The organism is Gilliamella sp. X-46 (assembly GCF_057063525.1).
On the sequence record NZ_JBXSQH010000001.1, the window covers coordinates 288,358 to 346,028 of the forward strand.

Consider the following 57,671-nt stretch of genomic DNA (forward strand, 5'->3'; position numbering starts at 1 on the left):
ATGGTTAGCCGACCAATTGGGAATGTTTTAGATGAAGCAAAACGTTTAGCAGATAGTGGCGTTAAAGAGTTATTGGTCATTGCCCAAGATACTTCGGCTTACGGTATCGACATCAAAAACCGTACTAATTTCTGGAATGGAATGCCATTAAAAACTGATATCCAAACCCTGTGTGAACAGTTATCAAATTTAGGTATTTGGGTCAGATTGCATTATATGTATCCTTATCCAAGTGTTGATAATCTAATTCCATTAATGGCTGATGGCAAAATTTTGCCTTATTTAGATGTGCCATTACAACACGCAAGCCCAACTATTTTAAAATCAATGAAACGCCCCGGATCGATTGAAAGAACCTTAGAACGTATTCATAAGTGGCGCGAAATCTGCCCAGATATTACATTACGTTCAACGTTTATAGTTGGATATCCAGGCGAAACCGATCAGGATTTTGAACTACTACTTGAATTTTTGTCACAAGCACAATTAGATCGAGTTGGCTGTTTCCCATACAGCCCAGTAGAAGGTGCTGTTGCGAATGAACTGGCAAACCAAATTCCAGAAACAATCAAACAAGAACGTTTTGATCGTTTTATGCAATTACAGCAAAAAATCTCAACACAAAAATTACAAGCCAAAATAGGCAAAACATTATCTATAATTATTGACGAAGTTGATGAGCAAGGCGCAATAGGTCGCAGCATGGCTGATGCCCCTGAAATCGACGGCGTTGTTTATTTAAACGAAGAAAACCAAGTCAATGTTGGTGATATTGTTCAAGTTAACATTGAACATTCTGATGAATACGACTTATGGGGAACGGTTAAACGTTAATAAAAACAATGAAACAACATTATAAACACGAAATAAAAAATCTTACTAAATTAGCGGTTCCTGTACTTATTGCACAAATATCACAAACAGCAATCACATTTGTCGATACCATTATGGCAGGAAATTATAGCAAAACTGCCCTATCTGGTGTGGCTATTGCAGTGTCAATTTGGTTGCCCACAATTTTATTTGGACAAGGTTTGTTAACGGTATTAACACCAATTATTTCAAACTTAAATGGTGCAGCTAAACGTGATCAAGTTGCTAATCAAACACGTCAAGGTGTAGTAATAGCACTCATATTATCAATATTAATGATGTTGTTTCTATATCATTCTGACAAAGTCATTAACTTAAGAAGCTCAGCTGATCACCCAATCGATCCCGAAATGGTTGACGTTGCCGTCTCATTTTTACGCGCCATAATGTGGGGTGTGCCAGCATTCTTGCTTTTTTTGGTCTACCGCAATCAATGTGAAGGACTATCAAACACAAAGCCAGCCATGGTGATCATATTCATTGCTCTCCTTGCCAACATTCCAATTAACTACGTTTTAATCTATGGAAAATTAGGCTTACCTGCTTTTGGCGGAGTCGGCTGTGGCATTACAGCGACAATTATCTTTTGGCTTATGTTTATATTAATACGCTTATACACACTCACTAGCGCAAGCCAACGCGACATTCGCCAGACACCAATCACTAAACTAGTTGATTTTGTTATAATCAAAAAAATTGTTGTGCTTGGCACTCCTCTTGCGCTCGCTTACTTTTTTGAAATGAGCTTATTTGCTGTGATTGCATTATTAATTGCCCCATTAGGTCAAATAACCGTTGCTGCGCATCAAATTATATTTACCATCAGTAGTTTAACCTTTGCCATTCCATTATCTCTTGGTGTTGCAACCAGTATTCGTGTTGGTTATTTACTGGGTAATAAAAAACCTGCATTAGCCAAACAAACCGCCTATATTAGTTTAGCCATATCCTTAGCCATCGCGATTATTGTTGCGCTAATCTTAGTTATTTTTAAAACACCGATTGTCGCTCTATTCACTAAAGAAACAGCCGTCATGGCTATCTGTATGCAGCTCATTATATTATTAGCTATTTATCAAGCATCAGATTATTTGCAAGTAGTAGCAAGTAACGTGCTACGAGGTTATAAAGATACCCAAAGCATCTTTTTTATCACCCTACTTTCTTATTGGGTAGTAGGACTGCCCGTTGGCTATGTTTTAGGATTAACCAACCTAATCATTGAACCAATTGGCGCAGCTGGTTTTTGGATAGGTATCATATCAGGACTTGCTGTTGCAGCATTACTATTAATAGCTAGGATGATCTACATCCAAAAACAACCCGTTGATGTTATTTTAGAACGAGCATCAAAATAAAATTACCTATATAAGAATTTAATAATATAGAAAGGATTAACTACATTTTTATAATAACCAATTATTGATTTTTCAATAATTAAAAAAATGAGTTAATTCTTTTGATTAATACACATTATCTAAATAACAAAAAAACGCCATCAACACTTTCGCTGATGGCGTTTTGTTAGTGTAATAAATTAACTATTTCAACAAGCTATTGGCTTGCGCAAGTACATTTTCAACAGTGAAGCCAAACTCTTTAAACAGTTGATCCGCTGGACCTGATTCACCAAAGCTTGTCATACCAATCACTTTGCCGTTAAGACCAACATATTTATACCAATAATCGCTAATACCTGCTTCAATGGCAAGGCGGGCTGTTACTGACGATGGCAATACTGACTCTTTATACGCCTGATCTTGTTTATCAAACGCATCAGTTGATGGCATTGATACCACCCGCACTTTTTTACCTGCTTGTGTCAATTGTTGATAAGCTTCAACGGCAAGCTCAACTTCTGAACCCGTCGCAATAATAATTAAATCAGGTGTACCTATGCAATCATTTAAGATATAACCACCGCGATATACATCAGCTAATTGATGAGCAGTGCGATCTTGTTGTTTAAGATTTTGTCGTGAAAAAATCAGCGCTGTTGGACCGTCTTTACGTTCTATTGCATATTGCCACGCAATAGCTGACTCGACTTGATCGCATGGTCGCCAAGTACTCACATTAGGCGTCATACGTAAGCTTGCCATTTGCTCAACAGGTTGATGCGTTGGCCCATCTTCACCCAAGCCAATTGAATCATGAGTATAGACAAATAAAGCACGAATCTTCATTAATGCCGCCATTCGAATGGCATTACGTGCATATTCCATAAACATTAAGAATGTCGCACCATAAGGAATAAATCCACCATGTAATGCAATACCATTCATAATAGCGGACATACCAAACTCACGCACACCATAATGGATATAATTACCATCCGCATTAGCTAAGATCTCTTTAGAGCCTGACCACATGGTTAAATTACTTGGTGCTAAATCAGCCGAACCACCTAAAAACTCAGGTAAAGCTGGGGCAAAAGCTTCAATAGCATTTTGTGATGCTTTACGGGTAGCAATTGTTGCTGGATTTGCTTGGAGTTTATTCACCACTTCGTTAGCAATTTGTGACCAATTTACCGGCAAATCACCATTAACACGACGCTTAAATTCTTTGGCTAATTCAGGATAAGCCTTAGCATAAGCATCAAAACGAACATTCCATTCATCTTCGATCTGCTTACCTTTAGCTTTAGCATCCCAAGCATCATAGTAGTTTTTAGGAATTTCAAAAGCAGGATAATTCCAGCCAAGTGCTTTGCGTGTTGCTTCAATTTCGGCATCGCCTAATGGTGCACCATGGCTTTCATGGCTGCCGGCTTTATTTGGTGAACCAAAACCAATCACCGTTTTACACATTAATAATGATGGTTTATCGGTTACCGCTTGCGCTTGCTCGATAGCTTCTTTTAACGCTTTAGCGTCATGACCATCAATACTACGGATAACATGCCAGCCGTAAGCTTCAAAACGTTTTGCGGTATCATCAGTAAACCAACCTTCGACTTCACCATCGATTGAAATGCCATTATCATCGTAAAACGCAATAAGTTTACCTAATTTAAGAGTACCTGCTAACGAACACACTTCGTGCGAAATACCTTCCATCATACAACCATCACCCATAAACACATAAGTATGGTGATCAACAATAGTATGATCAGGTTTATTAAATTGTGCAGCTAAGGTTCTTTCGGCAATAGCCATACCTACGGCATTAGCAATACCTTGACCTAGAGGTCCGGTTGTTGTTTCAACACCCGGTACATAACCATATTCAGGGTGTCCTGCAGTTTTTGAATGCAACTGACGAAAATTTTTTAGATCATCAATGGTCACGTCATAACCGGTTAAATGCAATAAACTATAGATCAACATAGAAGCATGACCATTTGATAAAATAAAACGGTCGCGATCAGCCCATTTTGGGTTGTTTGGACTATGTTTTAAAAAGCCACGCCAAAGCACTTCAGCCATATCTGCCATACCCATCGGCGCACCAGGATGCCCTGATTTTGCTTTCTGTACGCCATCCATGCTCAATGCCCTTATCGCATTCGCCAGTTCGCGGTGAGATAGTGTGGTTGCATTCATATTATAATCTCCAAAAAAAATTTTTTGAGTAAAAATTTGTTAGTTAATAGCTGCAAGGTGGATATCACTTGCAAAATAATTAGTTAAATTAACAAAAATTAGTATAAAAATGGGGAGCTAACTCCCCTATCATGTGCAAATGATTATAGCAGTGCGCCAATCATATCTTCTAATTTTCCTTGATCAACGGCAAATGCGCGAATGCCTTCGGCTAATTTTTCAACTGCCATGGCATCACTATTATGTTGCCACCTAAATTCAGCTTCGGTCATTGGTGCAGGGCGCTCAACCAAAGATTGATTTGGATTAAGTTTTTGCACAACAGACGCATTTGATTGTTGCATTTCGGCAAGTAAATTAGGTGAAATTGTTAACCTATCACAACCGGCTAATGCCAAGATCTGATCGACTTTACGGAAGCTTGCACCCATCACAACTGTTTTATAACCATGTTGTTTATAATAATTAAAAATATTACGCACAGAAACAACGCCCGGATCTTCATCAGCCACATAAGGATCGATTGGTTTTTTAGCTTGATACCAATCATAAATACGCCCTACAAATGGCGAAATTAAAAAGGCATTGACTTCAGCACAGGCACGCGCTTGCGCGAACGAAAATAATAACGTCAAATTACAGTTAATACCTTCTTTTTCAAGTACTTCTGCTGCTTTAATACCTTCCCATGTTGATGCAATCTTAATTAAAATACGAGACTTATCAATGCCCTTTTCTTGATAAAGTGCAATGATTTTACGCGCTTTTTCAATACAACCTTGTTTATCGAAAGACAAACGCGCATCCACTTCGGTTGAAATTCGTCCTGGAACGATTTTTAAAATCTCGGCACCAATATTCACCGCAACTTGATCACACGCATTAACTAACTGCTGTTCTTTACTGCCACCTAATTTTTTAGCGGTTTGCACTGCAGAATCAATTAAATTGCGATATTGAGGAAGTTGTGCTGCTTTCAAAACAAGAGAGGGATTCGTTGTTGCATCTTCGGGAGAAAACTGCTTAATCGAATCGATATCACCCGTATCAGCTACCACCACAGTTAATTTTTTAAATTCATCTAATTGACTCATACTTTTTATCCTCATACAGCGTGTTATTATAATGTAAAGTATAATAACATTTATTCCATAATAAAACGACTTTGTCATTGGATGATGATTCATCTTGGTTGTGTTCAAAAAAAACACAGTAAAATGCAAGCAAAAAAGGCGGAATCAAGCTTTACCGTAACATTATCACTCACTAATATTAGTTATGTTTGCTATTTTTAGCGTACAAATAAATTCAATTATGTGAATTAAATCACAAAATCAAATTAGGATTAATTTGCATTAATCGATCTTTAGATCGACAAAATGCTTAACAAAAAAATTTGCAGATTTAAAAATTCGCTAAATTATAATTTAATTGCTTAAGCCCAAACATATTCAAGTTGACTGGTTAAACCACAACTTATACAAGAACGGCACTGATTAGCTTGGCAAGGCAGTGGCTGATCTTGCGCTATCAATTTTATCACGCCTTTTTTGATCCAAAAACGTAACATCTGCTCAGTTGCGCTTTCGGGTAAGTGAAAGTGTCTGGCAATATCTTGCAATGGTGCACGACCTTTTAATTGTACATAATCACGAATTGATGTTATTAACATAGCCATAACCAAAGTTGCAGGGCGATTCCTGCATACTTTTCCTCTATTTATATTTTACAAATTAGCCAGCCATTTATTTACTGACAGCATGATGATTTGTTACAATGGGATATATTTGGCGCTGTTGGTTGATTAAAAGGCAAATATTGCCCCAAAATACGCATAAGCAGTACCACTACCACAATAAATGCACTGCACCCCATTAGCCACCAAACGGCGACAGGCGAATGCCCAAGTAACGTACATTGATAATAAATAGTTGCCGTAAGCCACGCAACGGTAAAAGTCCAAATTGCCACAAATACCATCCACTTAAAACCAGCTTCGCGATAAACTGCGCCCAACGCTGCAGCACAAGGAGTATAAAGTAAAATAAAAATTAAATAACTCATCGCAGCTGAAGGGGTACCAAACCCATTTTTAATTTGTGAAATTGTTGTCGAATCCACCGCTAAATCAACCTGTAGTGAATCCATATCTTGTGAAGCAGTGTTAAATCCTAACGGATCTAAAACTGCATTCGACAAACTCGCCAAATTTTTCGGAATGGTTGCTAGCGCCTCTAAAATTCCTTGCGACAAACTAAATGGCTCGGCTTGCTCGTTATCATCATCGATAGCATAAAGCGAATTGAGTGTTGCAATTACCGATTCTTTAGCAAAAATACCCGTAAAAATACCTACTGTTGCTGGCCAGTTATCATGGTTAATTCCCATCGGTGCAAATGCAGGCGTGATTTTTTGGCTAACAACAGAAAGCATAGAGTTTTGCGAACTTTCTTGCTTAAACGAACCATCGCTTCCCCATGAATTAAGCACACTTAACACTGTTACCATCAACACAATAGCTTTACCCGCTCTAAAAATAAACGACGTTAAGCGCTGCCAAGTCAAACTAATTAGACTACTTAAAGTCGGAATACGATACACAGGTATTTCCATAATAAATGGTGTGAGTGAACCTTTTAACAAAGTAAATTTGAGCACAAAGCCCGTCACCATTGCCACCGCTATGCCTAACAAATATAACGCAAACACCACTATAGAGGAATTTTTAGGGAAGAATATTACTGCAAATAATGCATAGACCGACAACCTTGCCCCACAGGACATAAAAGGAATCATACAAATCGACATAATGCGATCACGTGTGCTTTCTAGCGTTCGCGTGCCCATAATGGCTGGTACACCACAGCCAAACCCCACAAGCATTGGCACAAATGCTTTACCCGGCAAACCAATACTGCGCATTAGCCGATCAATAACCATTGCTGCACGCGCCAAATAGCCAGAATCTTCTAAAAACGACAAACAAAAAAACATCGCCCCAATAACAGGAATAAACGTTGAAACAGTTTGAATGCCGCGACCAATACCATTGGCTAAAATAGCTGTAATCCAATTTGGAGCATTGATAGTGTGAAGTAGCTCGGTTGTGCCATTAACAAAAATAGTACCAAAAAGCACATCAAAAAAATCAATAAACACCGCTCCAAAATTAATTGCCACCATAAACATGGCATACATAGCTAGCAAAAAGAATGGAATCCCAGTAATACGCCCTAACGTAATATTATCTAATCTATCAGAAAAATGACGGCTAAGCTCACGCGGTTTCTCAATGACTTTTTTACAAATTACATCAATCGTGTCATAACGAGCGCTAGCAAGTGCCACATCGATTTCATTATCACACCATTTTGCAAGCGACAATCGGCAGTCCGCTAACATTTTGGTTTCACATTGTGATAAGCGATAGCGCGAATCATCTAATAAGGCATCTATCAATTGCCAGCGATTAAATTGGCGCACAACGCTATCTTCAGGCAGATCACAAAGATAACGTTGAATCACCGCTTGCTGATCATCGCCAAGCAGATCAATCGATGGCTGTGCAGTATATGGACGTATTACCATGTTTTCGATTTGTTGATAAAAGCCCTGTAAACCCATTTTTTGACGAGATGATATTGCCACCACCGGACAACCGAGCAAAGTCGACAACAAATCAACATTAATCTGTTCGCCCATGGCTTTAACAGCATCGATCATATTTAACACAACAATCATTGGCACTTGCAAATCAATCAACTGGCAAGTTAAATACAAACTGCGTTGCAAATTAGTTGCATCAATAATATTAATAATCAGGCTGTCACTTTCGGACAGCACGAATTGGCGCGCAATAAGTTCATCTTGCGAAACACTAAGCGGATCTGGCTCAATCGAATACGTACCGGGCAAATCGATAACTTCATATTGCGTATGATGATAAGTGAATATACCAGTTTTACGCTCAACGGTTACACCCGGCCAATTCCCTACTCGCTGTTTTGAGCCCGTTAGTACATTAAATAACGTTGTCTTACCGCAATTAGGGTTACCAATTAATGCTAACTTCACGTACTTACCTCCATAACTTCAATGGCTTGCGCTTCTTTACGACGTAAACAAAGTGCAAATCCACGCATTTTAATTTCAATTGGATCACCAAGTGGCGCAACGCGCACAGCCAAAACCTTACAACCCGGCGTAATGCCCATTGCAAGCAACTTTCGACGAAAGGGTAACGATTCAGGTAATAATCGAGTAATTACCGCCTCGCGCCTTAAAGGTAACTGGTTAAGGGTAAAAGATGACATTATGCTTCCTAAAAATAACGATAGTATTAATAAAAGTAATCGTTTAAATTAAAGATGCATATTTTAAAAAAAATCAGAGTTATTTTTAGTGTAAAAATGCGAATTATTCTCAATAACAATAAATAACAAGTAAAAAAAACGAAAAAATAGCTAAACCATAGAAAACTCAAATTAAAACTCATTCGGTTTTGCCTTTTATACCTGTCAAATAAATCTTAACAATAGCTTTCAAATGTTCTAAAAGCGCTATTGTTTTTATAAAAGTTGCTCTGGTATCGTATTTATTTTTTAATAAAATTAAGTGGTTAACCGTGTTTTCTTGTGAAAAACGGCAAAAAAACTTTAATAAAATCAATACCTTTTCTGACCGATTTTTGGATAAAATAATAACTTTTTGGGTTGGTGAATAGAATAAATTGGGTACGGTGGTTTCGGACGTTTTGACCTTTGGTGAACAAAATAGTTATAGTGACCACGTTCGAGCTAAGGGAATTAAAGCGAATGCCCTTAGCAATCTCACGCTATCGCTGCAGAATGTGGCTTTCGGCTACACTCAGGTGTCAAATTTGTTCCAGACAAATTTATCGTTCCAGACGGAGAATAACCTCGCTCTGTTGTCGGCACATTCTGACGCAGTAGTAAGACAAACAACATAACCATCGTTTTTGGAAAGATTATTATACTTTTATAATTATCTATTTGATTTTATTTTAATTTAATTTGCCACCCACGCGGCGGTGAACTAGAAGCCAATATACTATAATCCGATTTTGCAAAAGGCAAATAGGATTTTTGTTTTATAAAACCCTTTTTTATAGGTTACTTTTAATTTGTTATTTTTATTAGTTTTTTTTAATAAAAAAAAGGTTAGCTGTATTTTAGATTTTTGGGTAGTGCGTAAATTTAACCGCTAATAGAATAGTTGAGTAGAATTTTGACCCCAGCAGGAATCGAACCTGCAACTAGCCCTTAGGAGGGGCTCGTTATATCCATTTAACTATGAGGTCATAGGGGGCTCATTTTAATAAATTTACAAAGATAATGCCATTTAAATAACGAAAAATTTTTTATTTTAGGTAATCATGATACAATTATCTCAAATTTAACCTCATTACTTTTAATTGAAGATACTATGAAAAAACGAATCGTTGGTATGATGTTTTCTGTAATGGCACTCACAGGTTGCGCTACTTATCAGGCCGAAAATAATTCCTATAGTGATCCGTTATCTGGCTTTAACAAAACCATGTTTGATGTTAACTACTATGCGCTTGATCCTTATATTTTGCGCCCTACGGCAGTCGCTTGGAAAGATTACGTCCCATCCCCTGTTCGTACAGGTGTGGTTAACTTTTCCTCTAACCTTTCTGAACCCGCTTCAATGGTGAACAATTTATTACAAGGTGATGTTCATAAAGCAGGCACGCATTTAGCTCGATTCTTTTTAAATACCGTTTTCGGTTTTGCGGGTTTAATGGATGTTGCTAGTATGTCAGATCCACAATTACAAAAAGGTGGCAAACGGAGTTTTGGTGATGTACTAGGCCATTACGATGTACCTTATGGCCCTTATGTTGTGTTACCGTTTTATGGATCAGCAACGTTAAGAAACGAAGGTGGTAGCGTAGTTGACTCTCTTTATCCACCACTTGTTTGGTTAGATTGGCAATGGGCGTTAGTGCGTGGTGCGTTTGACGGTATTGAAGCACGTGCGGTCGCGATCGAGTATGAAGATTTAATTAAAAATAGCGATGATCCTTATAACTTTATGCGTAATGCTTACTTCCAACGTAATGACTTTGTGGCATCGGGTGGTAAAGTGGACGAAAGCAAGCAAAAACAACGGGAAGAATCGATTAATGATGTTATTAATGATATCGATTCACAATAGCTTTAATTAAATTATGCCGTTGTATTAAATAAACCGTCATTAATTGGCGGTTTTTTATGGTCTTTTACTTATGATGACGCTAATTTAGTCACTTTTATTTACCTATTTATTTCGATATTGGTTTCATTTCTGGCAGATAATGCCAAAATCGGCTTGGCATTTGCTGGCGCTGTAATTTAGGATTGATGCGTTCTTTGATGGTTAACGCATTGCAATAGCGTAACCACATGGTTTGAAATAGCGCTTCGTCTTTGGTTAGATACTGCTGATTAACTTGGCTATTGATTATCAGATCATCTTTATCAATAAGCGAAACCGGTTCAATCCCGTGTAAATTATAGATATAACCATATTCACGCTTTTCATCATATATTGCCCATTTTTGATCAGCAAAGCGCTCTTTAAAAAATTTAAGCACCAACGGCAAAACATTATAAATAGGTGCAATGATCGAAAAATAGATCTTATCTTCCCTATCGTTAGACTCAACAACATCTTTAAGTGGATTATTGATGGCATTAAAGCGTACAAATTGCATCACTCGATGCCGTTCTCGGCTCACTTTTTTAGCAATATCATGCACAGTTAGCACATCTTGATCGGCAAAATCAGTTTCGATTGATTTAGAGGATTTAAATACCTTACAAATGTAACGAAAAACAATTAAATCACTTTCAGGCAATTCCGATAGCCAAACATACATCAACTGACTAAGCGCAACTTTGCTAATCTTGTTAATTAATGCTACCCGTACTCGTTCATATTTAGCATTGCAAAATTCAACATGATGCCTATCAGACACTAACAACGGCTCAACCTCCCCTGTGGTTAATAAGCATTCAGGCATTTTTTTGAGTTTAAAAGCATCAAACACAGCACAAAGCAAGCTCTCAAAGCTCTTATCATAATAAAACGCCAGCATAATTTACCAGCCCATCACTAGTTGCTGTGGAGTATTTGTCTGTTTATCTTCTAGCAAAGGCGGATCTTGCAACGTAAGTCGGATATATTCGGCCGATGAATTGAGTAATTTAAATTTTCTCATTTCGTGACAAACAACAAAAAATTGTGCACGTTTTAAAACAACGCCAATGCGTTTAAGCGCGTCAAGAGTAAGCTTTCGATGACGCCTTGCCATCACAATTAACTTGGCAGACTTAACTCCAATGCCTGGCACTCGTAATATTTTTTGATAACTATCACGATTAACATCAACTGGAAAGTACTGCGGATTACGGATTGCCCAAGCCAATTTAGGATCGACCGTTAAATCCAGATCGGGATATTGATCATTAACAATTTCATCGACATTAAAATCATAAAAACGCAATAACCAATCGGCTTGATATAAACGGTTTTCGCGCACTCTTGGTACTTCTTGCACAACAGGCAGCCGTTTGTCGTAACCATTTACCGGAATAAATCCCGAATAATAAACTCGCTTCATACTTGGTCGTTTATACAGTTTAGCGGTTAATTGCAAAATTTGCTTATCCGACTCATCTGTCGCACCAATAATAACTTGAGTACTTTGCCCTGCAGGTACAAATTTGGGTGTGGATCGAAATTTTTTGCGATCTTCAATATTTTCTATCACATTTTGATGAATTTGGCGCATAGGTTGATAGATGCTTTGATGATCTTTATCGGGCGCGAGTAATTTAAGGTTTTCTTCGGTTGGAATTTCTAAATTAACACTCATCCTATCAACTAATAAGCCAGCTTGATTAATTAGATCATTACTCGCACCGGGGATCGCTTTCATATGTATATAGCCATTAAAGCCATGCTCATCACGTAAAATCTTTACCACTCTAATCATTCTTTCCATGGTGTGATCTGGGCTTCGAACAATCCCCGAACTGATAAATAAACCTTCAATATAATTACGGCGATAAAATTCAATGGTCAAATTGGCCAGCTCGCGCGGAGTAAAGCCTGCTCTTGGAATATCATTACTTTGCCGGTTAATACAATAAGCACAATCAAACATGCAATAATTTGTCAGCATAATTTTAAGTAACGAAACACATCTTCCATCGGCAGTAAAGGTATGGCAAATACCAGATTTATGTGCATTACCGATACCTTTAGCTTTATTACTTCTTGATGCGCCACTTGACGAGCAAGAAATATCATATTTTGCTGATTCGGCTAATATTTCAAGTTTAGTTATTATTTTTTCGGACATATTCAACTCATTAAAACACTGTTTATTTATACAGTGTACAGCAATCATATAAAGCTTGGCAAGCAAATATTGCTAGTTAAAATAGTGATCATTCGAACTCTTTACAGTCGCTTTATTAAGCTGTTCTATTTAGCTTAATTGCTTTATTTATTTAAATATCAAGGTGATATTTACAGATACAAATAAAAAACACGCCAAGGTATTGTTCAGCTTACAAGTGTACGCTATAATCAACGCACTTTTTTGTATGAAGCCAGATAACTTAGGAGCTAAATAGTAAATGAAACGTGTTGTAATTACAGGGTTAGGAATTCTTTCAAGTATTGGGAATAATACTAAAGAAGTTTTAGAATCACTAAAAATCGGTCGTAGCGGTATTACCTTTTCCCAAGAAATGAAAGATAGCGGAATGCGTAGCCATGTATGCGGGAATGTCAAGCTCGACACAACAGGACTGATTGATCGCAAAGTTGTTCGCTTCATGAATGATGCTTCTATTTATGGTTATCTCGCTTTACAACAGGCTATCGAAGATGCAAAATTAACCCCAGAACAAGTCTCTAACCCTCGCACTGGTTTAATTGCTGGTTATGGTGGCTCAACCAAAACACAATACAATGTCGTTGCTGGCATGAAAGAAAAAGGCCTACGTGGTGTTGGTCCTTATGCTGTAACCAAATCAATGTCATCGGCGATTTCGGCTTGTTTAGCAACCCCATTTAAAATCAAAGGGATTAGCTACTCAATGACATCTGCTTGTGCAACATCGGTTCACTGTATTGGTCACGCTGCCGAACTGATTCAACTTGGTAAACAAGATATCGTTTTTGCTGGTGGTGGCGAAGAACTGTGCTGGGAAATGTCATGTGAATTCGACGCTATGGGTGCTTTATCAACCAAATATAACGACAATCCAGAAAAAGCATCACGCGCTTATGATAAAAACCGTGATGGTTTTGTTATTGCAGGTGGTGCCGGCATGGTTGTTGTTGAAGAATTAGAACATGCCCTTGCGCGTGGTGCTCATATTTATGGCGAACTTGTTGGCTATGGTGCAACATCAGATGGGCATGATATGGTTGCCCCATCAGGCGAAGGCGCAATGCGTTGTATGCAACTTGCTATTCAAGATTTAGATGTTCCGGTTGATTACATCAACACCCACGGCACATCAACCCCAGTGGGTGATGTCAAAGAGTTATGGGCAATCAAACAAGTATTTGGTGATAACATTCCAGCGATTTCATCAACTAAATCAATGACAGGTCACTCATTAAGTGCAACTGGTGCACAAGAGCTTATCTATTCATTATTAATGTTAGAACATGGCTTTATTACGCCAAGCATAAATATTGATGAACTTGATGACGCAGCAATTGGTATGAACATTATTACTGAACCAACCGAACGTGAACTTACCACTGTCATGTCAAATAGCTTTGGTTTTGGTGGTACAAATGCCTCAATTGTCATGAAAAAATACAAGGGTTAATAAGTAAATTTAACGATATTCATAAAAAAAACCGTTCTGTAATGAACGGTTTTTTTTATTGCTAAATAATGCCACTGACTAACCAACTTACTGCTGACAAAAGGAACACCTAAAAACAGCAATAACTATATTAACAGTTATAGCACCTTACTCAAAAATAGCTTAGTACGTTCATTTTGCGGATATTTAAAAATCTGCTCGGGCGAGCCCTGCTCTTGAATAATTCCCTGATCGATAAAAATCACACGGCTGGACATTTCCCGTGCAAAACCCATCTCATGGGTAACAACAATCATAGTCATGCCTTCTTGCGCTAACGACTTCATGACAGCAAGCACCTCACCAACGAGTTCAGGATCAAGCGCCGATGTAGGTTCATCAAATAACATCACTGTTGGTTCCATCATCAAAGCCCTAGCTATTGCCACGCGTTGCTGTTGACCTCCAGATAATTGACTTGGGTAAGCGTCGATCTTATCAATCAAACCGACTTTAACAAGCAAACTTTCAGCTTTAGCAATAGCATCAGTTTTCGCCATCTTTTTGACATCCATTGGTGCTAAAATCAAATTTTGCAATACCGTCATATGGGGGAACAGATTAAAACGCTGAAACACCATACCTACCGATTCACGTAACTGGTTAATATTGGTTTTAGGGTCATGTACTTTAAAACCATTAACGACAATTTCGCCCGATGTGATATCTTCTAACGCATTAATACAACGCAAAAAAGTACTCTTACCCGAACCCGATGGCCCAATGATCGAAATGACCTCTTTTTCTTGAATATCACACGTAATACCACGCAATACATGGATATCACCAAACTGTTTTTGTAGATTTTTAATGTGAATCACTTTTGCCTAACCTTTTTTCCATATATTTCACAAGGAGTGATAATAAAAACGTCATAGACCAATAAACAATCGAAATAATAAAATAAGGTTCAGCATAAACCGCATTGGCGGCACCCGCAGTTCTAGCCGCATAAGCCAAATCAATAAGCCCAATAGCTGAACCTAATGATGAATCCTTTAAAATAGCAATCGCATTATTGCCCAAAGGCGGTAACATTCGGCGAAAGGCTTGTGGCAAAATAACTTTGCGCATTGTACTGCCATACCCCATACCCAGCGATCGGGCAGCTTCCATTTGCCCTTTATCGATGGATTGAATGCCGGCACGGAATATTTCAGAAATATAAGCACCAGCATTCAACGTAATTGCTAATATACACGAAATAAACGCGCCATATTGAACACGTAAATATCGGGCAACTTCTGGCGAAATCAAATAATCGGACACCAAAATACCGTTATTAGGATGTAACAAAAATGGCATAACAACAAAATAAGTCACCATAATTTGCACAAATAATGGCGTACCACGAAAGGCACTAACATAAATTTTCACCGGCCACTTAACCAACACACACAGCACATATTTATAAATACCATGCCGACATTGAGCAACCCGACCAATTCCTAATATTAAGCCCCAAAAAGTACCAAGCACTACACAAACAACAGTGCAAGTCACTGTCATTATTGCACCATCAATAAACAGCGGTAGATAATCTTGTATAATATCCCAGTTAAATCCCATCACTAAAACCTATTGCCCAAATTAATTAATTGGTAAAGTTGGTACGTTGTCATCAAACCATTTGCGATAAATTTTGTTATAAGTTCCATCAGCAACAATTTTTTTAAGCCCTGCATTGATTTTATCATTTAACTTTTGGTTACCTTTAGCAACAGCGATACCAAAATACTGAGATTCAAAATTTGAATCAGAAATCAAATTAAAATCCTTACCGGGATGCATTTTGATATAAAACTTAACTACCCCAACATCACTAACAGCGGCATCAATACCTTGCTCATACAAATCTTGTAAAAGAAGCGGTGTATTATCAAAACGCTTAATAGCGCGGCTATTACGACCTAAAACTTTCGAGACAACAACATCAGCCGTACTACCATTAACAACCCCTACTGTTTTGGTATTCAAATCAGTAAGCGCGGTAATATTTGACCCTTGTTGAGTCACAATAACTTGTTCTGCTGGAAAATAAGGTAACGAAAAATCAACTGAATTTTTACGTTTATCGGTAATTGTAATTCCAGAAATAATAATATCGCGCTCACCATTATTTAGACTTGCAAAAATACTGTCCCAAGGGGTATTAATCAGCTTAATATTAAAATGCTCAGCATCTGCAATTGCTTTAATCAGATCGATATCAAAGCCTTCTAACTCACGTTGGCTATTTTCGAACTCAAATGGACGATAAGTCCCACCTGCACCAACCACATAAGTTGGCTCATCAGCATAAGAAAAAGCACTAAAAACAAGCATACTACTAGCAAAGATTAACGAAAAAAAAGACTTCATCATGGCTTCCTAATTGTAAATAAATGGAAAAATATGATAACTTTTGAACAAAATATTGCAACTTAATATTTAAATAAGATGCATTGATGATAGTGTTTTTGGTTGTAGGGGGAAGTAAAGATGGTTTCGGATGAGTTTTTTGAACAAAAACACCAGCCAAAAAACTTAAATAAAATCAATTACTTTTCCGACCAATTTTTGCACAAAAATAGGGTGATTGTTTGGCGAAATAACGCTGTTGTGGAGGTTAACTGCAACAGCACAGTAAACAGCCCCTGCCTGACTGGCTGGGGCTTAACTGCGTAGGGGCTTGTTTCTTTGTCAAAGTGTCCTTTATTTGCTCCCCACGGCCTAAGGCCTAAAGATTAAGGACTAACGTATGATGCAAAAAGCTCGGCCATAAAGACGACCATTTAAATCAGGGCCGCTGCCGTCGGACAGAATACGATCAACGCCGCCGCCGTCCGATGCTAGGGCGGCCGCATAGAAGATCTCGTCTCTACCGAAGCCTGCACCGGCGTAATCTTTCAGGATGCCCCACTCCCTCAACAATTGAGTTCCTCGCACTCGAGAATTAATCAAAAAAACATTAGGAAGTCGGTATCTTACGTCAAGCAGATCGCGAACATATGCAAAATACGCAGTGTTGTGACAACCAACTATATAGTCATAATCGCTATTAATATAGAACCACCTACTCAACTTAAATCTATACTCGACCACCACATTACCACTTCTATCCCTCCCCTTTAACTCAAAGATCTGCGGCAAAGATGGCAACGGAGTAAGCGGACTAGGATTTCTTAGCCTTCTTTCAGCATCACTTAACTTAGGACCATTTAACGTTACCCGCGTTACATGCTGAGATTTATCAGAAATCCATCTATCGGCTTGTATAGTCTTTCCTGAATCGGTGAATGTCCCCGAAAGAGGCCTTGTCCAACTCACTGTAGCCGTTATTCCACCCTGGGTAACAGGCGACCACGTCAACTGACTTGCATCGACTCCACCTATGTCCAAATCAAAATACAACCCATCAGCACCTGTAGAAGGAAAATTATATCCATTTGGATCAACTAAAAAACCCTTTGTACGACTCCACCCGCTATTCAAGCCTTGGTTGGGGTTAAGATTCGGCCTTGCGTAACAAACACGAGCAGCACTGTTATACGGATTAATATAATAATCCACCGTAGCTCCACTAAAACTAGTCCTATTAGGAACTCCGTACTGTGTCTGTAAATATCCCCTTGTACTACTTAAAGTTACCCTATAAGGAGCATTACATATATCCAATGCACCGTTACGATTAACAGTATTGCCATCCTTATCCCTAAACGATACCGATATACTCCCCGATGCGGTAACACCATTAGCACCCTGTCCATCCCCATCATCATCACGCCAATAATTATACCTAGTGATTAAATCACTTATACTCACTGAACTAACCGATGACGGGACTATCATATCTATATCATCCAAAGTATTCCCTGAATAAGGCAATTCTATTGGATTTGATACACTTGATGTATTAGTAGACGGCGTGATTACCCGACCATTGTGAAACTCAATAGACAATAAACTATCTGTTGATATTGCCTTTGTCCGACCACCGTCGAACGTTAAATATGGCGCACTACCCTCTATGACCCTTGATGTATGTGCCGTCAACGCCTGTATACCCTGCGAATACAACAATAGCAGCAAAGCAAAGAACAACGCAGATTTTGATAATAACGAGAATTTAGATAACAATTTGGGAATCGGTGATAACCCTGCCGATAAAGCTGCCGATTTCGCTACGCGAAATGACTTCGGTGATAAAAATAAGAACTGTGTCTGATTTTGACTACGATGATATTGAAAAAGATTTAGGGCGTAGGTTTGGCAGGCCAGATGCCAGATGCCAGATGCCGATTATGATAGCGCATTTCGATTATCCTGTCAAGTAAATTTTTGTTTTATTTGAATTTTTTATAATTGACCGCTCAACTAATGAGCACTCCCTTGCTTTAAAAGCGCTTAAATTATAGTCGATTGATTAATAACGCGCTAGGTTTTTTGTTAAATATTTGTAAAGTTTTGTTAATAGCAGTTTTTTTATTTGGATTTGGTGGATAGCTTTTGAGCGGCGGTTTAAAATAAAAAACCAAATAAAACCAATATGTTTTCTGACTGATTTTTGAGTGATGATTTGTTTTTTGTAAAAATAATTCCATAAGATACGTCATATCCATAATATACAGTGACAAAATCACAACAACAATGGGTACTTTCTTTACTCTGTATTGCTTTTTTATCTTCATCTTGCAAAATTCACTCATCTAGTTTACTTTACTTATACACGGAAAATTAAATAAATAACTAGAGCGTAAACATGACGATATCATTTAAAGAGCAGCAGCAACGAATCAGCTTTGTTAAGCAGTTTTTTGCCAGCCAACTTACCGAACGTTTGTCACTAATCGAAGTGCAAGCTCCGTTACTAAGTAAAGTTGGCGATGGTATTCAAGATAATTTATCTGGTACAGAACATGCCGTGCAAGTTAAAGTGAAGGCAATCCCTAATACGCAATATGAAGTGGTGCATTCACTGGCTAAATGGAAGCGTAAAATTTTAAGCGATCACCATTTTGAAGCTGGCGAAGGAATTTATGCCAATATGAAGGCATTACGCCCAGATGAAGATAAGCTTTCACCAATTCATTCGGTTTATGTTGATCAATGGGATTGGGAAAAGGTAATTCGCCCTGAAGATCGCAATTTAACTTATCTAAAACAGACTGTTGACAATATTTATGCCGCCATTAAGGCAACTGAAAAGGCAGTATCACAACAATATCATATTTCGCGATTTTTACCTGAATCTATCACTTTTATCGATAGTGAACAATTATTAAAACGTTACCCAAGTTTATCCCCTAAAGAGCGCGAAAATGCAATAACCAAAGAACTTGGTGCCGTGTTTTTAATTGGTATTGGCGGTAAATTATCGAATAATGAAAAACATGACGTCCGTGCCCCCGACTATGATGACTGGAGTAGCGTAAATGATTTAGGATCTAAAGGCTTAAATGGTGATATTTTAGTCTGGAATCCGATTTTAAATAGTGCATTTGAAATTTCATCAATGGGAATTCGTGTCGATGCTGAAACGCTAAAACATCAATTAAAACTGACTAATGATGAAGATCGCTTACAACTTGATTGGCATAAAGCGTTAATCAATGGCGATTTGTTGCAAACAATTGGTGGTGGCATTGGCCAATCGCGTTTAACAATGTTACTTCTGCAACAAAAGCACATAGGCCAAGTACAAGCAAGTGTATGGGACGATGACGTCAAAGCAAATTACAGTAATTTATTATAACCAATCACCAACAAAAAATAGGGCCTAGCGCCCTATTTTTTTGCTTAAAAAATTTAAATTAATTTGTCACTGGCTCATCACTTTGTACTGGCGCTGATTCTGTATTTTGTGGAGTAGATTTTGATGACTGCTTTTCAGTGGCAACACCATCTAAACGAACATAAACAATATGTTGTTGACCACGATCACACGATCCTACAATTTTACCTTCAATTTGTTCCTCTGATTTGTCAGCAGGTTCAAGTTTAAGCTGAAAATGCGATGGATCAACACCGTTATTTTTAATTTTTTCGGCAATATTGGCGCTAATTTCATCACAATTGGATGCCGCAGCTAACATAGGTAAACTAAGTAAAAACACACCGATTAATTTTTTCATTTTTTTCCCCTTTTATATATGATTTGATTATTGAATGCATTATAAAACTATTGATTACACTGTCTATCAACTTTTAATGGGCGATTAAAAACAGCCTGCAAGTATATTACACATCCAACAAGATTATTATTTTGTTGGGTAATATTAAAACAAACCGATGGCTTCAATTTATTCACTGTACAATTTGATAAGTGCTTAATAAACCTGTTAATAACTCAGTAACGCATTGATTAATAATTTATTTTTTAAAAGGTTAAATATTAAACGACTTTATTTTCGATCTTATTTTAATAAAAATAGCCACTCTTTTTTTTAGTTTTACAAAAATTATCTTATGATTATTGGTAAGCAAAAAACCAATCACCAAACAAATTTGATTGGCACCCAATCAATCACTTTGCACAAATTATAAGGCAGTAAAAAAGGCGATTAACCCAAAAAAGACACCTGGGCAATTGGCAATAGCAAGTGGCCAGTCTTTCTTTTCTCTCAATAACCCATAACTAACCCAAAGCGCACAGTTAACGGCTGCGGCTAGTGGTTGAGTTGGATTGGATTTTAATCCATGCAAATTATCGATGATTTGCGGAATATAAGAAACATACATTCCTAATGATGCTATCGTGGCGATAATACCCAAAATACGAAAAGCCTTCGGTGAAAGATGCAAAATAGCCTCCTAATAGCATTTATGATTTATCATCTTATGTGCTCAATTATAGCTAGTTAGAATACTATCAGCAATCCACCCTCTAAAGCTTAATCCTGTAAATTGTATTAAAATAAGACAAGCAATTCACTCACCTTGCATTACGGGCTAAGATTTATAAAAAAATCCACTATTAATCAATAAAATAAAAAAACAATCAATAATTAATTTCGGCACGTGGTAACAAATAACAAGGCATAACTAATTTCAATAATTGGTTAAACGATTTAATATTTTTTAACATTTTTTTGATTATTTTAGTACAGTTTGCTTTGTACAATAATAGTCAATTGATAATTTTAGCTACAGAGCCAATATACTAAAAGAACCAAAAATATTTATTCACTGTATGACTTAATAACTGTTGAATAATCCTGTTGATAACTTTTTAATATTATGATTAATTTATAATTTTATTTAAGATCAAATATTAAACAATCATAACAATAATTTTATTTTAGTTATAATTCAAAATGTCCATAACTTAACCTAATTGCACCAAGACCATCGCCAAAACTGGCACCTTGCGACACAATCACACCATCTAATAACAGCTTATTAAGCAAAGCAGATTCTTGCGCAACCGTGTTCACTGGTAAATAAGCATACAAGTGAAAGCCACCCAGTGGAGCTTGATAAGTAATATCACTGCCAAAATAACTATCTAACCACTGCATTAACTGTTCAGCTTTGACTTGCAACGCTTGGCATAGATGCTGTTGATGGCTTACGCAGTGATGTTGCAAATACTCTTGCGCCAATAATTGTGGCAAAATGCTTAACCCTGAGTCGATATGTTGTCGAATTTTTGCTAGATTTTCGATAATATCACGTGGGGCAACCATCCACCCGACGCGAATATTTCTCCCTATATATTTTGATAGCGAACCCAGATAAATCACTTGGTTATGCTGCTCAAATTTTTTAATTGGTGATACGGCCAAATCACGTTTAAACGCTAAACGACTATAAGCATCATCTTCAACAATCCCAATACATTGAGATCGACAAAATGCCAATATTTCTTTCTTGCGTTCATTACTCATAACAAACCCCATCGGATTTTGGAAGACAGGATTTAAAAACAACCATTTTATGTGATGTTGTTGTACACAGCTAGCAAGACTTTCAAGCGTGATACCATCATTATCACACTCAATACCATACAAACGTAATCCTGCTGCTTGAAACAGTGGCAAAGAATAAAAATAAGATGGCGACTCAATACCCACCGAATCCCCGGGTTTAAGCAACCCCTGTGTAATTAAAAACAACGATTGCTGTGTGCCCGATGTAATTAAAATCTCTTCAGGATCAACTTGCATCGCAAACTGCTTTTGCATATAAATAGCAATTTGCATCTTTAGTGATGGCAACCCCAATTGTAATGTATCGCTATTTTTTTCGTGCATAATCAATTCATCTAATGAGACATTGGGTAACTGAAGTTTGGGGATCAAATGCGTTGGTAAATCACCATTAGCCAGATCACAAATGGATAATTGCGTACGCATTTGTGCCGATTTTTGTTGATAAAACGATTGCTTGTTTTGATAAAAATGCGCAGGTAAACGCCAATGAATAGATGAATAGGTTTGCATTCCCCATTTTTGATTATTGACATAAGTACCGCTTCCTTGCCGACGGATCAACACACCACGTTCCGTTAACAAATCTAAGGCATGAACAACCGTTGAACGATTAACAGACAATTTTTTTGCCAATTCGCGTTCTGAAGGCAACCTTTCGCCGGCTACCAACATACCTTGCTCAATATAATCTTCAATAAGTTGTGTCACTTTCTTAAAAAGTGCACCTGACAAGGGTGCTAGTTTTTGCTGATCCCACATGATTATTTCGCTTTAACAGGTTTCATGGCTTGCTTGGGCTGGTTTATTACCGCAAACACTGCAAAATTGGATGGTACTATTATAGTCCAATTGGCTGTTTTTTGTGGTGTTTTATTTTTGAATAATACAAAGCATTAAATACAGTTAGACAATATCGTCATTATTGATTGAATCAGGAGCAAAAAAATGAACCCAATTACAGGCACACAAACCGTTAAACGTGGCATGGCACAAATGCAAAAAGGTGGCGTTATTATGGACGTGGTTAACGCAGAACAAGCCCAAATAGCGGAACAAGCTGGCGCAGTTGCCGTAATGGCTTTAGAGCGAGTGCCCTCAGATATCCGCGCCGCGGGTGGAGTTGCTCGAATGGCTGATCCAACTATTATTGAACAAGTCATGAAAGCGGTCACTATACCTGTGATGGCTAAAGCACGCATTGGTCACATTGTTGAAGCTCGTATTTTAGAATCAATGGGCGTTGACTATATTGACGAAAGCGAAGTGCTCACCCCTGCCGATGAACAGTATCACTTACTCAAAGAAGAATTCACCGTACCATTTGTTTGTGGTTGTCGTGATCTGGGCGAAGCGCTACGCCGAATTGGCGAAGGTGCATCTATGCTACGCACCAAAGGTGAACCCGGCACCGGCAACATTGTTGAAGCTGTGCGCCATATGCGTAAAGTCAACGAACAAATTCGCCAAGTTGCTAACAAATCGAAAGATGAATTAATGACTTTTGCCAAAGAGATAGGTGCACCTTATGAGCTAGTATTGCAAATCAAACAGTTAAAAAAACTACCTGTTGTTAACTTTGCCGCTGGCGGCATAGCAACCCCTGCCGATGCGGCACTTATGATGCAATTGGGTGCTGACGGTGTTTTTGTTGGATCTGGCATATTCAAATCCCAAAATCCTGAAAAGTTTGCTAAAGCCATTGTCCAAGCAACCACTTATTTTGACGACTATCCACGTTTAGCCGAGCTTTCAAAAGGCTTGGGTAACGCAATGAAAGGAATTGAAATCAGTACACTTGCTCAATCAGAAAGAATGCAAGATCGAGGTTGGTAATGACAACTTTAGCTCATAACGACATTAAACACATTGGAGTGCTCAATTTGCAAGGTGCAGTCAGTGAGCATATAACAATGCTTAATAGCATCAACAATGTACAAACAACTTTAGTTAAACATCCAGAACAATTAACCAAGCTAGACGGATTAATCATTCCTGGTGGCGAATCGACTACCATTAGCCGTTTAATTAAACAAAATGGACTTGTCGAACCGATAAAACAATTTGCCAAACAAGGCAAAGGCATATTAGGCACCTGCGCGGGACTGGTGCTTTGCGGTCATAGCACAACTCATAACGAGGTCGAATTGTTGGGCTTAATGGATATTTGTGTTGAACGCAACGGCTTTGGACGGCAAATTAACAGTTTTGAAACAACCTTAGAGGTACCAACGATTGGCAGGCAAATACCAGCAATATTTATTCGCGCACCTTATATTGCCAAAGCAGGACAAACTGTTGAACAACTCGCATTCGTTGGAAAGCGTTGCATTATGGCACAACAAGGTAATATTTTGGTATGTGCTTTTCATCCTGAATTAAGCAAGGATAATCGAATTATGCGTTATTTAGTTGATAGGTGTTAAAGGGGTGATACTGTAAAAACAGCAAAATAAAAACTTTAATAAAATCAATACCTTTACTGACAGATTTTTGAGCGGAAAATCAAGCCTTTTTGTTTTGGTGAATAGAATGGATTAGGTGCAGAGGTTTCGGACGTTTTGACCTATAGTGAACAAAATAGCTATTGTGACCACGTCCGAGCTAAGGGAATTAAAGCGAATTCCCTTAGCAATCCCGCGCTTGGCTGCAGAATGTGGCCTGCGGCTGCCCGACGCCGTCGCTCGGTCTTAACGCACCGGCTATGATTCGCTCCCGGCGAAGCATAGCCTCGCCAAACATCCCTGTTTGGCGTGCTAACCTCGCTCTGTTGTCGGCACATTCTGACGCCGGAATAGGACAAACAACATAACCATCTTTTTTTTGGGATGGGTTGTTGTGTTTTTATTAGGCGGTTTTTGTTAAAAAACAGCCAGAAAAACATCAATAAAATCAATACCTTTCCTAACCAACTTTTGAGCGAAAAATCAGGACTTTTTTGTTTTGGTGAATAGGATGGATTGGGTGCGGTGGTTTCGGACGTTTTGACCTTTGATGTACAAAATAGCTACAGTGACCACGTCCGAGTCAGGGAATTAAAGCGAATTCCCTAACAACCCACGCTTTGGCTGCAGAATGTGGCCTGCGGCCGCTCGGTCTTAACGCACCGTTTGTGGACGCGTTCCAGACGCACCACAAACTCGCCAAACATCCCTGTTTGGCGTGCTAACCTCGCTCTGTTGTCGGCACATTCTGTGCGCCGGAATAGGACAAACAACATAACCATCTTTTTTGGAAGATATTATGTTTTTATAATTATATAATTGATTTTATTTGAATTAACCGCCTACACGGCGTTAAAGACAGTTACGCTAGGCTCGATCAATATGAGCATTTTCTAAACCACCTATACGGCGTTAAAGTGTCACTTACCAACATTCGAGCAAACACCTCATTTCTAAACCACCTATACGGCGTTAAAGTAGAACTTAAGATTTGATAAATCTTGCTATATAAAGATAAACAACAATTTCATTTTTGAAAACCCTTTTTTTGAGGTGTTTTATAATTTATTGATTTTATTTAATTTTAAATTATCATTAAAAAAGGGTTTGGAGTGGTTAAATTGCTGTTATTAGAGCGCTATTTGTGGTTTTGTTGATTTGTTGCATGTCGGCGCTTTGCTTAGGTTGTGTAAGCGGTTGATTTTCCTTGAAAATACAAAAATAAAAACTTCAATAAAATCAATACCTTTCCTGACCACTTTTTGGATGTAATTGCATTGCTTTTTTACACAAAAACAACTCACAAAAAACACCTAAGATTATGTTATTTGTCTTGTTCCGGCGTCAGAATGTGCCAACAACAGAGCGAGGTTAGCACGCCAAACAGGGATTTTTGGCGAGGCTATTCTCCGTCTGAAACGACAAATTTGTCTGGAACAAATTTGAACATCTGAGCATAGCGAAGATGGCCTCGTAGAGGCGAGTATCAGGATGATACGAGTAGTGCCGCAAGCCACATTCTGTAGCCAAAGCGTGGGATTGCAAAGGGAATTCGCTTTAATTCCCTTTGCTCGGACGTGGTCACTGTAGCTATTTTGTTCACCCAAGGTCAAAACGTCCGAAACCTTGCCGTACTATAAATAGACCACAAACTTAAACCGCCACAGCGTAATCACTAGAATTGCCATCGACGCTTTCAGCATTGGCGGGGGGGGCGGCGAGATTGTGGCTTCGCCGCAATCGCGCAACCCTAAGAGAATGCCCCACTTACGCGGGGCTTTATTCTTTGATAAATTATCCTCTATCTGCACCATAACCACCCCCGCGACCCAAGGATTAAGAACTAAGAAATAAAAGCTAAGGTGCGAGGCAAAGACCATTACGGGCAAGGGTGTTTCTGTAGTTGAAGACTGCTCCGTCTCCCGAGCGAACATCAAAGCCATTGCTACCTGTAGAGTCGCTTGTCCAATAGACCGAGACAAAGTCCGCACCAGCGTAACCTTGCATGTAGCCCCATTCAGCGAAAAATCCTGCACCTATGTGACGCATGTAATCATTAACAGATGATTTAGGTGAGGCACTGCTTATGCCAACACATGGGAAATCAGTATTATCAACACCACATTTCGCGTTAGTTAAATCCCTAACTCTAGCAGTATGATAACCTAAAACACTACACCAAGATTGCTGGTTATTCCAAGTATCCCGCTTATTACCCCGATGGACGAACCACTGCTTTAACACAAATCCATACCTTACCTCATTACCTCGACTATCCCTACCGACCAATTCAAATGTCTGCGGCAAAGATGGCTTTGTAATTCGACCAGGATAACCTGCCTGTATTTGAGTGCTACTAGCCCTAGGACCACTTAACTTAACACGTGCGACAACTTTTCCCCTATCAGCACTAGGAATCCATGATTCATTAGCTGTTACACTTGTCACTGTAGCCGTTATTGCACCACGCGTAACCGGAGACCACGTCAACTGACTTGCATCGAGTCCACCAATGTCCAAATCAAAATACAACCCATCAGCACCCGTTGTAGGAAAATTTCGGCTGTAATTGTATGGATATGTAGACTGAGTTAAAAAACCCTTATCAGGATTCCATATGTTAGATGGACCAGCGTAATTGCCTGTGCCACGTTCAAGATTCGGCCTTGCGTACTGCACAAAGTAAGGAACGCAAGTACCACTGCCATACGGATTGATATAATACGTCACCGTACTACTACTAAAATTGGTTATATTAGGAACTCCGTACTGTGTTTGTAAATATCCCCCTACACTATCTAAAATTACCCTATAAGGAGCACTACATATACTTAATGTATCACTACGACTTACTGTATTACCATTCTTATCAGTAAATCTCACCGATACACTCCCGGTAGCCGTTACACTACCATCCCCATCATCATCCCTCCAATAATTATATCTAGTGACCAAATCACTTAAACTCACTGAACTAGCTGATGATGGAATTATCATATCTATATCACCCAAAGTACTCCCTGCATAAGGTAATCTTATTGGATTTGTAGCACTTGATGGATTAGTTGACGGTGTGAACCTTGTACCATCCTGCAACTTAATAGACAATAAACTATCTGTTGATATTGCCTTTGTCCGACCACCGTCGAACGTTAAATACGGAAGAGTACCTTCAATTATTCTTGATGTATACGCCGTTAATGCCACAGAACTCTGTGTATATAACAACAGCACGAAGAACAACGACAATCTCGGTAATCTAAATAATCTAAGTAAGTTTGGTAATTTAGATAACCTAAATAAACTAGATAACTTAAGTAAGATAGAAAAATTAAGTAAGCTAAGTAAAAAACTTAACCCCGACGAACACCACAACGATAACCTTGGCAATAATGCCAAGCCCGAAGACCGCGATAAATTCGGCGACCTCGTCAAACGCGATGAGTTCAATAACCTCGGTGATGAAAATAAGAACTGTGTCTGGTTTAGACTACGGTGAAATTGAAAAAGATTTAAGGCATAGGTTTGGCAGGCCATGTGCCATGTGCCATGTGCCATACATGGTAATGCATTTCGATTATCCTGTCAAGTAATTTTTTGTTTTATTTACATTTTTTATGATTAATCGCTCGACTAACGAGCTTTCCCTTGCTTTTAAAGCGCTTAAATTATAACCGCTTGATTAATAATGCGCTAGTTTTTTTGTTAAAAATTTTAAAGTTTTGTTAATGATGGACGGTTGAGATTTTGTTGGTGTGTTTTTGGAGGGGAATGTTTTTAGTTAAAAACGCCTTCACCTTAGTCACATGTAACCGATATAGTTTTCAGATTAAATCCTGCCTCTTTATAACATTTATACCTTACCCGTGCTAGAGACTTTAAGTCTTCTCCAACTGGAACAAAGTCAATAATATCATGGTAAACATTGGCAAATTCAGGAAACTGCTCTTGTAAATTAATAAGCAGCGGTCGGCGGCCGCTGCTGCGTTTTTGTGGCCAACTGATTTCGACTGGTGATCCCCCTTTCATACCTTCACCGGCTAAATTATGTGGTACAAAGCTGTCGGTGCTCAGTTGCCATAGGTATTCGTCTATTCGCTCGGCTTGAGCCTGATCTTGACATGCAACTTGCACACGTAAGTGAGCTTGCCATGCTTCGACAATTTTTTGGCATGCTAGTTTTTCGTAATAAAGCACGCCTGATTCGTTGGCTTCGGTTTGGTTTTCGAGTAGATAGAAGATCACTTTTTTCATAAATACTGGCTCGATTTATTGGTCAAGTAGATATTGAATCAACATAGCAACAGGACGTCCCGTTGCACCTTTTTGGGAGCCAGACTTCCATGCAGTGCCGGCAATATCTAAATGTGCCCATTGGTACTTTTCAGTAAATCGAGATAGAAAACAGGCAGCAGTAATCGTGCCGCCATCACGCCCACCAGCATTAACAATGTCAGCGCATGTGGATTTGATCTGTTCTTGAAATTCATTGTCGATTGGCAAAGCCCAAGCTTTGTCGCCAGCTTTTTGCGATGCGCTAACCAATTGTGCAACTAATTTGTCGTTGTTGCCCATAACACCTGTATAGTGATGACCAAGAGCAACAATACAAGCGCCTGTTAAGGTGGCAATGTCGATGACGGTTTTTGGATTGTAACGTTCAACATATGTTAAAGCATCGCATAATACCAAGCGTCCTTCGGCATCGGTGTTAATCACTTCAACCGTGGTGCCTGACATAGTGGTGAGTATATCACCTGGGCGGTAACTGTTGCCATCAGGCATATTTTCACAGCCGGCCATAACGCCCACAACATTGATCGGTAATTTAAGTTCAGCAACAGCTTGCATAACACCATAAACCGTTGCAGCGCCACACATGTCGTATTTCATTTCGTCCATGCCTGCGGCAGGTTTGATAGATATACCACCCGAATCAAACGTTAGTCCTTTGCCAACTAACACATAAGGCTGGGCTTTTTTGTCTTTAGCGCCTTGGTATTCAATAATAGTCATGATCGATTCATTTTGCGATCCGCGCCCAACAGCTAAGTAGGCATTCATATTTAATTTTGCCAGTTCTTTTTCGCCAAGGCAGGTGACTTTGAGTGATGGATGTACTTTGCTAAGTTGTTTGCCTTGTTCGGCTAAATATTTTGCATTGCAAATGTTCGATGGCATGTTGGCAATAGTTTTAGTTGCGGTAATAGCATTAGCAATAATTTCACCCTGTAACAAGTTGTTAGTTAATTTTGTTAACATACTTTTTTCACTAACCAATAATGTCACTTTTGTTAGGCTTGGTGCCGGAGTTTTAGTTGTTTTGAATTCGTCAAACTGATAGGTTATGTCGCTAACAATTTGCGGTAGCTGTTTGGCAATTTGTAGGCTATTTGTGTGATTAACATTCAATAAGTCCCACGCGATGCTTTTGATTTTTTTGGCAAGCAGTTCTTTAATGACAGCCTGAATGACTTTTTGGGCTTGCATTAAGTCAAATGCTTTAGCGTTGCCGCACCCAACAAATAAGAGTTTTTGTTTTAGATTGCTGCTAGTTGCATATAATAATGTAGTTTTGCCCAATTCGTGGCTGATATCGCCTGATTTGATAAGCTGGCTTACTAGACCGTTAGTTGATTTGTCGATTTCTTTAACAAAATCTGACTGACTTTTTCCTGAATCAATTGAAATAACTAAACACTCTGCTTTTTGTTTGGTTATAATAGTGCTGTTTTTTATTTGAAATTCCATGGTGCTTCTCGTTTATGAATTGATGGGGATTGTCAATATTTTATCGGTTCAGTATTGGATAGCAACAAAAAGATAACTAAAACTAAGCAAATCAGATTATAATAACCCGATTTTGTACCAACATATATAGGTAAATTGTGATAATTCGTCGATATTTAGTTAAAGAGACATTGAAAACCCAAGGGGCAATTTTATTTATTTTATTGTTGATTTTCTTTTCTCAAAAATTAATTAGAATTTTATCGAGTGCGATTGATGGTTCGATCCCGCATGAATTAATTATGCCATTGTTGGTGTTAGGTGTGTCAAATATGGCCGATCTTATTTTACCTTTAAGCCTGTTTCTTGGCGTTTTGGTAACTTTTGGACGGCTTTATTCTGACAGCGAAATGGTAGCTATGCATGCTTGTGGAGTTAAGAAGAATTTGACTTATCAAGTGGTGCTTTTTCTTTGTATTTTAACCTGCATATTAACAGCACTCAATTCACTTTGGTTTGGTCCTTGGTCTAACGTTAAGCAAGATCAACTACTTGCCAATGCTAAAATAAACCCTAGTTTAGCGGGTTTGTTAGCTGGGCAATTTCAACAAACGCCTGATGGTAATTCGGTGATTTATATTGGTAATGTGGATAATAATAATTTAGAAAATGTGTTTATTGCTCAAATCAATCCAAAAACCAATCAACGCCCTTCCGTTATTATTGCTAATAAGGGAAAGACCGGACATGATGATGAAGGTAATCAAATCATCGCTCTTGAAAATGCCAATCGTTATGAAGGCACAGCGCAATTGAAGGATTTTCGAATTTCAAACTTTCATAATTATTTAGGCATTATTAAACCCAAAGTGTTGTCAACCAATGAGGATACAGATAAAACTGATGTTCAACAATTGGGATTATTTGAACTGGCAAGCACCAATACACCAAAAGCTACGGCTGAATTTTATTGGCGAATAACTTTGATTATTTCAGTGCCATTAATGGCATTTTTAGTGATTCCACTGAGCGTGTCTAACCCTCGCCAAGGGCGACTTGCACAAGTTTTACCAGCTTTACTGCTGTATTTGGTTTACTTTTTGTCGGCCAGCTCTATTAAGGCTAATGCAGGTAAAAGCCGTTTAGATCCCGAATTATGGTTTTATATTTTGAATTTAGGATATTTTGTGTTAGCGCTTATTTTGAATTGTTGGGATAACCTATTTATGCGTAAACTTCGCTTAAAATATGCGGCATCTTAAGGAGAAAAGCGTGTTTTCGATTTTAGATCGTTATATCGGTAAAACTATTTTAAGCACCATCGGTGTTAGCCTTTTTTTACTTATTAGTTTGTCGGGTATTATCCGTTTTATTGATCAGCTGAGAAAAATTAAAGTTGATTATGATGCGTTTTCTGTGGGGATTTATACCCTGTTAATGGTGCCAAAAGATTTAGAAGTGTTCTTTCCTATGGCAGCACTGTTAGGTGCTTTAATTGGTTTGGGCTTGCTGGCGTCACGCAGTGAACTAATTGTAATGGAAACTTCGGGCTTTAGCCGTTTTAAAATTGCGTTTGCAGTGATGAAAACTGCCTTACCATTGGTGTTAATTACCATGGCGATTGGTGAATGGGTTGCGCCAGTTAGCGAACAAACTGCACGTAATATGCGTTCTGAAAAACTGTATGGAAATTCGTTGATGGCTGAACAAGGCAGTCTTTGGGCTAAGGATGGTAATGATTATGTGTATATTGGGCATGTAAATAACGATAATTCAATTTCAAATGTGTATATTTATTCGGTTGATCAAAATAAGTTGCAATCCATTACCCACGCTGCTTATGGTGTATATGAACATGACGCGTGGAATTTGTCACAAGTCGAAAAAAATGAGCTAACAGAGCCGAATAAAGTAGTGGGCTTTAATATGGTATCCACACCTTGGAAAACGAATATTACTCCCGATAAACTCAGTATTGTCGCGTTTGATCCAGAATCATTATCGGCTTCGGGGCTTTATCAATATTCGCAATACCTTAAAAGCTCAGGGCAAGATACCAAGTATTACGATTTACTATTTTGGAAAAAGATTATCAAGCCGGTTTCGGTGGCGGTGATGATGTTGTTAGCTTTATCGTTTATTTTTGGTCCGTTACGTAGCGTATCGATGGGGATTCGTGTGCTGATTGGCATTAGCTTTGGTTTCTTGTTTTATATTGCCGATAATTTGTTTGCCCAAGTCAGTATTGTGATGGGCATTTATCCTGTTATTGGATCACTTATCACTAGTTTTGTGTTTTTATTAATTAGTTATATTTTATTTAAACGAAAGAATTAATCTAACTATGTTTTTATTAATCCTATCATCTTTTGCTGAGATGATAGGATTTTTTGTTTTATGCGATTGTTTTGTCGCCTTTTATTTATGATTTATCAAACAGCTTTAAATATTGCCCATAACCTTCTTCTTCAAGCTCATCTTTTGGAATGAAGCGTAACGAAGCCGAGTTGATGCAATAGCGCAGTCCACCTAAATCTTTTGGTCCATCATTAAAAACATGACCAAGATGAGAATCAGCACTAACCGATCGAACTTCAGTTCGGCGCATACCAAAGCTGGTGTCTTTTTTTTCAACAATGTTGCCCTTCTCTATCGGTTTAGAAAAACTCGGCCAACCACACCCCGAGTCAAATTTATCTAACGAGCTGAATAGCGGTTCGCCCGATACGATATCAACATAAATCCCTTCCCGATAATTGGCGTTAAATTCGTTGTCAAATGGCGGTTCAGTGCCGTTTCGTTGTGTAATATGGTATTGCATGGGTGTTAATTTTGAGAGTGCTTTTTGCTTCATTGTATTTTCCATAAACCACCTTCATTATTTTATGTTATTTTTTAATTTATTTAGATTAATTACGGCTTAACATTGACTGTAATACTTTATCCTTAATCCAAAAATAATGAAACAAAGCTGCAACTATATGTACAATAAGTAAAACAGAAAGAAAATACGCGCTCATTTTGTGGGTTTGGTGAAATATCTGATAAGCCTTATTGGGCATATCAATAGCAGGAATAGAGATAATCCCAAAGACATCAAGCGATCGACTACTCATTAAATAACCTGAAAGCGGAACAATCATTAATAAAAGATAGATAACTCCTTGTATTGATTTTGACAAAATTCGCTGTAGTTTATGATCTTTTGGCAACACATTAGGCACCCCTTGCCGCTTAATCACTACCAAACGCCAAAATGTGATGCCCAAAATCAGCACACCAAAGGATTTATGCAATAAATAAATATTGGCCATCCCTCCTAAATAATGTGACAATGTCACTTTAAACGTAACCAGCAAAAAAGCAACTACAATTAATACCAATGTTAACCAATGAATCCATTTTTGTTTACTGCTATATTGTGGATAGTTTTGCATGATGAAGTCATCCTATTATTTATTATTTGTCCAATGCTCAGACAAAAAATGGGCTCGCCCTGATAATTGGTAATATCGATTATAATGTTGTGGCTGTTTAATGTAATAATTTTGATGGTCATCTTCAGCTAAATAAAAAGCAGTTGCAGGTTCAATGGCTACCTTAATTGGTTTATCAAAACATCCGCTTTCTTGTAAAGCTTGTTTCGATGCCAATGCCAATTGGTGCTGAAATTCGTTATGATAAAAAATAACTGGACGATAAGAATTCCCCCTATCAGCAAATTGACCTTGTGAGTCAGTCGGATCAATTTGGCGCCAAAAGATATCAAGAAGCTTTTTATAACTGATAATTTTAGGATCGAACGTGATTTGTACCGCTTCAGTATGGCCAGTATGACCAGCACAAACTTGCTGGTAGGTTGGGTTGACAACATGTCCTCCCGTATACCCCGACACCACATTAATAACCCCATCATACTGATCAAACGGTTTAACCATACACCAAAAACAACCACCGGCAAACGTTGCTTGTTCATATTGTTGCATAATAACCTCCTGATTTTATAATGTTTAACAATGAATCTATGTGTTGCTTAACACTAGCTTTATCATTCACATTAAAATGATCGGCCATTACCTAGCATATTACTTGAAAAAGTATAAAAAAACACCATTTTATTTATCAACTATTTCAGTTATAGAAGGAATTGTTTATGGCAAGTGGATGGGCATCTGACGATGCGGTTAATCAACAAATTGAAGGCACCATTGCTGATGCTATTGCAATCGCAAGACGACAACTTAATCACGGTACCACTAGCGCAGATTTTTGTATTGAGTGTGGAGAACCTATTGCCGAAGCCAGAAAAGCAGCATTACCCGGAGTGCAATATTGTCTGTCTTGCCAACAAGAAATCGATAAGCAATTAACCAAAGCATCAAGCCTATATAATCGCCGTGGCAGTAAAGATAGCCAACTGCGTTAATTAGTCAGTGGATATAAATTAATTGAGTTGAAAATGGGTGGACCTCAGTCCACCCTAAAAATGATTATTTTTTACCTTCACGAACTGCATCATAAGGATAAATAATCAACTTATTATCAAACCATTCAGCGCAAAAAATATCTTCTATTTTTTCGTAACCTTGTTTGGTGATCTCGCGTTTAACCCAATCTTCATCTTTGTTAAGCTGCTTAAGATTATCCTGACTAATTGCACCATTTTCAATAATGAGCACAGCAATATCTTTATCACCTTTTTTGATAAGGGTTAAAGAACCATTGAGTTCATACCAAACTTCTTTTAAGTCACCAAATGAGGGAATGCCTTGAATGTTAACTAATGTTTCAAAATCCCTTACTGGTAAGTTTGCTTTAATAAAATTATCCGTTATTAAATGGCCATTTTTAACTAATTGAATTGGTTTACCATCAATTGTGTCACGTAAACGTGAATTTTTAGATTTGATAAATCGAATTAAAACAAGCAACCCCGCCCAAATTGCAACTAATCCAGACGCTTCCCAAGGTGACACTGTTGGGCTAAGCAACGCGCCCCCAACTAGCGCACCAATGACCATACTACCAACCTGATCGAGCTGCGACATTGGTGCAATTTGACTCTTTCCTGATAATTTGACATAAATAAGTAAAATAAATATAGCTAATAAAAATTTTGGTGCCATTTCTAATAAATACATGTCCTTCCTCCAAGCTAAACATTATATGTTGAACTATAATTCCAAAATGCAAAATCAATAGAAACTTCTGTATCGAAACGGGTAACAATTTATATAAAACTGGTATAGCTTTTATTTAATTGACAATCAATATGTATCGGTTTTATGACTAAAATTGGGTATGATTATTAATATAACTTATTGATTGTATTTTACTCTAAAATTTAAACAAGTTATAAGATTATTACTTTGATTGCGATAATTAATTTCTATTATGCAATGCGATTTTACATAATGAGATATTAAGCGATTGTAATAGCTAAAATACGATTAATTATTACTTAAAAAATCGCTCGCATTATGCGTGCAAATTATCGAAAACACTTTAATCCCCCACATTTTTAGCTATTCCCTAAAATAGCACAGCAAAAAAAGAAAAAGTTCTCTATGATAAAAGAAAAAGAGGATTGCAACGTCAAAAAGATGACAGAACACCAAATCGTATCGATATTAAAAAAAGCAGAAGCCGGCATTCTCGTTAAAAAACTTTGTCGTAAATATGGCATGAACAACTCGACTTTTTATAAATGGCGAGAAAAATACGGTGGTATGGAAAGCTCAAATATCAAACGCTTAAAAGAGATTCAATCAGCAAAAATAAACTCGATATTATCAAATATCCATTGAGCAATTTGCATAACGTCTTGTTCAGGGATATTACTACTTTTTAACTCAAAGGAACTGTTGTAGTAAATCCATTTTAGACGTCCATTTGACTCAAAAATTTTATGCTTAGCCGAAAGTGTTCCTAATGTTTTTGGTCCTTCAATATAAGTAAAATGGGGGGCTGAATTATCACATAAACTTTGAATAAAAAGGTATTGTGTGAAACGATTACTAACATCATTAGTCAAAAGATAAATATTGATTTCAGCTTCACTAGTAATATCGCGATCATACTTTTCATTAGTTTTTGATATTGTTATTTTTTTATCTCGGGCAAAAATAGTATTATGTATTTCATCCATATATTCCTTTTCAATAATAGTTTTTATATTATAAACATTATCACTTTTTAATTTTAATACAGGTTGCTTATCTAATGCTGAGCCAATATTTATCTGTTTAATTTGTTTATGGGGATGCAAAAGAAGTCCAGACAATCCCAAAATTTTATCAGCCGCTGCTATTCTATGATCTCTATTAATATAAAGTTGTATATCAGAGAATGTTGAAAAATAATCATACTCTTTTTTAGACGGTTCATTTGAAAATATAACATCTTGTTTTTTTGTTACAAATGTCATTTCGCTTTCTTGTTTTGGGTAAAATATTAGATTAGCATTTACATATTGTAAAGATAATATTGCTCCGAAAACAAATACCAAAAATGTTATATTTTTACCAAATAACATCAGTTACTCCTTTACAAGGATAGCCACAACTATGTTCAAATTTTTTATATTCGCCTTTGCAAGCTTTTTCCATTATATCAACTGTTAATGGTTTACTTGTTAATGACTCAGGAAATGGGTCATTATGTATCTGATTAGCACTAATATCTATCACTGCTTCCGCGTATTGTAATAGAGATTTATTTCCAACATATGATCCAATTGTAGCATCTAAAATAGTATAATTTTTTTCCAATCTGATAATGATATGATTGCTAAAATAAGTTCGCAACTTACGTTTTGTCTGATGGCTATATAATTTATGTGCAATCGCTTCCCCCAAAGCTAAACTTTTATAAAAAGGATTGTTGCATTTACCAATACCGACTAAATTAGTTGTGTTAATATACCCAACTGGTTTAATATAAATCCAGTCAGTTTTAATTCCCAATGCGCCACACAATGATTGAATAGCGCCACTTTGGTCATAGCAATTGACCTTTTTAATTTTTTTTAAAAGATATTTCCTTAGATGTATATCGCCGCCATCAGAACAGTCGTTTTTATTCCACCAGTGCTCTTTTTCCATATAACTGTATGCCCCATTTACAGCCTCATAAACCATCCCATGTTCACTGTGACAATATTTAGTTATTTTCCCTGCTGAAACAACAGTGTCTTGGTCATTATTAATATCTGTATTTTTGAATAAAAAACGCAATACCTCAACCCAAACACCTTTCTTATAAAATTTAGCTGGCTCATCATAAAGTACAAAAGCCTCAAGTGGTATTTTTTCAGGAAAAAGACTATTTTTTGTCATAGCTGTATCATTATCTTCGTACTCTAACGAAAATGTCGGGGATATTAACCAACTAATCTGGTCTATATCATCCTCAAGAATAACTGATTCTTCATCTTTTATTAGTATTAATCAGCAAAAGTAAACTCGATATTATCAAATATCCATTGAGCAATTTGCATAACGTCTTGTTCTGCAAGGTTTACATACCATATTTTGAAATTACTATTATGAAAAAGCGCAATAATATTCCCTTCCGTTTCTGACTCTTTATTCATAAGGGAAAAAGTTCCCAACTCCGCTTTATTATATGCAAAACGCCCAGAGGAATTATCAGTATTTAAACTGCGAATAAAATTAAATTTAGCCATAAAGTTTGCATCTTCTATAAATAAAAGTAGTATTTCAATTTCAACAAATTGGTCAGAATCTTTCATAGATACCTTATCTTTGGGTAGCACCCCTAACGCGACTCTTTTTGCCAATTTTTTATTATTTAAATTGTCAACATATTCTGTTTCCATTATTTGTGCAATTCGATAATTACTACCATTTATAGATTCAGTTGATAATTTTTCAGCTATATGTGTATTTAATGACATTTGCTTAATTTGTTTATCTTCAGATTGTTGTAAAAAATCTGAAAAATTAAATATATTATTATTTTTAATGATTTTTTTGTTTTGGAAATAATCTAAATAAGCTTTTATATTAGAGTTTGTTAGTTTGTTTAATGTAATACCAAATTCTTGAGAAAAAAATTGTTCTTGTGTTAATTCTATTGTTTCTTTTGTTACAACAACGGCTGACATAATATTTTCCTCTGGTGCTATATTGGCTAATGCTAATGATGAATTGGATAAGTTAACAACAAAACAAACCATCCCCAAAATAAATAAATTTTTTTTACCAAACAATTTTTGATGCTCCTTTTAGAGGATAACCTCTAGTATGTTCATGACCTTTATATTTACCCTTGAAAGACTTTTCTATAGCTTCAAGTGTTAAAGGCAATTCAGTTAATGGTTTTGGATAAACAAATTCCTCTGGCGGTCTCCGCTCTCCAAGAATTTTGGCAATTCTTTGATTAAATTTAAAATTAACTTTTATATCTAACACTTCATTAGCATATTCTAGTACTGATTTATCTCCAATATAAGGACCGATTGTCGCATCTAAAATAATTCCTGTTTCCTTTAATCTAACAAATACATGATTGTCAAACGCCATTCGTATAGTCCCTTCACCCGGCTTACCAAATAATCTAGATTCAACTTTATTGCTATTATTAGATTTATAAAAAGGGTTATTACAGCTTCCAATTCCAACTAGGTTTGTCGTTTTTATATAACCAACAGGTTTCATATAAATCCATTTAGATATAATGCCTAATGCACCACATAATGACTGCACTGCCGCAGCTTGATCGTAACAATTTACAATATTTTTCTTTTTTGTAGAACCGAATAAGCCATACTTTGTCTTCGATAAATATCCCCTTAATTCAAACTCTCCCTTGTTTGACTCGTCCATAAAATAAGGTATATGAAAGTCAAAGGAAAAATAACTGCTCTTCCCATTTACAGCCTCATAAACCATCCCATGTTCACTGTGACAATATTTAGCTATTTTCCCTGCTGAAACAACAGTGTCTTGGTCATTATTAATATCTGTATTTTTGAATAAAAAACGCAATACCTCAACCCAAACACCTTTCTTATAAAATTTAGCTGGTTCATCATAAAGTACAAAAGCCTCAAGTGGTATTTTTTCAGGAAAAAGACTATTTTTTGTCATAGCTGTATCATTATCTTCGTACTCTAACGAAAATGTCGGGGATATTAACCAACTAATCTGGTCTATATCACCCTCAAGAATAACTGATTCTTCATCATCTTTTGCTGGCAAACTAAATTCGTTCGAGATAAATTTTTTGTTACCAAATGAAAGGATTAATTTAGCCTTGTTTCCAGATAACGTAAATTATCAATTTGTGATAATGATAAATAAAAACCCTTTAACAAGGCACAATCAACTAAAACATACCAATAATTCTCACTCGGAGCATCTGGTATAAAGGGTAATAACAAAAACGGCATACCGGTAACCTAATATTAAGTTAAAATAAATTTCTATTCTTCAACTCGACTTGGCTTTAATGGTCTTGTGGTTGAAACATAAATATCCCAGGTTTCCATTTCAGGGATATCGCTGACGGTTTTATCACAAGAAATGGACACATGCCAATATTCCGAAGGTATATTCCACAATTTTTTATGGGGATCATATTCTGCCCATTTAGCTTTGATTGGCACTAAGCACCTATAAACAATAATTCTTAAATCGGGCTCTGATGATCTCCAGTGAGTATTGTTTTCTTTATTGTATGCTTCGACAACTTCAATTGCTTTATCATTAATATATTTTAAACCATGAATTAGCTCATTACCGTAATGTTTCTGTACATCCGTTAGAACATGTGAATGTGCATAATTTGTTATCAAACTAAAGAAAAAAAACAAAATCATTGTGTTTATAGATGTTTTCATATTATTTATCCTATTATAAGTTTTCCCACATATTTGCCATCGCTGTCTGATCTATTGCTAATTAAATAGTGATATAAATCATTCCATTTTTGTATTTCATAACAGGTAATACATCCTTCCGATAAATTCCCTACATGAATAAATATTGACTCCGCAATAATTGGCTTATTCCTATTTTTTAACTTGACTTGGATCTAATGGCCTTGTGGTTGGAACATAAATATCCCAGGTTTTTCTTTCGGGAATATCGCTGACGGTTTTATCACAAGAAACTGACACATACCAATATTCCGAAGGTATATTCCACAATTTTTTATGAGGATCATATTCTGCCCATTTAGCTTTGAGTGGCACTAAGCACCTAGCAACAATAATTCTTAAATCGGGCTCTAATGACTCCCAGTGAGTATTGTGTTCTTTATTGTATGCTTCGATAACTTCAATTGCTTTATCATTAATATATTTTAAACCATGAATTAGCTCATTACCATAATGTTTCTGTACATCCGTTAGAACATGTGAATGTGCATAATTTGTTATCAAACTAAAGAAAAAAAACAAAATCATTGTGTTTATAGATGTTTTCATATTATTTATCCTATTATAAGTTTTCCCACATATTTGCCATCGCCGATTGAATACAAAAGAAATCGATGACCTTATCTTTTTGGTACTAAAAAGTGTGGACATACCATTATTATATTCCAAAAAATACAGAAATTTTTCAGTATGAATTGGAGCTAAATTTTTTAGTATCACCGAGAAAGTAAAATTATATTCAAACATTGATATAACATGTTTTGCAGATTCTAATATATTTAGATCTATTTTACATTGGAGCGGGAAACGAGGTTCGAACTCGCGACCCCGACCTTGGCAAGGTCGTGCTCTACCAACTGAGCTATTCCCGCGTAAGAGGTGTTTGTTGAATGGTGCCCGGGGCGAGACTTGAACTCGCACGGCCAAAAAGGCCGAGGGATTTTAAATCCCTTGTGTCTACCGATTTCACCACCCGGGCTCAAAACTTACTACCGAAAGGTAATTGCGTTTTGAATGCTGTGCATTTTACCCATCTTAAATTTGCCGTCAACAAAAAAATTTAAATTATTATCTAACTGCTCAATGTTTGTCACATTTTGTGGGTTTATTCATCTATCCCGCTTAACAGTTAAAAATTCTGATGTGTTGCTTAGCAATAATTATTAGCGTTCTAAAAATCTTAAATATGACTTAAACACTAAAAGATGAGCCACAACCACACGTTGTTGTTGCATTAGGATTATCAACCACAAAGCGAGAACCTTGTAAGCCTTCTACATAATCGATTGTGCCACCGACGAGATATTGTAAGCTCATGGGATCGATAACTAGTGATACGCCATTTTTTTCGATAGCTAGATCATCTTCATTTACTTTTTCATCGAAAGTAAACCCATACTGAAATCCACTACAGCCACCACCAGTTATGTACACCCTTAATTTTAAATTTGGGTTTTCTTCTTCTGTTACTAGTGATTTTACTTTATTGGCTGCTGCATCAGTAAAGTTGATTGGTAAAGCATCGCTCATATTCTTCTCCTAATATATTGATCTTTGTATTATATACCCTTGCTAAATGAAAATACAAAATAGAAAACTTCTATCGAATAAATTTTGTTAGTTGGCTTGAATTTATTTTGATTTTATGAATAAATACAACAAATTTTTATAGAGAGATCATCTCAGTTATGCAAAACAATTTCAAATCAGAAAAGCTTTATCATCAAGCACTATCCGTTATGCCTGGTGGCGTTAATTCACCTGTTCGTGCATTTAATGGTGTGGGTGGTACGCCTTTATTTATTGAGCGCGCAAACGGTGCATATATTTATGATGTGGATAATAAAGCTTATATTGATTATGTCGGTTCTTGGGGACCGATGATCCTTGGGCATAACGATCCCGATGTTGCCAATGCGGTAATTAATGCGGTGCGTAATGGTTTAAGTTATGGAGCACCAACCGAAATTGAAACCAAAGTTGCCAATTTAGTGACACAATTAATGCCTTCTATTGAAATGGTGAGAATGGTAAATTCGGGAACCGAGGCTACTATGAGCGCCATTCGTGTTGCTCGTGGTTTTACAGGGCGCGATAAGATTATTAAATTTGAGGGTTGCTATCACGGACATGCCGACTATTTGTTAGTTAAAGCAGGATCTGGTGCCCTTACGTTTGGTCACCCAACTTCCCCTGGTGTACCTAATGATTTTGTTAAGCATACCTTAGTTTGTGATTATAACAATTTAGAGTCAGTCAAAAAGCAATTTGAGCAATATCCTAACGATATTGCTGCCATTATTATTGAACCTGTCGCCGGCAATATGAACTGTGTACCGGCCAAAAAAGAGTTTTTACAAGGCTTGCGTGAACTTTGTAATCAGTATGGTGCTTTATTGATTATTGATGAAGTGATGACGGGGTTTAGAGTCGCGCTTGGTGGTGCTCAAGATTATTATGATGTAGTGCCCGATTTGACTTGTTTAGGAAAAATTATTGGTGGCGGTATGCCTGTTGGGGCATTTGGTGGTCGTGCGGATATTATGATGCAATTAGCACCAACTGGTCCAATATACCAAGCAGGAACCCTTTCAGGTAATCCTGTAGCAATGGCAGCTGGATATGCAACGTTAACGAAGTTGATGGAAGTCGGTATATATCAGGAGCTAGAAAATAAAACTGCAGCACTTGCCGATGGTTTATTAGCAGCAGCTAAAAAGTATAATGTGCCATTAGTGGTGAATTATACGGGGGCGATGTTTGGGGTATTTTTTACAACTGCTTCCGAAGTGACCAGTTATCAAGATGTGATGCGGTGTGATGTTGAATTATTCAAAAAATTCTATCATCATATGCTAACGGAAGGTGTTTATTTTGCACCGTCAGCTTTCGAAGCGGGATTCATGTCACTTAAACATACAGATAAAGAGATCAATCACACAATTGAGGCTGCAAGTCGTTTTTTTAGTAACTTAGCTTAAAAATATGACACTGTTTTATATATCCAAAGAGAAAATTAAACTATTAAAATAGGTAATAATCATATGGTTAATCCACTTAAAGAAGGTGAAAAAGCACCTCAGTTTTCGTTGCCAGACCAAGATGGGGAGCTAGTAAGCTTGAAGGACTTTAAAGGTCACCGTGTTTTAATTTATTTTTACCCAAAAGCAATGACCCCGGGTTGCACTGTACAAGCATGTAATTTACGCGATTGTTCTGATGAATTTAAAAAGTATAATGTTGTGATCCTTGGTATTAGTACAGACAAACCTGAAAAGCTATCTCGATTTATTGAAAAAGAGCTGTTAAATTTTACATTACTTTCTGACGAAAATCACGAAGTCGCCCAAGCATTTGGTACTTGGGGTGAAAAAGAGTTTATGGGGAAAACCTATGATGGTATTCACCGTATTAGCTTTTTAATTAGTAAAGACGGGAAAATCGAAAAAGTATTTGATGATTTTAAAACAGCTAATCATCATGAGGTGGTTTTAGACTATCTCAAAAACCACGCTAAATAATTACTTTGAATAAAAGCAGATTAGCCATTAATCTGCTTTTAATTCACCATTTGCATTATTTAATTCGTCCTGTTTTGGCCAAGCATTTATGATTGCTTTAACTAATGTCGCTAATGGTATTGCAAAAAATATTCCCCAAAATCCCCATAAACCACCAAATACAATCACCGCTAAAATAATAACCAATGGATGTAAATTGAGCTTTTCAGAAAACAAACAAGGTACGAGTAAGTTGCCGTCTAATGCTTGTATTAGGATATAGAAAAATAGCAAATAACCAAATTGAGCGGTAAATCCCCATTGAAATAGTGCTATAAGGACAACGGGGATACTTGAAATAATAATACCCACATAAGGCACCAATACAGATAAGCCAACAATCACTGCTAATAAGAGCCCATAATCTAAGCCAAAATACCAAAAAGGAATATAAACACAAATCGTTAAAATAATAATATGTAGTACATTGCCAACAATATAATTAGATATTTGCATATCCATTTCAGTAGCAACTTTATTTAGAATTGTGCGGTTTTTAGGTAAAATTTTTGAGCAATACCCCCATATTTTGGCTTTATCTTTTAATAAAAAGAACATCATAATTGGTATTAATACCGCATTAATCGCAACAGAAACCAACCCCAATAAAGAGACAATTGAAAACTGCAGTAATGAATTACCCGTTTGCACAACTTTTTCAGTAATACCTTGCAGCACTGAATCGAATAAGCCGACATCGATTAATTCGGGATAGTGTTCAGGCAATGTGGTTAAAAAATTGTTAGCAAAATTTAGCATGTTTGGAATATTGGTGATCAAGCTGATACTTTGTTGCCAAATTAGCGGCAATAAGATCATAAATCCGACTAATACCACCATGATAAAAAGCAGTAAAACGATCACAACAGATAGCGTTCTTGGAATATTTTTTTTGTGTAAAAAGTTCACCGGACTATCAAGCAAATAAGAAAGCACAATAGCAATAAAAACAGGCAGTAGAATTTTATTGAAAAAATAGATAATAATAAATAAACCAATAATAACCGCCATTAACGATACAACATGAGGATCGCTAAAGCGCTTTTTGTACCATTCAATAAACATTTTTAACATTAAAATTCTCCTACTTTACTGATTTACTGATATTTTAAGCATTAAACTCAGTTTAACTATTTTTTTAAACCACCCAATATGCCACGGGTGATCTGTTTGCCTATTTGATTAACAACTTGCCTTGTTGCACTTTTGGCTATTTGTTGGGTAATGCCGTCATGCTGCCCACCTTTGGGGCCTTTAGAGCCAAAAAGAAGTGTACTTAGAAAACTAAGTAAACCACCATTATTTTGCTTATTGATATTATCATCACTTTTTGGGGCACTATTATTGCCATCTTGGTTAGGTATGCCATTTAATGAAAATCCATCTTTTAATATTTCATAAGCCGATTGTCGATCTAAGCTCTGCGCATATTTATTATAAAAATGGGATTGTTGCATAATAGATGATTGATTATCTGGCGACATTGCTCCCATTTTTGAACTTGGAGCAATAATATAACCGCGTTCAACCATGTTTGGGCGGCCTTTTTCGTCTAAAAACGAAATAAGTGCTTCGCCAACTCCGAGTTCCATGATTGCTTTTTCGGTATCAAAGCTTGGGTTAGCACGCATGGTTTGGGCTGCTGTTTTTACAGCCTTTTGATCTTTAGGGGTAAATGCGCGTAAAGCATGCTGTACACGATTACCTAATTGCCCTAAAACCGTGTCAGGAATATCATTTGGATTTTGCGAGGCAAAATAAATTCCTACTCCTTTAGAGCGAATTAAACGCACTACTTGTTCTATTTTTTCTAACAATGCAGGCGAAATATCATTAAAAAGTAAGTGAGCTTCGTCAAAAAAGAAGACAAGTTTAGGTTTGTCAAGATCACCAACTTCTGGCAAATGCTCAAAAAGTTCTGACAATAACCATAATAAAAAGACTGAATATAATTTAGGCGAGTTATATAATTTATTGGCCGATAATATGTTAACTATGCCATGACCTTCAGAATTAACGTGAATTAAATCTTGGATATCAAGCATGGGTTCTCCAAAGAAGAATTCGGCACCTTGTTGTTCGAGTGTTAACAATCCGCGTTGGATTGCACCAATTGACGATAGCGAAATGTTTCCGTATTGTGTGGTAAATTTTTTGGCGTTATCACCCACAAATTGAATTAATGCTCGAAGATCTTTGAAATCAATTAATAATAAGCCGTTATCATCCGCAATTTTAAATGCCAACTGTAACACGCCTGCTTGAACGTCATTTAAATCAAGTAATCGACCAAGTAAAATCGGTCCTATATCTGATACGGTACTGCGAACAGGTATTCCTTTTTCAGCAAAGACATCCCATAGTTCAATGGGTGACGAATCTGGTTGCCAGTTATCAACCTCAATGCTAGCTAAGCGGGCTTGTAGTTTGTCAGATAATATACCCTTTTCACCTATTCCTGTTAGATCACCTTTAACATCAGCAAGAAAGACCGGCACACCTATTTTTGAAAAACCTTCGGCCATTTTTTGTAATGTAACTGTTTTGCCAGTACCCGTTGCGCCAGTAATTAAACCATGACGATTAGCTAATGCAGCTATAATAGATAAATCTTTACCTTGGCTTTTGGCAATTACAATCGATTCACTCATGAATTAACCCCTTATTAATTTTGTGATCAAACTACATTGTTATAGGAGCAAATCTGTTATAGAAACAATTATGCTATAAAAACAATTTCTCTATTAAAACAGCTAATAATATTGTATTCTGAATTAGCAATAGCTGCTATTGTTATTATTCTATCTAGCCTATATAAGGAGGCACTATGTTTCCAGAATATCGAGAAATCATTTCTAAATTAAAAAATACCGATTTACGTTTTCAAAAATTGTTTGATCAACATAATGAGCTCGATCAAAAAATTAAAAACATTGAATCTGGAATTATTGTCAACACTACCGAAACGATAGAGGCACTAAAAAAACAAAAACTTAAAATTAAAGATGAAATTTATGAAATTTTAAGAAAAGCATCTGATACTCATTTAAATTTATAATCAAGTACCACTTGTAAACATTTTAATTAATAGACTTGTTATCACTTAAAATTAGCACAAATAAAAAACCCCAATAATTGGGGTTTTTTATTATCTGTTAACCTAATTGTTTGTATTCACCATTTTGGTTTTAATTGCTTAATTGTTCTTGAGCTTTTTTTTGTTTTCGGCTTTTGATTAACATAATTAAATTTTTATGTGGTGTTTTCATAGATTATTTCCTTTTAGTTATAATTATAAGGTGAATAAATTAATTTTTAATAATTTTTTTACTATATAAATTTTAAGATAGCTAAGCGATGTTAATATCGCTTAGCTGTTATTAGTCAATTAAAACCATTGACCAAAGCGTTTGATATAAATGCGTTTCATCAATTGTGCAACACAGCAATAGCTAAATAGGGTTGCTAAAAGCCATGGAAAATATGACCAAGGTAATGGTTGTAAACCAATTAATCCACCTAGTGGAGAAAACGGAATATAAATACCTACAGCCATAATTAACAATGTCATCACAATAACAGGAAATGCTGCGGTGCTTTGCACAAATGGAATTTTTTGTGTTCTAAGCATATGCACAACCAATGTTTGTGACAATAACCCCTCAATAAACCAGCCTGAATGAAACAGCGATTGCGCTTCAACACTGTTTGCACTGAATACAAACCACATTAATGCATAAGTTGTGATATCAAAAATAGACGATGTTGGTCCAATCCAAATCATAAAACGTCTAATATTTAGTGCATCCCATTTGCGTGGTTTTTGTAAAAACTCATCGTCCATTTTGTCCCATGGTAATGAGAGTTGAGAAATATCATACAGTAAGTTTTGAATAAGTAAATGTATCGCTAGCATAGGTAAAAATGGTAGAAACGCACTAGCTACTAACACTGAAAAAATATTCCCAAAATTCGAACTTGCGGTCATATTTAGGTATTTCATGATATTGCCAAAGGTTTCGCGGCCGCATATTACACCTTCTTCTAATACCATTAGACTCTTTTCAAGCAGAATAATATCGGCAGATTCTTTAGCAATATCCGTTGCAGTATCGACCGAAATTCCTACATCAGCATCGCGCAGTGCCGGTGCATCGTTTATACCATCTCCTAAAAAGCCAACGGTATGACCGTTATCTTGCAATAATCGGATAATTCGCGATTTTTGCAGCGGTGTTAATTTAGCAAAAATGGTACGTTGTTCGATTTGTATTTTGAGTTCAGCATCATCCATTTTTTCAATTTCAGTGCCAAGTAATGGAATACCTGGCTCTAAACCAACTTCTCGGCAGACTTTGATGGTGATGATTTCATTATCGCCTGTTAAGACTTTGACGCCGACACCATGTTCATTCAATGCTGAAATCGCTTCGAACGCACTTTCTTTTGGTGGATCTAAAAAGGTTAAAAATCCACGAATAGCAAGTGCTGTTTCGTCTTGTACTGTGTATTGCTCTTTTGTTTCGCTAGCTGGAATATCTTTTATACCAACTGCTAATACTCTAAAACCATCTTTGTTGTAGTCATGTGCAAGTGCAATTAACGCTTGTTTGCGTTTATCATCTAATGGTAAATATTCACCATTTTCGTAGACATGACTAGCAATAGATAGCATTTCTTCAACTGCACCTTTACAAATCATCAAATGGTTATCACTGCCATTTTGCACAACTACCGATAAACGACGACGTACAAAATCAAACGGTAACTCATCAATTTTTTTGTATAAACCAACACCTACCTTTTTCATGTTGGTCTTTTCTTCGGTGAAACGGATGATCGCTTTATCCATTAAGTTTTTCATACCACTTTGATAATAGCTGTTAAGCCAAGCAAGTTCTAAAACAGAGGAGTCAACTTGCCCCTTTATATCAAGATGATGTTCTAAAATGATTTTATCTTGCGTTAAGGTGCCTGTTTTATCGGTACATAAAATGTCCATCGCACCAAAATTTTGGATAGCGTTAAGTCGTTTAACTACAACTTTACGTTTTGCCATACCAACGGCGCCTTTGGCTAGGTTAGCACTGACGATCATTGGTAACATTTCAGGCGTTAAACCAACCGCAACAGCTAATGCAAAGAGTGCCGCATCACCCCAATCATTTTTTGAAAAGCCATTAATAAAAAAGACAATTGGCACCATGATTAGCATAAAGCGAATAAGCAACCAGCTAACACTGTTAACACCACGATCAAATGAAGTTTCAGCACGCGATCCAACAATTGACTTTGCTAATGATCCAAAATGCGTATCGGCACCTGTTGCAACCACAATGGCAGTAGCGGTGCCACTGACAACATTAGTGCCCATAAAACAGATGTTATTAACATCAAGTAAATTATCTTTATTAATGTTTGATGCTTCGATATTATCGGTATTTTTTTGTGTTACCGCTCCTAATGTGTCGTATTTTTCAACCGGAATCGATTCGCCAGTGAGTACAGCTTGACTAACAAATAAGTCACGAGATTCGATTAATCGGATATCCGCTGGGATCATGTCACCTGCTGATAAATAAACAATATCTCCTGGAACAATTTCACTTAATGGAATTTCAATGCGCTCTGGGGTCATATCTTTATGTGCACGTCTTAGCACTGTTGCGGTTGTGCGAATCATTGATTTTAGCGCTTCCGCCGCTTTGTTTGATCTAAACTCCTGCCAAAAACGTAATAATCCACTGAGTGATACCATGGTTAGGATAATAATAATCCCAGTTAAATCAGTTTCTTCACCATTTTGCAAAGGCAACCAAAAATCGGTCACAAAACTGACACTAGCTAATGCTAATAATACAAATATAAATGGGTTATTAAATGCCATTAATAATTGCACTATCACTGATGGCGCTTTTTCTCGTGCGACTTCATTTTTACCATATTGTTCAATTCTCGATTTAGCACTTTCTTGTGTTAATCCTGAAAGGCTAGATTGGAATTTAGATAAAATACTATCAAGGCTGCTTTGTGCTTCATTAATAGCTTTGATATCTGCACTATTTTGTGCTTTATTTTTTGATGTAGTTTTTGTCATCTTGAGTACCTATATTCATAATTTTGGCAAAGGCATGCCAACTCATTGTTACTAAGTAACGATAAGTCATTAAATTTTGTGATTAGCTAAAATTTTAGTGCATAGCAAAACTAGCCCGTAAAGCTATTTTGTATAGCTAGTGCTAAGCATTAAATTTAATTAGCAAATAGAATTAATTAAGAATTTAGATACAACTCGGTGGTTCTAAATGTTTTTCTGAAAGATGTAAAATACGCAACATTAAGCTTTGTGCGCATTGATGTTTTGAGTTTGTGTGATAGCGTGTAAAAAAATGCATATCGTTCACCATTACCGTTTTATCAATTTCGGCTTGTGAACTGAAAAAATAGTGATTTAGACAGGTTCATTAACCGATAATGATGTGTTTAAATTTGTCTCCCCGCTTGTTGGGGTGACCCGATTGAGTGTCCATATTTCTCCTGTAAATTGAACTCTTCGCTTTGTATTTCAACTTCCCTTCACCCTCATTTTTAACTTCCATAATAGCTAAAAAAGGAAGAAAAGCTCAAAAGGCGGGCATTTTATACGCCTTTACGAAACAGAAGTCAACCCATAAAACAAAAAAGGGGATAACAATTATAAAAAAACAGCACTTATCGCTATTTTTATCTTCATTTTGATATAGAATTGATACCTCACTTACCCAATATAGGTTACAATCACAGCACGATTAATTAATGAGAATATTTTAAATGGAAATTTGGGAATTACTCCATGATAACTGGTTCAATTTGATCATTATTTTTGCACTTTCTTTTGTCGCATTTATGTATAAAAAACGCCCTCAAAATGATGGTTTTGATAATATTATTAAATATACCGATATTTTGGAAAAAACACCTCACCCACAATACCAAACAGAATATTTAAATAATATTAAAAAGAAACTTATATGGGACAAAGTTTGCTTTTATAAAGCAGGAAATATAGAAAAAGAACGTATCGCTATTTCGTTAATTAATGCTGACGTCCATAATCTTATCGAACTGACTCAATTAGATTCATTAACACAATATTTTAGTATTACAAAAAATCACATAACACCACTTAAACCTTATTTAATTAAAGAAGTTATACTTAGTGGTGCTGCATTTGTATTTGCCTTTGTTATGTTACTGTCTAATATGGTGACAATTTTTAGCTCATCTTGGATAATTAATGTTATCGTTGCTATTTTAACTGTTTTTATCATTATCATTGCACTGTTTCGCTTTGCACTAGCACCAATAAAACGATTCAAAACTTATCTTTTAATTTTAAAAGATAAAGCCTTTTTACAAAGAGCAAATAACGAATTAGACAAAATAATAAAAGATAAAAATAACATTAACGCCGCAATGCTAGACGAAATAACAGAATCAGAAAGATAACCATCCAAACAGGGCTGCTAGGGCAACTTAAAAACATTATTAAACGACACTAATATAGCGCATAAATCAAGAGGATGAATGTGGTAATTAAACTTCATCCTATTTTTATATAGCACTTAGGCTCGAATGTTCAACCGTGCATTTTTTAACTGATTAACAAGATCTAACAGCGATGAATTAAGTTGAAACATAAATTGCTGGTATGAAAACGCTTTTTTACTAATTTCGTCCAATTGTAATTCCCAATGTGCGGTCATATCAGGCATCGACATGATATCGGGTAGTGATAAAATTAGATTTTTACCCACGTCAGTTGAGCGAATTGTCTTGCCTTGGCGAGTTAAAAACTGGCGTTTAAATAACAATTCAATAATGCCGGCCCTTGTTGCTTCTGTGCCTAAGCCATCGGTTTCACGCAGTATTTTTTTGATTTCAGGATCTTTAACAAATCGGGCAATTCCTGTCATAGCAGACAATAATGTTGCATCGGTAAAAGGTCTTGGCGGTTGAGTTTCTTTACTAACCAGTTCGCTATCAATGCATTGCACAGTTTCGCCTTTTTTAACTAATTTAGTTAATAAACCATTACTTTCATTGTCATTTGTCTCGGTTTCAGCTTGGTAGTTTTTACTTCTAAATAAAACTTTCCAACCTTCGTCAAGCATCTGGTTAGCTTTAGAAATAAATTTTCCCCCTTGAATGTCAACATCAATTTGCAATTCAGCATATTTATAAGCTGGGTAAAATTGGGCTAAATATTGCGTTGCCACAACTTGATACACCGCTTTTTCGTTATCAGTTAAGTTTTCCATTCTAGCTTTGCGCAAAGTTGGAATAATAGCGTGATGTGCCTCAACTTTTTTATCATTCCAAGCCTTGGAACGTAATGCAAAATTAGCATCACCAATAGCATTTTGTAGTTCAGGGCAATTATTTTCAATGGCGGACTTTATGCCTGTAATTTGTTTTAAATGTTCTTCGGGTAGATAGCGACAATCCGACCTTGGATAGGTGATTAATTTGTGTTTTTCATATAATGATTGGCAAATGTCGAGCACATCTTGAGCGCTCAATCCATTTTTTTTGGCCATTTCAATTTGCAATGCCGATAAATTAAATGGCATTGGTGGCGCTAATTCTTTCTTTTTATTACTGACTTTATCAATTTTTCCAGATTGATTATTAATGCGCTGACAAACATTTTCGGCTAATTTTTTGACTAATACACGCCCTTCTTCATCCTGATAAGGTGCACAGGCTTCGCTGGGTTGCCATTTCGCTTTGAATATTTCATTATCTTTCGTTTGCAGCACTGCAAAAACTTCATAAAATGGTTTAGGTACAAATTGCGTTATCTCTAAATCTCGCCTAACCACCAATCCTAAAATAGGTGTCTGCACTCGCCCTATTGATAATACGCCTCGATAACCGTTTTTTTGCCCAACAATAGTACAAAGCCTGCTCATATTAATACCATAAAGCCAATCGGCTCGAGCTCTTGCTAATGCCGAGGTGGACAAAGGAATAAAATCTTGGTTACTGCGTAATTGTTGTAAGGATTTTTCAACAGCGCTAGCATTCAAATCACTGATTAAACACCGCTGTATTGTTTTGCGTTTATCTGGCGGTAATTGGCAATAATTTAGGACTTCATCAACCAATAACTGCCCTTCTCTATCTGGGTCGCCTGCGTGCACAATTTGATCGGCTGATTTAATCAGATCCACTAAAATATTAAATTGCTTTTTGGTATTGTCTTTTGGCATTAATATCCATTGCTCAGGCACGATGGGTAAATCGCTAATCGCCCATTTTTTATAACGAGGATCATAGACTTCTGGCGTGGCTTGTTCTAATAAATGCCCAATACACCAGCTCACAACATCACCATTACTTGCTTTAATAAAGCCATTGCCTTTTTGATGAGGTTTAGGTAATACATCAGCAATAGCCCGAGCTAAGCTAGGTTTTTCGGCAATAAATAAACGATAAGACTGATTAGATTGCATAAAAATGACTATTCATTAAAAATTCCAAAAGGTATAAGCTATTATTCACTTTTCTAAAAAGATGTGTCTAACTACCACCACTTTTTATATTTAAGCCAAATGACTGAAACAATACAAATGACAACAAGCAGCAATATTAATCCAACAAAAGACCATCCTTCCCCACTAAAAGGAATACCGGCTAAATTGACCCCCAGTAAACTGGTTAAAAAAGTAATCGGCGTAAAGATAATAGTAAATAGCGACATTAAGTAAATTCGTTTATTAGTCGATTCAGCCAAGAAACTATTAATCTGCTCCATGATTGAAGCTATTCGTAATAAACAGCTATCTATATCAGACACATAATGGTTTTGTTGATAAGAAATATCGTGTAATCGCTGACGATCGTTATCGTCAATCCATGATATTCGTTCTGTTGAAATCTTCACAAAAATATCACGTTGTGGTGATAATAATCGACGTAAGACAATCAACTGTTTACGGACACGACCTATTTCTTTATAAGAAAAGATACGTTGATTTAACACAGCATCTTCTAACTTAATGATTTTATTATGAACACTATCAAAAGATAAATTAACTTGATCACTAATTAAATCTGACATTTGAATCAACCAATCAGCCACATCAACCGGCCCAATGCCTTGTTCTAAATGATCTTTTAATTCCGCAATAGCCGCAATTTCTTGATGTCGAGTTGAAATGATCATATTATCGGTAATAAAAAAACGAAAAGTAACAATAGGATCGGGAAGTTCATTAGGGATAAAGTTAACGCCTTTTAACACAACTAAAACCCCTGATTCAAAACGAATTTCTTTAGATATTTGGTTTGGTTTTACTAACTCGTTTTTAATCAAATCAGGCACAAGATTTGTGGTATTTATCCAGTTGATGGTTTCTTGTTTAGCAAAATCTAAATGAATCCAAAATGGTTGCGAAACGGAAGGAGTGCTCTGTTCATTAAGCGGTATTGCTCTGCCTTTACCATCTAGCTGACAGCAGAAAGCTGGTTGAGCCTCTAGAAGATGTGAAACAGAAATAGAATTTACACTAATTTGATTAGTCATTATCGATACCATTTGTTGTTTTTGCAAATTATATACTGAATCTAGCTTAAAATGGAGTCACCAATTAGTGTTTATTTATTTTGTTTAAGGCATTAAATAGACTTGAGGGACACAAGAATTATCGGGATGATGATAAATACCCAACTCAACCCCATACCAGCGATGGATATTATCCGATGTCAAAACGTCTTTAGGTGTGCCTTGTTCAACAATTTTACCCTGATTAATTAATAGGATTTTATCAGCATATAATGCCGCTAAATTGAGATCATGCAAGACACAACATACCGCCAATTTCTGCTTATGAGCAAGTTGTTTTAACAATCTTAAGGTTTGTTGTTGGTGATATAAATCAAGCGCTGAGGTGGGTTCATCTAAAAAAAGCAATTTTTCAGTCGGTTTGGGTTGCCATAATTGAGCTAAAACTCTAGCTAACTGCACACGCTGCTGCTCCCCACCCGATAAGCTACGGTAATCACGCTCAGCCAACTTTAAACAATCCGTTTGCAACATTGTTTCTTGCATGGCTTGATTAAAATCAGCTTTACCATAAGGTGAACGCCCCATAGCAACCACTTCTTTTACTTTAAATGGAAACGTTAACTGGCTTTGTTGCAACATCACCGTTCTGACTTGAGACAACTGTTTTTCTGACCATTGTGATAGTGGCTTATTAAGTAAATAACATTCTCCAGATGATGGTTTTTGGTAACCGGTTAACAAGCGCAAGAGTGTTGATTTACCGGCACCATTTGGTCCAATAATAATCATAATTTCACCGGCATTTATCGTTAAAGACACGTCATTAATTAAAGTGCGGCTTGCATAACTTAAAGTCAAATGTTCAGCAATTAACATAATCAGATTCCATCTATTATTTATGTTTTAAAATTAGCCACAGAAAATAAGGACCACCAATCAAACTCGTAAAAAGCCCAACAGGAATTTCGGTAGGCGCAACTAATGTCCTTGCAAAGGTATCAGCAAGCAATAATAAACAAGCTCCACCTAATGCTGATGCAGGTAATAGCCAACGATGATTGGCACCCACTTTTAATCGAATCATATGGGGAACAACTAACCCAACAAAAGCGATTATGCCACTAACTGCGACCGATGTTCCTATTAACACCGCACAAAGCAATAATAAATAGCGTTTTATTCGCTGCACATTGATGCCTAAATAATGAGCATCTTCATCGCCAAGTTGAAGAATATTAAGATGATGAGAAAGCTTAAAAACAGCAAACAGAGCGGGGACAATAAATGATACTGCAACAAAAACCAGATCCCACGAGCCTTTACCCAAATTGCCCATCGACCATAATGAGATTTGTCGTAATTGAACTTCATCGCCTATATAACTTAAACATCCCATTATTGCGCCAATAATGGCATTAATGGCAACACCCAGCAAAACCATTTTAGCCAAGTTACATTGCGAGTTTAAGCTATAAATATAAATCAATAAGCAAATCAACAAGCTACCTACAAAAGCAGCCACCATTTTACCGTAAAGCATCATAATAGGAGGAAAGATTGCTGGAAACAAAATAGATAACCCAACCATTAACGCCGCCCCACTACTGATACCTAATAAGCCAGAATCGGCTAATGGGTTCCTAAACAAGCCTTGCATCACCGCGCCGGAACTCGCTAATGCCATACCCACAACAACCGCTAATATAATTCTTGGCATGCGAATATTGAGCCAAATATTCCACAATGGATCATCTAATGGCATGTTCATTAAATGCGTGATAGACAAGTTTAAAACACCACAATTAGCAGAAAGCAGAACAAACGCTAAAAGGAGACCGGTTAATCCCCATAACAATGACCGATGGCTATTGGAATAATGACGATTATTTTGCACCGACTAACCTCTTTTTTGTTGATTTGCTCATGTCATTTAATCAATAAGTGACTTTTAAGCTAGGATCAACCACACTATAAGCGCGATGATCAAACTGATTAGCAGCAATTTTATCAACAATAATTTTCGCTAAATCAATACGATAAACAAAACCATGAACTTCTTGCTGATAATAACACTCGGCATGTTGTGTCATTTCACCATCACGCAGTCCACCTGGTCTTAAGATAACAAAATTTAACGTACTAGTTTGCAACCAAAGTTCAGCTAATGACTTTTCTCGTACGGCATGACCAAAAGCTTGTTTAGCTTTAGTCGATAGCGTAGGCCATGAATCGCCGCAGCCGAGTGAAGTTACCAAAACCATCTGCTTAATACCGGTTTGCTCGGCGCAATCAATAATTACTCGTTGAGCCTTATAATTTCCTGTTTCTCCCCCTAAGGTTGTCACAATCATAGCATCCAATCCAGCTACCTCGCACAACGATTTTACAAGCAAAGCATTAGTTGCATCACCAACATAAGTTTCAATGCCTTGGTTTGCTAATTGTTTAGCAAACTCATTATCACGAACCAAAACAATGCAACGCCAATTCGGATAATTTTGCTTTGCTAGCTGCAAAACTTGATAGCCCGTTCCAAGTTTAGGACTTACACCAAAAATCAATAATGTCTTCATAATATTAACACCTTAAAATTAATTGATTTTTTTAGCTAATGCTCTAAACTTTTCTAACTGGTCTGCTTTTAGTTGATGTTTTTCATCACGACCAACAAAGATTTTGAACATCGCTTGCCCCATATGATTAAGAAATATCATTGATGCGGTAGACATCTTCATAAAGTTACGCTCAATAAAAGCAATATGCTGACAATATTCTGCTTTGATATGACCACTTAGGCCTTTTTGATGACGTAAATTAAAGTATTTTTGGCTATGCGAGCCTGAAGGCAATTCACCCGAAATTTCAGCAATCACATCACCGGTATGAATTAAAAACAGCACCTCTCCCCAAGTTGTCACTTCATCCCAAATTGCATCAAAATGGCTACCATCAACAATTTTTGCACCGGGTAAAGTTTGAATTACTTGCGTCAATGTAACATGATGATCTTGAGCAATTTTTTCTAATAATTCTTCTGGATTGGTTTGCATATAAGCAGCTAAATTTGCTAAATGAGACTGTTTTTCTACCATAATAAGATCCTTTAGTTACGAAATGTTATGTGGGTGTTTTGCTTTTTTAATAACGGAATTAGTCATTGCTGGTTGACCATTGTTCGATAGTCCTGCTTGCGCTCTTTTTTGTTGTAATTCAATATATTCTGG

The 57,671-nt window shown here is 36.7% G+C and carries 53 protein-coding genes and 3 tRNA genes (2 of these 56 only partly in view); 15 read left to right on the forward strand and 41 right to left on the reverse strand.

The genetic code is table 11. From position 1 onward, the window contains the following. Both rimO and ACYIAJ_RS01465 read left to right on the forward strand, forming a co-directional pair. Positions 1–834, forward strand: the 3' portion of a protein-coding gene (gene rimO / locus ACYIAJ_RS01460) for a 30S ribosomal protein S12 methylthiotransferase RimO (RefSeq protein WP_483564203.1). It extends 483 nt beyond the left edge of the window; only the last 834 of its 1,317 coding nucleotides appear in the window; the start codon falls outside the window, past its left edge; its stop codon occupies positions 832–834. 8 nt (positions 835–842) lie between these two features. Continuing rightward, the gene (locus tag ACYIAJ_RS01465; RefSeq protein WP_483564204.1) at positions 843–2,231 is read left to right on the forward strand and encodes an MATE family efflux transporter; all 1,389 of its coding nucleotides are present in this window, start codon (positions 843–845) and stop codon (positions 2,229–2,231) included. A gap of 183 nt (positions 2,232–2,414) precedes the next feature. Here ACYIAJ_RS01465 and tkt read toward each other — a convergent pair whose 3' ends face one another. The 6 genes from tkt to ACYIAJ_RS01495 all read right to left on the reverse strand — a co-directional run bounded on the left by tkt (position 2,415) and on the right by ACYIAJ_RS01495 (position 9,741). Further along, a complete protein-coding gene (gene tkt / locus ACYIAJ_RS01470) occupies positions 2,415–4,421 on the reverse strand; it encodes a transketolase (RefSeq protein ID WP_483564205.1) in 2,007 nt (668 codons plus the stop codon). 143 nt (positions 4,422–4,564) lie between these two features. Then, complete coding sequence (tal, locus tag ACYIAJ_RS01475; protein WP_483564206.1) at positions 4,565–5,515, reverse strand: transaldolase; 951 nt, start codon at positions 5,513–5,515, stop codon at positions 4,565–4,567. A 341-nt stretch (positions 5,516–5,856) separates the two neighbouring features. After that, a complete protein-coding gene (locus ACYIAJ_RS01480; protein WP_160403885.1) occupies positions 5,857–6,093 on the reverse strand; it encodes a FeoC-like transcriptional regulator in 237 nt (78 codons plus the stop codon). Positions 6,094–6,170: 77 nt separating this feature from the next. Then, the gene (gene feoB, locus ACYIAJ_RS01485; RefSeq protein ID WP_483564207.1) at positions 6,171–8,495 is read right to left on the reverse strand and encodes a Fe(2+) transporter permease subunit FeoB; all 2,325 of its coding nucleotides are present in this window, start codon (positions 8,493–8,495) and stop codon (positions 6,171–6,173) included. Further along, a complete protein-coding gene (locus tag ACYIAJ_RS01490; RefSeq protein ID WP_483564208.1) occupies positions 8,492–8,734 on the reverse strand; it encodes a FeoA family protein in 243 nt (80 codons plus the stop codon). Before ACYIAJ_RS01490 ends, feoB begins: the two co-directional genes overlap by 4 nt. A gap of 935 nt (positions 8,735–9,669) precedes the next feature. After that, positions 9,670–9,741: transfer RNA gene (locus ACYIAJ_RS01495), tRNA-Arg, on the reverse strand. A gap of 125 nt (positions 9,742–9,866) precedes the next feature. On the opposite strand from ACYIAJ_RS01495, the gene ACYIAJ_RS01500 reads away from it, so the two are divergent. Continuing rightward, on the forward strand, positions 9,867–10,625 hold the full coding sequence (locus ACYIAJ_RS01500) for an MlaA family lipoprotein (protein ID WP_174786579.1): 759 nt from the start codon (positions 9,867–9,869) through the stop codon (positions 10,623–10,625). A 106-nt stretch (positions 10,626–10,731) separates the two neighbouring features. On the opposite strand, the gene ACYIAJ_RS01505 is transcribed toward ACYIAJ_RS01500, so the two are convergent. After that, on the reverse strand, positions 10,732–11,547 hold the full coding sequence (locus tag ACYIAJ_RS01505) for a TIGR03915 family putative DNA repair protein (protein WP_483564209.1): 816 nt from the start codon (positions 11,545–11,547) through the stop codon (positions 10,732–10,734). A 3-nt stretch (positions 11,548–11,550) separates the two neighbouring features. Next, the gene (locus ACYIAJ_RS01510) at positions 11,551–12,816 is read right to left on the reverse strand and encodes a putative DNA modification/repair radical SAM protein (RefSeq protein ID WP_483564210.1); all 1,266 of its coding nucleotides are present in this window, start codon (positions 12,814–12,816) and stop codon (positions 11,551–11,553) included. 280 nt (positions 12,817–13,096) lie between these two features. Here ACYIAJ_RS01510 and fabB point away from each other — a divergent pair, with 280 nt between their 5' ends. Continuing rightward, the gene (gene fabB, locus ACYIAJ_RS01515) at positions 13,097–14,308 is read left to right on the forward strand and encodes a beta-ketoacyl-ACP synthase I (RefSeq protein WP_174797173.1); all 1,212 of its coding nucleotides are present in this window, start codon (positions 13,097–13,099) and stop codon (positions 14,306–14,308) included. A gap of 137 nt (positions 14,309–14,445) precedes the next feature. Here the strand turns inward: fabB and ACYIAJ_RS01520 are convergent, their stop codons facing one another. The 4 genes from ACYIAJ_RS01520 to ACYIAJ_RS01535 all read right to left on the reverse strand — a co-directional run bounded on the left by ACYIAJ_RS01520 (position 14,446) and on the right by ACYIAJ_RS01535 (position 18,466). Then, positions 14,446–15,168, reverse strand: a complete 723-nt coding sequence (locus tag ACYIAJ_RS01520; protein ID WP_483564211.1) for an amino acid ABC transporter ATP-binding protein — start codon at positions 15,166–15,168, stop codon at positions 14,446–14,448. Continuing rightward, the gene (locus ACYIAJ_RS01525; protein WP_174786576.1) at positions 15,155–15,919 is read right to left on the reverse strand and encodes an ABC transporter permease subunit; all 765 of its coding nucleotides are present in this window, start codon (positions 15,917–15,919) and stop codon (positions 15,155–15,157) included. The genes ACYIAJ_RS01520 and ACYIAJ_RS01525 overlap by 14 nt, the downstream gene beginning before the upstream one ends. Before the next feature lie 18 nt (positions 15,920–15,937). After that, positions 15,938–16,672, reverse strand: a complete 735-nt coding sequence (locus tag ACYIAJ_RS01530; RefSeq protein WP_483564296.1) for a basic amino acid ABC transporter substrate-binding protein — start codon at positions 16,670–16,672, stop codon at positions 15,938–15,940. A gap of 408 nt (positions 16,673–17,080) precedes the next feature. After that, a complete protein-coding gene (locus ACYIAJ_RS01535; protein WP_483564212.1) occupies positions 17,081–18,466 on the reverse strand; it encodes a hypothetical protein in 1,386 nt (461 codons plus the stop codon). Between the two features lie 622 nt (positions 18,467–19,088). Here ACYIAJ_RS01535 and asnA point away from each other — a divergent pair. Further along, the gene (gene asnA / locus ACYIAJ_RS01540; protein ID WP_483564213.1) at positions 19,089–20,081 is read left to right on the forward strand and encodes an aspartate--ammonia ligase; all 993 of its coding nucleotides are present in this window, start codon (positions 19,089–19,091) and stop codon (positions 20,079–20,081) included. 58 nt (positions 20,082–20,139) lie between these two features. Here asnA and ACYIAJ_RS01545 read toward each other — a convergent pair whose 3' ends face one another. The 3 genes from ACYIAJ_RS01545 to ACYIAJ_RS01555 form a co-directional block, all read right to left on the reverse strand. Next, positions 20,140–20,460: a DUF1161 domain-containing protein gene (locus ACYIAJ_RS01545; protein WP_483559432.1), complete on the reverse strand. Its 321-nt coding sequence runs from the start codon at positions 20,458–20,460 to the stop codon at positions 20,140–20,142. A 406-nt stretch (positions 20,461–20,866) separates the two neighbouring features. After that, entirely contained in the window at positions 20,867–21,130 is a 264-nt protein-coding gene (locus tag ACYIAJ_RS01550) for a SemiSWEET family transporter (RefSeq protein ID WP_483564214.1), read from the reverse strand. A 500-nt stretch (positions 21,131–21,630) separates the two neighbouring features. After that, complete coding sequence (locus ACYIAJ_RS01555) at positions 21,631–23,019, reverse strand: aminotransferase-like domain-containing protein (protein ID WP_483564215.1); 1,389 nt, start codon at positions 23,017–23,019, stop codon at positions 21,631–21,633. 186 nt (positions 23,020–23,205) lie between these two features. Here ACYIAJ_RS01555 and pdxS point away from each other — a divergent pair, with 186 nt between their 5' ends. Further along, entirely contained in the window at positions 23,206–24,093 is an 888-nt protein-coding gene (pdxS, locus tag ACYIAJ_RS01560; RefSeq protein WP_174786574.1) for a pyridoxal 5'-phosphate synthase lyase subunit PdxS, read from the forward strand. Continuing rightward, complete coding sequence (gene pdxT, locus ACYIAJ_RS01565; protein WP_483559426.1) at positions 24,093–24,683, forward strand: pyridoxal 5'-phosphate synthase glutaminase subunit PdxT; 591 nt, start codon at positions 24,093–24,095, stop codon at positions 24,681–24,683. Before pdxS ends, pdxT begins: the two co-directional genes overlap by 1 nt. Positions 24,684–26,558: 1,875 nt before the next feature. Here pdxT and ACYIAJ_RS01570 read toward each other — a convergent pair. The 3 genes from ACYIAJ_RS01570 to ACYIAJ_RS01580 form a co-directional block, all read right to left on the reverse strand. Further along, a complete protein-coding gene (locus ACYIAJ_RS01570; RefSeq protein WP_483559424.1) occupies positions 26,559–28,259 on the reverse strand; it encodes a hypothetical protein in 1,701 nt (566 codons plus the stop codon). Positions 28,260–28,499: 240 nt separating this feature from the next. Next, on the reverse strand, positions 28,500–28,955 hold the full coding sequence (locus ACYIAJ_RS01575) for a DNA polymerase III subunit chi (RefSeq protein ID WP_483559422.1): 456 nt from the start codon (positions 28,953–28,955) through the stop codon (positions 28,500–28,502). 15 nt (positions 28,956–28,970) lie between these two features. Then, positions 28,971–30,452 (reverse strand): leucyl aminopeptidase, encoded by a 1,482-nt coding sequence (locus ACYIAJ_RS01580; RefSeq protein ID WP_483564216.1) that lies wholly within the window; start codon positions 30,450–30,452, stop codon positions 28,971–28,973. A gap of 137 nt (positions 30,453–30,589) precedes the next feature. Here ACYIAJ_RS01580 and lptF point away from each other — a divergent pair, with 137 nt between their 5' ends. Then, a complete protein-coding gene (lptF, locus tag ACYIAJ_RS01585) occupies positions 30,590–31,693 on the forward strand; it encodes an LPS export ABC transporter permease LptF (RefSeq protein WP_483559419.1) in 1,104 nt (367 codons plus the stop codon). Then, positions 31,680–32,768 carry an LPS export ABC transporter permease LptG gene (gene lptG / locus ACYIAJ_RS01590; protein ID WP_483564217.1) on the forward strand — a complete coding sequence of 363 codons (1,089 nt, stop codon included), beginning with the start codon at positions 31,680–31,682 and terminating at the stop codon, positions 32,766–32,768. Before lptF ends, lptG begins: the two co-directional genes overlap by 14 nt. 85 nt (positions 32,769–32,853) lie before the next feature. Here the strand turns inward: lptG and msrB are convergent, their stop codons facing one another. From msrB to msrA, 3 genes are read right to left on the reverse strand one after another with little or no spacing between them, the layout of a single operon-like run. Continuing rightward, positions 32,854–33,285 carry a peptide-methionine (R)-S-oxide reductase MsrB gene (gene msrB, locus ACYIAJ_RS01595; RefSeq protein WP_483559466.1) on the reverse strand — a complete coding sequence of 144 codons (432 nt, stop codon included), beginning with the start codon at positions 33,283–33,285 and terminating at the stop codon, positions 32,854–32,856. Between the two features lie 55 nt (positions 33,286–33,340). Then, positions 33,341–33,868: a cytochrome b gene (locus ACYIAJ_RS01600; protein ID WP_483564218.1), complete on the reverse strand. Its 528-nt coding sequence runs from the start codon at positions 33,866–33,868 to the stop codon at positions 33,341–33,343. A gap of 15 nt (positions 33,869–33,883) precedes the next feature. Beyond that, positions 33,884–34,417, reverse strand: coding sequence for a peptide-methionine (S)-S-oxide reductase MsrA (gene msrA, locus ACYIAJ_RS01605; RefSeq protein WP_483559415.1), 534 nt, complete (start codon positions 34,415–34,417; stop codon positions 33,884–33,886). A 167-nt stretch (positions 34,418–34,584) separates the two neighbouring features. Here msrA and ACYIAJ_RS01610 point away from each other — a divergent pair, with 167 nt between their 5' ends. Next, positions 34,585–34,857 (forward strand): DksA/TraR family C4-type zinc finger protein, encoded by a 273-nt coding sequence (locus ACYIAJ_RS01610; protein ID WP_091346840.1) that lies wholly within the window; start codon positions 34,585–34,587, stop codon positions 34,855–34,857. A 64-nt stretch (positions 34,858–34,921) separates the two neighbouring features. On the opposite strand, the gene ACYIAJ_RS01615 is transcribed toward ACYIAJ_RS01610, so the two are convergent. Next, on the reverse strand, positions 34,922–35,572 hold the full coding sequence (locus ACYIAJ_RS01615; protein WP_483559413.1) for a DUF421 domain-containing protein: 651 nt from the start codon (positions 35,570–35,572) through the stop codon (positions 34,922–34,924). 426 nt (positions 35,573–35,998) lie between these two features. Between ACYIAJ_RS01615 and ACYIAJ_RS01620 the strand changes: the two genes are divergently transcribed. Beyond that, complete coding sequence (locus ACYIAJ_RS01620; protein WP_483564219.1) at positions 35,999–36,238, forward strand: transposase; 240 nt, start codon at positions 35,999–36,001, stop codon at positions 36,236–36,238. Here ACYIAJ_RS01620 and ACYIAJ_RS01625 read toward each other — a convergent pair. The 9 genes from ACYIAJ_RS01625 to erpA all read right to left on the reverse strand — a co-directional run bounded on the left by ACYIAJ_RS01625 (position 36,196) and on the right by erpA (position 41,865). Beyond that, positions 36,196–36,966 (reverse strand): hypothetical protein, encoded by a 771-nt coding sequence (locus ACYIAJ_RS01625; protein ID WP_483564220.1) that lies wholly within the window; start codon positions 36,964–36,966, stop codon positions 36,196–36,198. The genes ACYIAJ_RS01620 and ACYIAJ_RS01625 overlap by 43 nt on opposite strands. Further along, positions 36,953–37,768, reverse strand: coding sequence for a hypothetical protein (locus ACYIAJ_RS01630; protein ID WP_483559410.1), 816 nt, complete (start codon positions 37,766–37,768; stop codon positions 36,953–36,955). Before ACYIAJ_RS01630 ends, ACYIAJ_RS01625 begins: the two co-directional genes overlap by 14 nt. Positions 37,769–37,875: 107 nt before the next feature. Then, complete coding sequence (locus ACYIAJ_RS01635) at positions 37,876–38,664, reverse strand: hypothetical protein (RefSeq protein WP_483559408.1); 789 nt, start codon at positions 38,662–38,664, stop codon at positions 37,876–37,878. Then, a complete protein-coding gene (locus ACYIAJ_RS01640; RefSeq protein ID WP_483564221.1) occupies positions 38,654–39,655 on the reverse strand; it encodes a hypothetical protein in 1,002 nt (333 codons plus the stop codon). The genes ACYIAJ_RS01635 and ACYIAJ_RS01640 overlap by 11 nt, the downstream gene beginning before the upstream one ends. Positions 39,656–39,879: 224 nt before the next feature. Further along, positions 39,880–40,296, reverse strand: coding sequence for a hypothetical protein (locus ACYIAJ_RS01645; RefSeq protein ID WP_483564222.1), 417 nt, complete (start codon positions 40,294–40,296; stop codon positions 39,880–39,882). Between the two features lie 171 nt (positions 40,297–40,467). Continuing rightward, positions 40,468–40,884: a hypothetical protein gene (locus tag ACYIAJ_RS01650; protein ID WP_483564223.1), complete on the reverse strand. Its 417-nt coding sequence runs from the start codon at positions 40,882–40,884 to the stop codon at positions 40,468–40,470. A gap of 247 nt (positions 40,885–41,131) precedes the next feature. After that, positions 41,132–41,207 (reverse strand) — tRNA-Gly (locus tag ACYIAJ_RS01655). A gap of 19 nt (positions 41,208–41,226) precedes the next feature. Then, positions 41,227–41,314, reverse strand: a tRNA-Leu gene (locus tag ACYIAJ_RS01660). A gap of 212 nt (positions 41,315–41,526) precedes the next feature. After that, positions 41,527–41,865 carry an iron-sulfur cluster insertion protein ErpA gene (gene erpA, locus ACYIAJ_RS01665; protein WP_034914816.1) on the reverse strand — a complete coding sequence of 113 codons (339 nt, stop codon included), beginning with the start codon at positions 41,863–41,865 and terminating at the stop codon, positions 41,527–41,529. Positions 41,866–42,023: 158 nt separating this feature from the next. Here erpA and hemL point away from each other — a divergent pair, with 158 nt between their 5' ends. Continuing rightward, positions 42,024–43,316, forward strand: coding sequence for a glutamate-1-semialdehyde 2,1-aminomutase (gene hemL, locus ACYIAJ_RS01670; protein ID WP_483564224.1), 1,293 nt, complete (start codon positions 42,024–42,026; stop codon positions 43,314–43,316). Between the two features lie 63 nt (positions 43,317–43,379). After that, positions 43,380–43,856 (forward strand): thioredoxin-dependent thiol peroxidase, encoded by a 477-nt coding sequence (gene bcp, locus ACYIAJ_RS01675; protein ID WP_483559399.1) that lies wholly within the window; start codon positions 43,380–43,382, stop codon positions 43,854–43,856. 27 nt (positions 43,857–43,883) lie between these two features. Here bcp and ACYIAJ_RS01680 read toward each other — a convergent pair whose 3' ends face one another. After that, a complete protein-coding gene (locus ACYIAJ_RS01680; protein WP_483559397.1) occupies positions 43,884–44,969 on the reverse strand; it encodes an AI-2E family transporter in 1,086 nt (361 codons plus the stop codon). A 56-nt stretch (positions 44,970–45,025) separates the two neighbouring features. Continuing rightward, positions 45,026–46,546: a helicase HerA-like C-terminal domain-containing protein gene (locus tag ACYIAJ_RS01685; protein ID WP_483564225.1), complete on the reverse strand. Its 1,521-nt coding sequence runs from the start codon at positions 46,544–46,546 to the stop codon at positions 45,026–45,028. A gap of 176 nt (positions 46,547–46,722) precedes the next feature. On the opposite strand from ACYIAJ_RS01685, the gene ACYIAJ_RS01690 reads away from it, so the two are divergent. Beyond that, positions 46,723–46,953 carry an HP1242/YdcH family protein gene (locus ACYIAJ_RS01690; protein ID WP_065582975.1) on the forward strand — a complete coding sequence of 77 codons (231 nt, stop codon included), beginning with the start codon at positions 46,723–46,725 and terminating at the stop codon, positions 46,951–46,953. 330 nt (positions 46,954–47,283) lie between these two features. Here ACYIAJ_RS01690 and mgtA read toward each other — a convergent pair whose 3' ends face one another. Continuing rightward, entirely contained in the window at positions 47,284–49,992 is a 2,709-nt protein-coding gene (gene mgtA, locus ACYIAJ_RS01695; protein ID WP_483564226.1) for a magnesium-translocating P-type ATPase, read from the reverse strand. Between the two features lie 713 nt (positions 49,993–50,705). Between mgtA and ACYIAJ_RS01700 the strand changes: the two genes are divergently transcribed. Then, positions 50,706–51,383: a hypothetical protein gene (locus ACYIAJ_RS01700; RefSeq protein ID WP_483559393.1), complete on the forward strand. Its 678-nt coding sequence runs from the start codon at positions 50,706–50,708 to the stop codon at positions 51,381–51,383. A 116-nt stretch (positions 51,384–51,499) separates the two neighbouring features. Here the strand turns inward: ACYIAJ_RS01700 and ACYIAJ_RS01705 are convergent, their stop codons facing one another. The 7 genes from ACYIAJ_RS01705 to hutW form a co-directional block, all read right to left on the reverse strand. After that, positions 51,500–53,392 carry a DNA topoisomerase III gene (locus tag ACYIAJ_RS01705; protein WP_483559392.1) on the reverse strand — a complete coding sequence of 631 codons (1,893 nt, stop codon included), beginning with the start codon at positions 53,390–53,392 and terminating at the stop codon, positions 51,500–51,502. Between the two features lie 71 nt (positions 53,393–53,463). After that, a complete protein-coding gene (zntB, locus tag ACYIAJ_RS01710; RefSeq protein WP_483559391.1) occupies positions 53,464–54,465 on the reverse strand; it encodes a zinc transporter ZntB in 1,002 nt (333 codons plus the stop codon). Positions 54,466–54,549: 84 nt separating this feature from the next. After that, positions 54,550–55,323 (reverse strand): heme ABC transporter ATP-binding protein, encoded by a 774-nt coding sequence (locus ACYIAJ_RS01715; RefSeq protein WP_483559389.1) that lies wholly within the window; start codon positions 55,321–55,323, stop codon positions 54,550–54,552. A 16-nt stretch (positions 55,324–55,339) separates the two neighbouring features. Then, the gene (locus ACYIAJ_RS01720) at positions 55,340–56,341 is read right to left on the reverse strand and encodes a FecCD family ABC transporter permease (protein WP_483559388.1); all 1,002 of its coding nucleotides are present in this window, start codon (positions 56,339–56,341) and stop codon (positions 55,340–55,342) included. Positions 56,342–56,381: 40 nt separating this feature from the next. Then, positions 56,382–57,020 (reverse strand): NAD(P)H-binding protein, encoded by a 639-nt coding sequence (locus tag ACYIAJ_RS01725; RefSeq protein WP_483559386.1) that lies wholly within the window; start codon positions 57,018–57,020, stop codon positions 56,382–56,384. 18 nt (positions 57,021–57,038) lie between these two features. Further along, positions 57,039–57,539 (reverse strand): heme utilization cystosolic carrier protein HutX, encoded by a 501-nt coding sequence (gene hutX, locus ACYIAJ_RS01730; protein WP_483559384.1) that lies wholly within the window; start codon positions 57,537–57,539, stop codon positions 57,039–57,041. Between the two features lie 15 nt (positions 57,540–57,554). Continuing rightward, positions 57,555–57,671, reverse strand: the end of a protein-coding gene (hutW, locus tag ACYIAJ_RS01735; protein ID WP_483559383.1) for a heme anaerobic degradation radical SAM methyltransferase ChuW/HutW. The gene runs 1,299 nt beyond the window's last position; only the last 117 of its 1,416 coding nucleotides appear in the window; the start codon falls outside the window, past its right edge — the gene reads right to left on this strand; its stop codon occupies positions 57,555–57,557.

Excerpts from the sequence above, each read along its gene's own strand:
- ACYIAJ_RS01465 (WP_483564204.1), top strand. The coding sequence starts at position 843 with ATGAAACAACATTATAAACACGAAATAAAAAATCTTACTAAATTAGCG.
- tkt (WP_483564205.1), bottom strand. The coding sequence starts at position 4,421 with ATGAATGCAACCACACTATCTCACCGCGAACTGGCGAATGCGATAAGG.
- tal (WP_483564206.1), bottom strand. The coding sequence starts at position 5,515 with ATGAGTCAATTAGATGAATTTAAAAAATTAACTGTGGTGGTAGCTGAT.
- ACYIAJ_RS01480 (WP_160403885.1), bottom strand. The coding sequence starts at position 6,093 with ATGTTAATAACATCAATTCGTGATTATGTACAATTAAAAGGTCGTGCA.
- ACYIAJ_RS01490 (WP_483564208.1), bottom strand. The coding sequence starts at position 8,734 with ATGTCATCTTTTACCCTTAACCAGTTACCTTTAAGGCGCGAGGCGGTA.
- ACYIAJ_RS01500 (WP_174786579.1), top strand. The coding sequence starts at position 9,867 with ATGAAAAAACGAATCGTTGGTATGATGTTTTCTGTAATGGCACTCACA.
- ACYIAJ_RS01505 (WP_483564209.1), bottom strand. The coding sequence starts at position 11,547 with ATGCTGGCGTTTTATTATGATAAGAGCTTTGAGAGCTTGCTTTGTGCT.
- ACYIAJ_RS01510 (WP_483564210.1), bottom strand. The coding sequence starts at position 12,816 with ATGTCCGAAAAAATAATAACTAAACTTGAAATATTAGCCGAATCAGCA.
- fabB (WP_174797173.1), top strand. The coding sequence starts at position 13,097 with ATGAAACGTGTTGTAATTACAGGGTTAGGAATTCTTTCAAGTATTGGG.
- ACYIAJ_RS01530 (WP_483564296.1), bottom strand. The coding sequence starts at position 16,672 with ATGCTTGTTTTTAGTGCTTTTTCTTATGCTGATGAGCCAACTTATGTG.
- asnA (WP_483564213.1), top strand. The coding sequence starts at position 19,089 with ATGACGATATCATTTAAAGAGCAGCAGCAACGAATCAGCTTTGTTAAG.
- ACYIAJ_RS01545 (WP_483559432.1), bottom strand. The coding sequence starts at position 20,460 with ATGAAAAAATTAATCGGTGTGTTTTTACTTAGTTTACCTATGTTAGCT.
- ACYIAJ_RS01555 (WP_483564215.1), bottom strand. The coding sequence starts at position 23,019 with ATGTGGGATCAGCAAAAACTAGCACCCTTGTCAGGTGCACTTTTTAAG.
- pdxS (WP_174786574.1), top strand. The coding sequence starts at position 23,206 with ATGAACCCAATTACAGGCACACAAACCGTTAAACGTGGCATGGCACAA.
- pdxT (WP_483559426.1), top strand. The coding sequence starts at position 24,093 with ATGACAACTTTAGCTCATAACGACATTAAACACATTGGAGTGCTCAAT.
- ACYIAJ_RS01570 (WP_483559424.1), bottom strand. The coding sequence starts at position 28,259 with ATGGCACATGGCACATGGCACATGGCCTGCCAAACCTATGCCTTAAAT.
- ACYIAJ_RS01575 (WP_483559422.1), bottom strand. The coding sequence starts at position 28,955 with ATGAAAAAAGTGATCTTCTATCTACTCGAAAACCAAACCGAAGCCAAC.
- ACYIAJ_RS01580 (WP_483564216.1), bottom strand. The coding sequence starts at position 30,452 with ATGGAATTTCAAATAAAAAACAGCACTATTATAACCAAACAAAAAGCA.
- lptG (WP_483564217.1), top strand. The coding sequence starts at position 31,680 with ATGCGGCATCTTAAGGAGAAAAGCGTGTTTTCGATTTTAGATCGTTAT.
- msrB (WP_483559466.1), bottom strand. The coding sequence starts at position 33,285 with ATGAAGCAAAAAGCACTCTCAAAATTAACACCCATGCAATACCATATT.
- ACYIAJ_RS01600 (WP_483564218.1), bottom strand. The coding sequence starts at position 33,868 with ATGCAAAACTATCCACAATATAGCAGTAAACAAAAATGGATTCATTGG.
- msrA (WP_483559415.1), bottom strand. The coding sequence starts at position 34,417 with ATGCAACAATATGAACAAGCAACGTTTGCCGGTGGTTGTTTTTGGTGT.
- ACYIAJ_RS01610 (WP_091346840.1), top strand. The coding sequence starts at position 34,585 with ATGGCAAGTGGATGGGCATCTGACGATGCGGTTAATCAACAAATTGAA.
- ACYIAJ_RS01615 (WP_483559413.1), bottom strand. The coding sequence starts at position 35,572 with ATGTATTTATTAGAAATGGCACCAAAATTTTTATTAGCTATATTTATT.
- ACYIAJ_RS01620 (WP_483564219.1), top strand. The coding sequence starts at position 35,999 with ATGATAAAAGAAAAAGAGGATTGCAACGTCAAAAAGATGACAGAACAC.
- ACYIAJ_RS01625 (WP_483564220.1), bottom strand. The coding sequence starts at position 36,966 with ATGTTATTTGGTAAAAATATAACATTTTTGGTATTTGTTTTCGGAGCA.
- ACYIAJ_RS01630 (WP_483559410.1), bottom strand. The coding sequence starts at position 37,768 with ATGACAAAAAATAGTCTTTTTCCTGAAAAAATACCACTTGAGGCTTTT.
- ACYIAJ_RS01645 (WP_483564222.1), bottom strand. The coding sequence starts at position 40,296 with ATGAAAACATCTATAAACACAATGATTTTGTTTTTTTTCTTTAGTTTG.
- ACYIAJ_RS01650 (WP_483564223.1), bottom strand. The coding sequence starts at position 40,884 with ATGAAAACATCTATAAACACAATGATTTTGTTTTTTTTCTTTAGTTTG.
- erpA (WP_034914816.1), bottom strand. The coding sequence starts at position 41,865 with ATGAGCGATGCTTTACCAATCAACTTTACTGATGCAGCAGCCAATAAA.
- hemL (WP_483564224.1), top strand. The coding sequence starts at position 42,024 with ATGCAAAACAATTTCAAATCAGAAAAGCTTTATCATCAAGCACTATCC.
- bcp (WP_483559399.1), top strand. The coding sequence starts at position 43,380 with ATGGTTAATCCACTTAAAGAAGGTGAAAAAGCACCTCAGTTTTCGTTG.
- ACYIAJ_RS01680 (WP_483559397.1), bottom strand. The coding sequence starts at position 44,969 with ATGTTAAAAATGTTTATTGAATGGTACAAAAAGCGCTTTAGCGATCCT.
- ACYIAJ_RS01685 (WP_483564225.1), bottom strand. The coding sequence starts at position 46,546 with ATGAGTGAATCGATTGTAATTGCCAAAAGCCAAGGTAAAGATTTATCT.
- ACYIAJ_RS01690 (WP_065582975.1), top strand. The coding sequence starts at position 46,723 with ATGTTTCCAGAATATCGAGAAATCATTTCTAAATTAAAAAATACCGAT.
- mgtA (WP_483564226.1), bottom strand. The coding sequence starts at position 49,992 with ATGACAAAAACTACATCAAAAAATAAAGCACAAAATAGTGCAGATATC.
- ACYIAJ_RS01700 (WP_483559393.1), top strand. The coding sequence starts at position 50,706 with ATGGAAATTTGGGAATTACTCCATGATAACTGGTTCAATTTGATCATT.
- ACYIAJ_RS01705 (WP_483559392.1), bottom strand. The coding sequence starts at position 53,392 with ATGCAATCTAATCAGTCTTATCGTTTATTTATTGCCGAAAAACCTAGC.
- zntB (WP_483559391.1), bottom strand. The coding sequence starts at position 54,465 with ATGACTAATCAAATTAGTGTAAATTCTATTTCTGTTTCACATCTTCTA.
- ACYIAJ_RS01715 (WP_483559389.1), bottom strand. The coding sequence starts at position 55,323 with ATGTTAATTGCTGAACATTTGACTTTAAGTTATGCAAGCCGCACTTTA.
- ACYIAJ_RS01725 (WP_483559386.1), bottom strand. The coding sequence starts at position 57,020 with ATGAAGACATTATTGATTTTTGGTGTAAGTCCTAAACTTGGAACGGGC.
- hutX (WP_483559384.1), bottom strand. The coding sequence starts at position 57,539 with ATGGTAGAAAAACAGTCTCATTTAGCAAATTTAGCTGCTTATATGCAA.